This window comes from Aurantiacibacter sp. D1-12 (assembly GCF_028858515.1).
Classification (GTDB): Bacteria; Pseudomonadota; Alphaproteobacteria; order Sphingomonadales; family Sphingomonadaceae; genus Alteraurantiacibacter.
Map to the genome: position 1 here is coordinate 114,528 of NZ_JAPJZJ010000006.1, position 44,763 is coordinate 159,290.

The 44,763-nt window shown below is 60.7% G+C and carries 49 protein-coding genes (1 of these 49 cut by a window edge); 17 read left to right on the forward strand and 32 right to left on the reverse strand.

Features of this window, described 5'->3' with window-relative positions; translation table 11 throughout:
• Positions 1 to 312 carry the 5' portion of a DUF3572 family protein gene (locus OOZ52_RS12540; RefSeq protein WP_274698875.1) on the reverse strand. Its footprint begins 12 nt before the window's first position, so 312 of the gene's 324 nt are visible here — the first part of the coding sequence; the start codon lies at positions 310 to 312; its stop codon lies beyond the left edge, outside the window.
• Between the two features lie 22 nt (positions 313 to 334).
• On the opposite strand from OOZ52_RS12540, the gene OOZ52_RS12545 reads away from it, so the two are divergent.
• Positions 335 to 727: a response regulator gene (locus OOZ52_RS12545; RefSeq protein WP_274698876.1), complete on the forward strand. Its 393-nt coding sequence runs from the start codon at positions 335 to 337 to the stop codon at positions 725 to 727.
• Between the two features lie 6 nt (positions 728 to 733).
• On the opposite strand, the gene OOZ52_RS12550 is transcribed toward OOZ52_RS12545, so the two are convergent.
• Entirely contained in the window at positions 734 to 1,282 is a 549-nt protein-coding gene (locus tag OOZ52_RS12550; protein ID WP_274698877.1) for a Pycsar system effector family protein, read from the reverse strand.
• Between the two features lie 150 nt (positions 1,283 to 1,432).
• Between OOZ52_RS12550 and OOZ52_RS12555 the strand changes: the two genes are divergently transcribed.
• Both OOZ52_RS12555 and spt read left to right on the forward strand, forming a co-directional pair.
• The gene (locus OOZ52_RS12555) at positions 1,433 to 1,675 is read left to right on the forward strand and encodes an acyl carrier protein (RefSeq protein ID WP_274698878.1); all 243 of its coding nucleotides are present in this window, start codon (positions 1,433 to 1,435) and stop codon (positions 1,673 to 1,675) included.
• 7 nt (positions 1,676 to 1,682) lie between these two features.
• Positions 1,683 to 2,933, forward strand: coding sequence for a serine palmitoyltransferase (spt, locus tag OOZ52_RS12560; protein ID WP_274698879.1), 1,251 nt, complete (start codon positions 1,683 to 1,685; stop codon positions 2,931 to 2,933).
• Here the strand turns inward: spt and OOZ52_RS12565 are convergent.
• Positions 2,926 to 3,624: an aquaporin gene (locus OOZ52_RS12565; RefSeq protein WP_274698880.1), complete on the reverse strand. Its 699-nt coding sequence runs from the start codon at positions 3,622 to 3,624 to the stop codon at positions 2,926 to 2,928. The genes spt and OOZ52_RS12565 overlap by 8 nt on opposite strands.
• A complete protein-coding gene (locus OOZ52_RS12570; RefSeq protein WP_274698925.1) occupies positions 3,625 to 4,272 on the reverse strand; it encodes a YqaA family protein in 648 nt (215 codons plus the stop codon).
• 247 nt (positions 4,273 to 4,519) lie between these two features.
• Here OOZ52_RS12570 and OOZ52_RS12575 point away from each other — a divergent pair, with 247 nt between their 5' ends.
• Genes OOZ52_RS12575 through OOZ52_RS12590 form a run of 4 tightly spaced genes read left to right on the forward strand, consistent with a single transcriptional unit; the run spans position 4,520 to position 7,473 of the window.
• The gene (locus OOZ52_RS12575) at positions 4,520 to 4,795 is read left to right on the forward strand and encodes a hypothetical protein (protein WP_274698881.1); all 276 of its coding nucleotides are present in this window, start codon (positions 4,520 to 4,522) and stop codon (positions 4,793 to 4,795) included.
• Between the two features lie 22 nt (positions 4,796 to 4,817).
• Complete coding sequence (locus OOZ52_RS12580) at positions 4,818 to 6,413, forward strand: GTA baseplate fiber-binding domain-containing protein (RefSeq protein WP_274698882.1); 1,596 nt, start codon at positions 4,818 to 4,820, stop codon at positions 6,411 to 6,413.
• A 7-nt stretch (positions 6,414 to 6,420) separates the two neighbouring features.
• On the forward strand, positions 6,421 to 6,879 hold the full coding sequence (locus tag OOZ52_RS12585) for a DUF2793 domain-containing protein (RefSeq protein WP_274698883.1): 459 nt from the start codon (positions 6,421 to 6,423) through the stop codon (positions 6,877 to 6,879).
• Between the two features lie 60 nt (positions 6,880 to 6,939).
• A complete protein-coding gene (locus OOZ52_RS12590) occupies positions 6,940 to 7,473 on the forward strand; it encodes a superoxide dismutase family protein (protein WP_274698884.1) in 534 nt (177 codons plus the stop codon).
• Here OOZ52_RS12590 and queC read toward each other — a convergent pair whose 3' ends face one another.
• From queC to OOZ52_RS12620, 6 genes are all read right to left on the reverse strand, one after another.
• Positions 7,474 to 8,169, reverse strand: a complete 696-nt coding sequence (gene queC / locus OOZ52_RS12595; protein ID WP_274698885.1) for a 7-cyano-7-deazaguanine synthase QueC — start codon at positions 8,167 to 8,169, stop codon at positions 7,474 to 7,476.
• Positions 8,170 to 8,219: 50 nt separating this feature from the next.
• Positions 8,220 to 8,621, reverse strand: a complete 402-nt coding sequence (locus OOZ52_RS12600) for a DUF3617 domain-containing protein (protein WP_274698886.1) — start codon at positions 8,619 to 8,621, stop codon at positions 8,220 to 8,222.
• Positions 8,622 to 8,719: 98 nt separating this feature from the next.
• A complete protein-coding gene (hslO, locus tag OOZ52_RS12605; protein ID WP_274698887.1) occupies positions 8,720 to 9,616 on the reverse strand; it encodes an Hsp33 family molecular chaperone HslO in 897 nt (298 codons plus the stop codon).
• A 38-nt stretch (positions 9,617 to 9,654) separates the two neighbouring features.
• Positions 9,655 to 10,581: an ornithine carbamoyltransferase gene (gene argF / locus OOZ52_RS12610; protein ID WP_274698888.1), complete on the reverse strand. Its 927-nt coding sequence runs from the start codon at positions 10,579 to 10,581 to the stop codon at positions 9,655 to 9,657.
• Positions 10,582 to 10,585: 4 nt separating this feature from the next.
• Positions 10,586 to 11,776 (reverse strand): aspartate aminotransferase family protein, encoded by a 1,191-nt coding sequence (locus OOZ52_RS12615; protein ID WP_274698889.1) that lies wholly within the window; start codon positions 11,774 to 11,776, stop codon positions 10,586 to 10,588.
• A gap of 131 nt (positions 11,777 to 11,907) precedes the next feature.
• Entirely contained in the window at positions 11,908 to 12,666 is a 759-nt protein-coding gene (locus OOZ52_RS12620; protein WP_274698890.1) for a cold-shock protein, read from the reverse strand.
• A 227-nt stretch (positions 12,667 to 12,893) separates the two neighbouring features.
• Here OOZ52_RS12620 and OOZ52_RS12625 point away from each other — a divergent pair, with 227 nt between their 5' ends.
• On the forward strand, positions 12,894 to 13,292 hold the full coding sequence (locus tag OOZ52_RS12625; protein ID WP_274698891.1) for a hypothetical protein: 399 nt from the start codon (positions 12,894 to 12,896) through the stop codon (positions 13,290 to 13,292).
• Positions 13,293 to 13,298: 6 nt separating this feature from the next.
• A complete protein-coding gene (locus tag OOZ52_RS12630; protein WP_274698892.1) occupies positions 13,299 to 14,177 on the forward strand; it encodes a sterol desaturase family protein in 879 nt (292 codons plus the stop codon).
• Here OOZ52_RS12630 and OOZ52_RS12635 read toward each other — a convergent pair.
• The 16 genes from OOZ52_RS12635 to OOZ52_RS12710 form a co-directional block, all read right to left on the reverse strand.
• Positions 14,174 to 15,307: an OmpA family protein gene (locus tag OOZ52_RS12635; protein ID WP_274698893.1), complete on the reverse strand. Its 1,134-nt coding sequence runs from the start codon at positions 15,305 to 15,307 to the stop codon at positions 14,174 to 14,176. The two genes, OOZ52_RS12630 and OOZ52_RS12635, sit on opposite strands and share 4 nt — an antisense overlap.
• Positions 15,308 to 15,385: 78 nt before the next feature.
• Positions 15,386 to 15,724, reverse strand: coding sequence for a P-II family nitrogen regulator (locus OOZ52_RS12640; protein ID WP_274698894.1), 339 nt, complete (start codon positions 15,722 to 15,724; stop codon positions 15,386 to 15,388).
• Positions 15,725 to 15,910: 186 nt separating this feature from the next.
• Complete coding sequence (locus OOZ52_RS12645; RefSeq protein WP_274698895.1) at positions 15,911 to 17,233, reverse strand: ammonium transporter; 1,323 nt, start codon at positions 17,231 to 17,233, stop codon at positions 15,911 to 15,913.
• A gap of 16 nt (positions 17,234 to 17,249) precedes the next feature.
• Positions 17,250 to 17,588 (reverse strand): P-II family nitrogen regulator, encoded by a 339-nt coding sequence (locus OOZ52_RS12650; RefSeq protein WP_274698896.1) that lies wholly within the window; start codon positions 17,586 to 17,588, stop codon positions 17,250 to 17,252.
• 166 nt (positions 17,589 to 17,754) lie between these two features.
• The gene (locus OOZ52_RS12655; RefSeq protein ID WP_274698897.1) at positions 17,755 to 18,450 is read right to left on the reverse strand and encodes an endonuclease/exonuclease/phosphatase family protein; all 696 of its coding nucleotides are present in this window, start codon (positions 18,448 to 18,450) and stop codon (positions 17,755 to 17,757) included.
• Entirely contained in the window at positions 18,450 to 19,025 is a 576-nt protein-coding gene (locus tag OOZ52_RS12660; protein ID WP_274698898.1) for a pyridoxamine 5'-phosphate oxidase family protein, read from the reverse strand. The genes OOZ52_RS12655 and OOZ52_RS12660 overlap by 1 nt, the downstream gene beginning before the upstream one ends.
• A 31-nt stretch (positions 19,026 to 19,056) precedes the next feature.
• A complete protein-coding gene (locus OOZ52_RS12665) occupies positions 19,057 to 20,607 on the reverse strand; it encodes a peptide chain release factor 3 (RefSeq protein ID WP_274698899.1) in 1,551 nt (516 codons plus the stop codon).
• Between the two features lie 5 nt (positions 20,608 to 20,612).
• Positions 20,613 to 23,006, reverse strand: a complete 2,394-nt coding sequence (gene pheT / locus OOZ52_RS12670) for a phenylalanine--tRNA ligase subunit beta (RefSeq protein ID WP_274698900.1) — start codon at positions 23,004 to 23,006, stop codon at positions 20,613 to 20,615.
• Positions 23,003 to 24,103: a phenylalanine--tRNA ligase subunit alpha gene (gene pheS / locus OOZ52_RS12675; RefSeq protein WP_274698901.1), complete on the reverse strand. Its 1,101-nt coding sequence runs from the start codon at positions 24,101 to 24,103 to the stop codon at positions 23,003 to 23,005. The genes pheT and pheS overlap by 4 nt, the downstream gene beginning before the upstream one ends.
• Before the next feature lie 87 nt (positions 24,104 to 24,190).
• Positions 24,191 to 25,045 (reverse strand): helix-turn-helix domain-containing protein, encoded by an 855-nt coding sequence (locus tag OOZ52_RS12680; protein WP_274698902.1) that lies wholly within the window; start codon positions 25,043 to 25,045, stop codon positions 24,191 to 24,193.
• A 141-nt stretch (positions 25,046 to 25,186) separates the two neighbouring features.
• Positions 25,187 to 25,546 carry a 50S ribosomal protein L20 gene (rplT, locus tag OOZ52_RS12685; protein WP_274698903.1) on the reverse strand — a complete coding sequence of 120 codons (360 nt, stop codon included), beginning with the start codon at positions 25,544 to 25,546 and terminating at the stop codon, positions 25,187 to 25,189.
• 14 nt (positions 25,547 to 25,560) lie between these two features.
• Positions 25,561 to 25,764 (reverse strand): 50S ribosomal protein L35, encoded by a 204-nt coding sequence (gene rpmI, locus OOZ52_RS12690; RefSeq protein WP_048884691.1) that lies wholly within the window; start codon positions 25,762 to 25,764, stop codon positions 25,561 to 25,563.
• Between the two features lie 209 nt (positions 25,765 to 25,973).
• Complete coding sequence (locus OOZ52_RS12695) at positions 25,974 to 28,370, reverse strand: TonB-dependent receptor (protein WP_274698904.1); 2,397 nt, start codon at positions 28,368 to 28,370, stop codon at positions 25,974 to 25,976.
• Positions 28,371 to 28,537: 167 nt separating this feature from the next.
• Positions 28,538 to 29,275, reverse strand: coding sequence for an aspartyl/asparaginyl beta-hydroxylase domain-containing protein (locus tag OOZ52_RS12700; RefSeq protein ID WP_274698905.1), 738 nt, complete (start codon positions 29,273 to 29,275; stop codon positions 28,538 to 28,540).
• Positions 29,272 to 29,997, reverse strand: a complete 726-nt coding sequence (locus OOZ52_RS12705; RefSeq protein WP_274698906.1) for an N-acyl amino acid synthase FeeM domain-containing protein — start codon at positions 29,995 to 29,997, stop codon at positions 29,272 to 29,274. Before OOZ52_RS12705 ends, OOZ52_RS12700 begins: the two co-directional genes overlap by 4 nt.
• A 76-nt stretch (positions 29,998 to 30,073) precedes the next feature.
• Positions 30,074 to 30,847: an inositol monophosphatase family protein gene (locus OOZ52_RS12710; protein WP_274698907.1), complete on the reverse strand. Its 774-nt coding sequence runs from the start codon at positions 30,845 to 30,847 to the stop codon at positions 30,074 to 30,076.
• A 66-nt stretch (positions 30,848 to 30,913) separates the two neighbouring features.
• Here OOZ52_RS12710 and OOZ52_RS12715 point away from each other — a divergent pair, with 66 nt between their 5' ends.
• Positions 30,914 to 31,894 carry a DUF6597 domain-containing transcriptional factor gene (locus OOZ52_RS12715; RefSeq protein WP_274698908.1) on the forward strand — a complete coding sequence of 327 codons (981 nt, stop codon included), beginning with the start codon at positions 30,914 to 30,916 and terminating at the stop codon, positions 31,892 to 31,894.
• Positions 31,895 to 31,910: 16 nt separating this feature from the next.
• Here OOZ52_RS12715 and OOZ52_RS12720 read toward each other — a convergent pair whose 3' ends face one another.
• Both OOZ52_RS12720 and glpX read right to left on the reverse strand, forming a co-directional pair.
• On the reverse strand, positions 31,911 to 32,846 hold the full coding sequence (locus OOZ52_RS12720) for a ribose-phosphate pyrophosphokinase (RefSeq protein ID WP_274698909.1): 936 nt from the start codon (positions 32,844 to 32,846) through the stop codon (positions 31,911 to 31,913).
• Between the two features lie 87 nt (positions 32,847 to 32,933).
• Entirely contained in the window at positions 32,934 to 33,926 is a 993-nt protein-coding gene (gene glpX / locus OOZ52_RS12725; protein ID WP_274698910.1) for a class II fructose-bisphosphatase, read from the reverse strand.
• A 55-nt stretch (positions 33,927 to 33,981) separates the two neighbouring features.
• Between glpX and OOZ52_RS12730 the strand changes: the two genes are divergently transcribed.
• The gene (locus OOZ52_RS12730; protein ID WP_274698911.1) at positions 33,982 to 34,467 is read left to right on the forward strand and encodes a hypothetical protein; all 486 of its coding nucleotides are present in this window, start codon (positions 33,982 to 33,984) and stop codon (positions 34,465 to 34,467) included.
• On the opposite strand, the gene OOZ52_RS12735 is transcribed toward OOZ52_RS12730, so the two are convergent.
• Together OOZ52_RS12735 and OOZ52_RS12740 are read right to left on the reverse strand one after the other, a co-directional pair.
• The gene (locus OOZ52_RS12735; protein ID WP_274698912.1) at positions 34,464 to 35,771 is read right to left on the reverse strand and encodes a homoserine dehydrogenase; all 1,308 of its coding nucleotides are present in this window, start codon (positions 35,769 to 35,771) and stop codon (positions 34,464 to 34,466) included. The two genes, OOZ52_RS12730 and OOZ52_RS12735, sit on opposite strands and share 4 nt — an antisense overlap.
• Before the next feature lie 93 nt (positions 35,772 to 35,864).
• A complete protein-coding gene (locus OOZ52_RS12740) occupies positions 35,865 to 36,755 on the reverse strand; it encodes a hypothetical protein (RefSeq protein WP_274698913.1) in 891 nt (296 codons plus the stop codon).
• Between the two features lie 363 nt (positions 36,756 to 37,118).
• On the opposite strand from OOZ52_RS12740, the gene OOZ52_RS12745 reads away from it, so the two are divergent.
• From OOZ52_RS12745 to OOZ52_RS12770, 6 genes are all read left to right on the forward strand, one after another.
• Positions 37,119 to 37,781, forward strand: coding sequence for an energy transducer TonB (locus OOZ52_RS12745; RefSeq protein ID WP_274698914.1), 663 nt, complete (start codon positions 37,119 to 37,121; stop codon positions 37,779 to 37,781).
• 33 nt (positions 37,782 to 37,814) lie between these two features.
• Positions 37,815 to 38,594, forward strand: coding sequence for a MotA/TolQ/ExbB proton channel family protein (locus OOZ52_RS12750; protein ID WP_274698915.1), 780 nt, complete (start codon positions 37,815 to 37,817; stop codon positions 38,592 to 38,594).
• An 80-nt stretch (positions 38,595 to 38,674) separates the two neighbouring features.
• Positions 38,675 to 39,208, forward strand: coding sequence for an ExbD/TolR family protein (locus OOZ52_RS12755; RefSeq protein WP_274698916.1), 534 nt, complete (start codon positions 38,675 to 38,677; stop codon positions 39,206 to 39,208).
• A 37-nt stretch (positions 39,209 to 39,245) separates the two neighbouring features.
• Entirely contained in the window at positions 39,246 to 39,683 is a 438-nt protein-coding gene (locus OOZ52_RS12760; protein WP_274698917.1) for an ExbD/TolR family protein, read from the forward strand.
• A gap of 213 nt (positions 39,684 to 39,896) precedes the next feature.
• Positions 39,897 to 40,340 carry an ExbD/TolR family protein gene (locus OOZ52_RS12765; RefSeq protein ID WP_274698918.1) on the forward strand — a complete coding sequence of 148 codons (444 nt, stop codon included), beginning with the start codon at positions 39,897 to 39,899 and terminating at the stop codon, positions 40,338 to 40,340.
• Positions 40,341 to 40,446: 106 nt separating this feature from the next.
• The gene (locus OOZ52_RS12770; protein WP_274698919.1) at positions 40,447 to 40,932 is read left to right on the forward strand and encodes a hypothetical protein; all 486 of its coding nucleotides are present in this window, start codon (positions 40,447 to 40,449) and stop codon (positions 40,930 to 40,932) included.
• 4 nt (positions 40,933 to 40,936) lie between these two features.
• On the opposite strand, the gene OOZ52_RS12775 is transcribed toward OOZ52_RS12770, so the two are convergent.
• Positions 40,937 to 43,402 (reverse strand): ligase-associated DNA damage response DEXH box helicase, encoded by a 2,466-nt coding sequence (locus tag OOZ52_RS12775; RefSeq protein WP_274698920.1) that lies wholly within the window; start codon positions 43,400 to 43,402, stop codon positions 40,937 to 40,939.
• Between the two features lie 208 nt (positions 43,403 to 43,610).
• Positions 43,611 to 44,763 (reverse strand): hypothetical protein (locus tag OOZ52_RS12780; protein WP_274698921.1); only part of this gene is annotated, 1,153 nt, incomplete at its 5' end.

A 44,763-nucleotide genomic window follows, 5' to 3' on the forward strand; every position in this document is an offset into this window, starting at 1 on the left:
CTCCTGATGCGCGCGGACTATTGTTTCGGGCGCGACCCCCAGGGCTGCGGCAGCCGCGACCAGATCAGGCTCATAGGCAGCGAGAAATTCAAACACCCCACGGTGGGTTGCTTCATCACCGATCGCAGCGCGCAACCCGTCTGGAGTCAGGCCGGTCAGATCAAGGAAGCGCTGTGCCCTGTCGGGATCGATCAGCACCCAGCCGAGCGCCGCCAAGGCAAGCTCCGACTTGTCCTGCGATTTCGGCTCCGGATCGTTACGAATTGTCAGCCCCCTACAATCACGGTAAAGGTGTTTACCGGCTTTCGACACAATGAAAGCGTTCGGGGGCGCAATGACGAAGAGAATCCTCGTTGTCGAGGACAACGATCTGAACCGGAAACTTTTCTGCGACGTCTTGCAGGCGGGCGGCTTTGCCGTTGAACCTGTCGCTGACGGGAATCTCGCCATCGAAAGGGCACGCGAGTTCATCCCGAATCTGGTGGTGATGGATATCCAGTTGCAGGATGTATCGGGCCTCGATCTGATCGCTACTCTGAAAGGGGATGCCGATCTGGCTGGCGTACCTGTGCTGGCGGTTACCGCCTATGCCGGCAAAGGCGATGAAGAGCGGATTCGCGAGCTGGGTGCAGAAGGCTATCTGTCCAAACCTGTCAGTATCGGGCCGTTCATGGCTGCAGTGAGGGGCCTGGTGGAACAGGCCGAACAAGACGCAACCGCTCACTAGGCCGGATCATCCTGTAGCGGCGACTTCCACTGCGAATGTTGCCAGCGTGACAATCAATCCCAGAATAAACACACGGTAGGCATAGCCAAGGAAGCGGTATTTGCGGCGCTGCAGCACTTGCCCGTTCTGGTAGATATCGCGGAGCATGGCGCGGAAGACTTTCTCGTCGCCTTCCAGCTGAGCCACCACGCCCTTGGTCCATTCTTCCTCATCAATGCTGGTGAAGTGGCCGAAAAACAGCGGATTCGGTGCAGCGGCACCACTTGGCTTGGAAACCGATGGCAGCACGGCAAGAACGGCCAGCATCGAGCTGAGGAATGCAAACACCGCCAGCGCGGTGAGAGACCAGGGCATATCGCCGGTCAGCGAACGACTGACGCAGATCGAAAACACCAGAAATGTCGCGCCCATCAGGATACTCGCCTTCTGATCCGCCATTTGCGAAAGCATAAGTGTGTTGTTTTGCACCGTACGTAGCATATGGATGGCATGCGGGCTGAAGCCGCGCGCCTCCGCGCCATTCTTCGCCCCTTCAACCACAGGAATGTCGCTCATGCTTCCCCCTTCGCGCATGCACCGGTCAGACAATGCGTGAACGCTGCCACCACGTGGTGCGCTTGACAAGCAAGCGCGTGCAAGGTTTGCCGCGAGACAAGCTTCGCACTATGAGCGATCAACAGCATTATTTGGAAGATAGGACCATCTATGGACCGTGCCGAGATTGATACCCGCATCCGCTCTATAATCGAGCCGTTCAACAAGAAGGGAGTGGACATCGCCGATGCCACGACTTTTGCCGGGGATCTGGAGTTTGACAGCCTGACCGTAATGGATTTCGTCGCCGCAATCGAAGACGAGTTCGATATCATCATCTCGATGAACCAGCAGGCCGAGATCGAGACTTACGGCAACCTCGTCGACGCGGTCGCAAAGATGGTCGAGGCGTGAGCCGATCATGAGCGAAGGTATTGATCAGCCGGACCAGGCAGAGAAGTTGACCGGGGGCAGCACGGATCTGTTCTCCAAGTTCGATGACACGATAGCGATGCGTGCAAACCTGCTCGCGAGCGGAGTTGAAGACCCGTTCTCGCTCGTCATGGAGAAAGTGCTTTCGCCCACCCGCGCGATTTGCAACGGGCGCGACACCATCCTGCTCGGTACCTATAACTACATGGGCATGACCTTTGACCCGGACGTGGTCGAGGCCGGAAAGCAGGCGCTTGACGATTTCGGTTCGGGCACCACCGGCAGCCGCGTTCTCAACGGGACGTACCAGGGCCACAAGGAGTGCGAAGACGCGCTGCGTGAATTCTATGACATGGATCACGCGATGGTCTTCTCGACCGGCTACCAGGCCAACCTCGGGATCATTTCCACCATCGCCGGCAAGGGCGATTATGTGGTGCTCGATATCGATAGCCACGCCTCCATCTGGGATGGTTGCGCGATGGGCAATGCCGAAGTCGTGCCGTTCAAGCACAACGATATCGAGGCGATGGAAAAGCGCCTGAAGCGTATTCCCGAAGGCGCGGGCAAGCTCGTCGTTCTGGAAGGCGTCTACTCGATGCTGGGCGACGTTGCTCCGCTCGCCGAAATGGTCCGCATCGCCAAGGAAAACGGCGCAATGGTGCTAGTCGATGAAGCACACTCGATGGGCTTCATCGGAGAGAACGGCCGCGGTGTTTGCGAAGAAGCGGGCATCATCGATGACTGCGATTTCATCATCGGCACTTTCTCCAAGAGCGTCGGCACGGTTGGCGGCTTCTGCGTGTCCAACCACCCGAAGTTCGAAATCCTGCGGCTGATGTGTCGCCCCTATGTCTTCACCGCCTCGCTTCCCCCGAGCGTGGTGGCGACCGCGGCGACATCGATCCGCAAGCTGATGCACGGATCGAACAAGCGCGCGCACCTTTGGGAGAATTCCAAGCGGCTGCATTCGGGTCTTACCGAAATGGGCTTCACGCTCGGCACGGATGAACCGCAGAGTGCAATCGTCGCGGTGATCATGCCTGACCTGGAGAAGGGTGCCGCCATGTGGAGCGCGCTGCTGCAGGAAGGGCTCTACGTGAATCTCGCGCGCCCACCGGCAACGCCTGCAAACATGACCCTGCTACGCTGCTCGCTCTGCGCCGAGCATTCAGCCGAAGAGGTCGAGACGATCCTGCAGATGTTCCAGAACGCCGGGAAGGCTGTAGGAATTATTTAGGCGGACCCTCTTCCCGTTGTTCGGAAGTAAACAACCAGCCGCCTAGCACCACTGCCAGCACTGCCCCCAGCAATTGCGCTGCGATGAAGGCTGGGACATCGGCGGGAGCGATCCCGGCGAAGGTATCTGACAGACTTCGCACGATAGTGATCGCAGGGTTCGCAAAGCTGGTTGAACTCGTGAACCAGTATGCCGCGGTGATGTAGAGCGCCACTCCCGCAGGGATTGCTTCACTCCGGTGACGCAGCAAGCCAAGTATTGTAAGCACCAGGCCAAAGGTCGCCACGCCTTCACCCGTCCACTGCCCGATCCCGGCCCGCGCTTTGGTACTGAATTGCAGGATCTCCAGATCGAACATCAGGTGGACCGCAAATGCGCCGAGTGCGCCGGCTGCGATCTGCATCAGGACGTAGGCGGCACCCGCCCGCCAGCTAATCTCCCTCCGTAGCGAGAAGGCCAATGTCACCGCCGGGTTAAAATGCGCTCCCGAAATGGGTCCGAACTGCGCGATAATCACGTAGAGGATCGCGCCCGTCGCAATCGTATTGGCGAGCAGCGCCAGCGCGACATTCCCACCCGCCAAATTCTCCGCCATCACGCCCGAACCGAGCACACCTGCAAACAGGAAGAAACTGCCCAACGCCTCGGCAGTCAGGCGTCTGGCAAGGTTAGGAGTTGCAGGCTCAGCCATCTAGATATCGTCGAGCGAAGTTACCTGTGCGCAGCGGTCGGCGGGGTCGGTCTCGCCCTCGCCGCCACCAGCGAACTGCGTGAAGGCGATAAAGCCGCCCACCAGCAGCACGACGAAAATCGTCGTCAGCGTGCCGAGATACTTGTCGATCATCGCCTTGATCGGCGCACCGAACAGGCGGAACAGCACGCCCACCGTCATGAAGATGAACCCACGCCCTGCGAGCGAAGCGAGGAAGAAGGTAACGAGGTTCATCTCGATAAAGCCAGCAGTGATCGTCAGCAGCTTGAACGGCACCGGAGTGGTGCCTGCGACCACGATCACTTCCCAATCGTATTCGCGCAGGTAACAGGCGGCGGGCGGGAAACTCTCGGAAAGCCCCAGTGCGCCGATCAGCCATGCGCCCACCGCTTCATAGGCAAGCGCGCCAATAGCGTATCCAAACAGTCCGCCCAGCACGCTCGCGACGGTAGCGATCAGCGCGTAACGGATCGCCTTCTTCGGGTTCGCCAGACACATCAGGCCGAGCAGCGGGTGCGGCGGGATCGGGAAAAAACTCGATTCGACAAAGGCGAACAGCGCCAGCCACCACTCCGCCTTGGGATGCGCGGCCTTCTCCATCACCCAGTCATACAGCGCGCGCAGCAGACGCATCATTTCGCAATCATCCCGTACCAAGGCAGAGCGCGCCCAATATGCCACCGCGCCCCTCTAGGCAAGTCCAACAAAATAACCTATTTGGCACTTTTATATTGACATTGTGACACTGTTTGGTTAGAGAAACGGAACATCGCGATAAAGCGAGTCGGCAGCACGATGCCTTTCAGGGCGGTCCCGCAGGGGAGCCGCCCTTTTTCGTGCTGGCCAGCTTCGCGTTAAGACGGGATCACAATACATGGCCAAACAGATCAAACTGCGGCCCGAGCAAAGGGTCGGGGAGAAGGAAGGGCTCACCCGACATTGGGTGGGGCTGTTTCTCGACACTCTGGCAGAAACATCAAACGTCACGGCCTCTGCCAAAATGGCAGGCTGCAACCCCAGCCGCGCCTACAAGTTGCGCCGTGAGGACGCGAGCTTCCGCGAACGCTGGAACGAAGCGCTGCTCGAAGGATACGAACATCTCGAACTGGAAGTCCTCGGCTTCCTGCGCAATCCGCAGCCTGACCTTTGAAGTTATCGCCGATAATGGCAACGTGAGCCTGACCGAACTGCTCCGCCCACTACCCGGCGACATCGCTGTGGATCGACCATTGCCATCGCTGGAAGGCTATTCGGACGAAGGCGGCGCTCTGGTCGAAACGCTCGGGTCAATCGATCGGATCTATCCGATCGCCAGCAACGCCGATGGTATTGCGCTCGCGTTCACCTCCAGCGATCCCGATGATAATCCCGAGATTGCCCTGCCTGAACCCGTTGTCGATCCAAGCGGTGATGGCTTCGGCGGCGGCGAAGGGCGTACGGAACGCACGAGCGCAGACGAAACCCGCATTCCTGCAGGCATACGTTATTACGATATCGATCGAGACTACCAGGTAGGCATGCAGCGCGCCGGGGGAAGAGCCACGCCCGGGCGTAACCGGTTGATCGAATTCCCTGGCGCAATGCGCGCCAGTTCGGCCCGGTTGCTGGCAGACGGTGCCGCCGAACGCGCGCGCTGGGCGCAGGACCGGCTCGCCTATCGCATTGCCGAGATCGACCCGGAGCTAAAGCCCGGGCAAGTGGTTTCGGTACCCGGAAAGTCCGGCAAGTGGCGCATCGAAGCATGGGAATGGCGCGAAAATGGCGTCGAGCTCGAATTGCTGCGCTTGCCCCATCGCAAGGGTGTGGAAGCTACGACCGAAGGCGGCAGATCATTACCGCAATTGGATCTGCTGGCGAGCCCGACCTTGCTCGAGGCATTCGAGTTGCCGTGGGATGGAACGGGTGCTTCGAATCAGCCGCAAGTCTTTGCCGCCGCATCATCGGTCACTTCCGGATGGCGGGGCGCGGCACTCTATGCACTAATCGGCAGCCGGCTCATCCCTATCGGAAATACTGGTTCGCGACGAAGCGTGATCGGCACGCTGGAGACCGCCATTTCTGCCGCGCGGACCGTCCTGATTGATCGGCACACACAAGTCATCGTCCAGCTGGTATCGGACGATCTATCGCTCGACAGCGGCTCGATAGAGGAGCTTGCCGACGGACGAAATCGCGCATTGTTGGGTGGGGAAATCATCCAGTTTGCAAAGGCGCAAGATCTGGGCAGCGGACGCTGGCAGCTTTCTACCCTCCTGCGTGGTCGCGGTGCTACAGAGCATGCAGCGCATGCCGGGCACGCAGCTGGCTCGAATTTTGTCTTGCTCGACGATCATCCGGTCCTGCTTGATAGCGATACGTTGGGAGCGGCCACCCAGATCGCGGCCATCGGGCTGGCCGAAACCGAACCGGTTGCCGATGCGATTGAAGGGCGCGGCACAACACTGCAACCGCTCTCTCCGGTCCGGGCAAACGTTACGACGCTACCCGGCGGCAGTATGACGCTTCGCTGGACGCGCCGGGCTCGCGGGGTGTGGACCTGGGAAAGCACGGTCGAGACACCGCTGGTCGAGCAGGCCGAGCTCTACGAGGTAGGCATTGGCGACCCCGATACGCCGTCGCTCACGTGGGAAGTGAGCTCCCCCGGGCTCGAAATCAGCGCCGCTACAGCAGCCCAGTTACTCATCGATCACGCGGGTTCGTCGGTCTGGGTCCGCCAGATTGGCACCCATGCGCGCTCCATCCCCCTCTTTCTCACCACAATCGCTTGAGGTCCCAATGACTGATCCCGTCTCCTTTACCGCCGCAACGCCGCGCTACGTGTTGCCGAACCTTTTCACCGCGCAGGCGCAAAAAGAATTCACCATCAACGAAGCACACGCACGGCTCGACATTCTGCTTCACCCCGCCGTGGAGGGCGAAGCCAATGTTCCACCAGTCACGCCGCCTGATGGCGCGACATGGATCGTCGGCTCCACTCCGAGCGGGGATTGGGCTGATAACGCAGGGGACCTCGCCAGCTGGCAGGCGGGCAACTGGGTGTTCGTTTCTCCGCAGCCTGGAATGCAGGTGTTCGATCAGGCGGCCCGGGTGACAGCGCGCTTTGACGGTGTCTGGCAATATGCGGCCACTGTCAGCGCCCCCTCTGGCGGCACGACCGAGGATACTGAAGCGCGCGCGGCCATTACCGGTCTGATTGCTGCGCTTGTGAGTGCCGGAATTCTTCCGGCTGTTTGAGGAACAAGGCGATCGGGTGCAGAGTTATGGAAGACATATCTGCAACAAGGAAGCTCGCCTATGCACACCCGCAAGATGCTGATTGCCGCCCCGATTGCCCTGTTCGCACTGGCCGGCTGCCAGACTGCTTACGAAGCGGCCGCAACGCAGATCGCCTCGGTGAAGGTGCTGGACCGCTCGGGCGCGCAAGTGGGCACCGCACGTCTGTTTTCTCTGGGCGACGAGGTGACGATCAACGCCAGCTTTACCGCGCTCTCGCCCGGCACCCATGCAGTGCATCTGCACACGTCCGGCGACTGCAGTGCGAGCGATTTCACCTCGGCTGGCGGACATCTCAATCCCGGAGGCGAACAGCACGGCACGCTCAACCCGCGTGGCGCGCATTTGGGCGACCTCCCCAATGTAACTATTGCCGATGATGGTGCGGGTACGATGAGCACAATCCTTCGAGGCACACGCACATCTGTGGAAACCGCAATCTTCGATGCCGATGGCACCGCGCTGGTCGTACACGAAGGTGCGGACGATTATCGTAGCGACCCTGCAGGCGCAGCAGGCAGCCGCGTGGCCTGCGGAATCGTGACCCGAAGCTGATCAGGCGTAGACCGTTCCGTCGGTCACGCCCGCTTCCTCGAAACCCTTTTTGCGCAGGCGACAGCTGTCACACAGGCCGCACGCCTTGCCCTCTGGTGTCGGGTCGTAGCAGGACCAGCTCCAGGCCGGATCGAAACCCAGCCGCGCGCATTCGCTGGCAATATCCGCCTTGCTCATATGTTGGAGCGGTGCGTGAATGGTGAAGGGTCTGCCCTCAACGCCCTGCTTTGTTCCTAGCCGTGCTGTCTCTGCAAAGCTGGAAATGAATTCCGGTCTGCAATCGGGATAGCCCGAATAATCCAGCGCATTCACACCGATAAACAGATCGCTAGACCCCGAGCTTTCGGCAAATGCGGTCGTCAAGGCGAGGAACAGCAGATTGCGCGCGGGAACATAGGTGACAGGGATGTCGTTCCCGACACCGGACTTGGGAACATCGATATCGGCAGTCAGGGCCGAACCGCCAAACTCGCGCAGATCGAGAGGCAGCTCGACATGCCGCTCGACCTCAAGCTTCTTCGCGATAGCGCGCGCCGATTGCAGCTCCCGCACGTGACGCTGGCCGTAGTCGATAGTCAAAGCATGAAGCGCAAAGCCCTGCTCGCGCGCGATCCCGGCCGTGACCATGGAATCGAGCCCGCCGGAAAGCAGGACAACTGCTACAGGTTTAGGGGCGACAGGTTTGGGGTTGCTCATGGCCGCTCCGCTAAGCGCGATTGGCCATTACGGCAAGGGGCAGGCGCTACTCAGCAACTGCCGGTGCGGCGCGCTTCACCTTCGAGCGAGAACGGCGAACCGCCCTGGATGCCCTGGCTGCGCACTTGCACCAAACCATTGCCTTCACGCCGGATCGTCGTGCGGCCATAGCCATTACCGCGGCAGGTGTACTGGACGGTGACTTCTCCAGGATCATCCTGCACAACAAATTGCTCACACCCCGGCTGTCGATGGCGCAGCTGGATGAATTCGCGGCCCGTGCGCACACAGATGCGTGTGCTCCGATCATTGCCGCGCAGCTGCAGCGTCCAGGCACCGTGATCGAGCGAATCGAGCATGGCAAGCTCTGACTGCTGCGCACCGGCAGGCATTACGGCAAATACCGCTGCAATCCCGCCTGCAATAAAATGTGCTGTGCGCTTAAGGTTCATCTCATCCATCCTTACTCATCTCACAAATCATATCAGATGAATTGTGAACGACCAATTGCGCATGCCTTGCCATCAAAGGGTTGAAATTCGAGAAAGAATCAATCCTGGATCGCAAAAGCGCGTGAACAGAAGGCGCAATCGACCACGATCATTCCGTCATCATCGGCCATCTCGCGGCGATCCTCTTTGGGAAAGCGGGACAGAACGTCCTCAAAATGCGCCTCGGTACAGCGGCACCCCTTCCCAAGCACCGGCCCGGGGAGGACCCTTACCTGATCTTCCTCGTGGTAAAGCCGCCAGATCAGCTCCTCAAGGGGAAGCTCGGGATCAGCGAGCTCCTCATGGCGAAGGCTATCCGCGAGAATGGAGACATGCTCCCATTCAGGATGGTCAAGCCGCGCGTGGAGGCGTTCGCGGCCTTCTTCTCCGTCAGGCAGATGCTGCACCAGCAGGCCGGCCGCCAGAGTGCCGCTCGCCCCCGATGAAATCGCTGTGCGAATGCGTGTTGGCACCTGCTCGCTCTGCGCAAAGTAGCTCTCGACAGCGGCAGACAGGGATTCCCCTTCAAGCGGCACGATGCCCTGGTAGCGCTTCCCGGTTTTGGCGATGTCGAAGGTGATCGCGAGATGACCCCTGCCAAACAGCGTGGTTAGGGAAGCGCTTGCGCCGCCATCGGCGAAACGCGCAGGATCGTGCTCGATATAGCCGCGCAATTCTCCGTCGCGATAATCACACACTAACAGATTCGCGATACCGCCTTCGCTTTGTGCCTGCATGGTCAGTTGATCGCCTTCGCCCTTGAGCAGGCCGCCCATAAGCGCCGCCAACACCAGCGCCTCTGACAAGCAATGACGCAGCGCGGTGGGATAGTCATGCGCGCTCAGGATCTCGTCGAGAACGGGTCCGAGGCGCACTGTACGTCCACGGCAATGGCGCTCCGGAATTGCAAAGCCCAGAAGGCGGTCCGAGAAAGTCTGGCTTTGTGTGTCGGTCATGCGGCGGATATGGGGGCTCATACCGTCATTGAAAGAGATCAGGCGAGTTTCCCGAAACACCACAGCAGGATCGATTTTTGTGCATGGATGCGGTTCTCCGCTTCATCGAAGACGACCGACTGCACGCCTTCAAAAACCTCCTCGGTCACTTCGTCTCCGACATGCGCGGGCAAACAGTGCAAGAAAATCGCATCGCTCTTCGCGCGTTTCATCAATTCTGCATCGACGCAGTAAGGCTGCATCGCGGCAAGCTTCGTCTCGCTATCGGCCTGACCCATCGAAACCCATGTGTCGGTGACGATGACATCCGCGGCCGACGCAGCAGCAGCCGCATCCTGCATAAGCGTAACTTCGCACCCAGCATCGCGCGCCATTCCCACAAATTCCGCTTCGGGCTCGTATCCGGCTGGCGTCGCCACGCGGACGTTGAACTTCATCAGCGCCGCCGCCTCCAAGATCGAATGCAACACATTGTTGCCGTCACCGAACCACGCGACTTCCAGCCCGGGCAATGCCTTGCCTTTCTCGATCATCGTCAGCAGGTCGGCCACGATCTGGCACGGGTGCGAACGATCAGTCAGACCGTTGATCACCGGCACACTCGCGTGACGCGCCATTTCCTCGATCTTGGCGTGATCATCGGTCCGCATCATGATTGCATCGACCATCCGGCTGAGTACGCGAGCGGTGTCTGCAACGGACTCTCCACGCCCCAGCTGGGATGTGCCTGAATCAAGGACAAGCGCGCTGCCGCCGAGTTGTCGCATGGCCACATCAAAGCTCGCACGCGTCCTGGTCGAACTCTTCTCAAACACCATTGCCAGAACATGTCCTGCAAGTGGTGCGTCACTATCGACCTGGCCCTTGGGATGGCCAGATCGAGCTGACTTGCGTGCAATCGCATCGTCAAGCATCGCCGCGATCGCGTTTCCGCCAGCATCAGACAGATCGAGAAAAGCGGCCATTCAGTTAGCCTGCGTCTTCAGGCGCGTAGGATGCAGCACCGGCAGAGAGCTTTTCGAAGAACTCATCCATCTCTGCATCACCAATGACCAGCGGCGGTAGAACGCGCAGCGTCGTATCGCCAGCCGCCACCATCAGCAGCTCATGCTTGTCGCGCAGGTGGATCATGAAAGGCCGTGGCTCGGACTTCATCTTGATGCCCAGCATCAGGCCCATGCCGCGCACACCTTCGAACAGACCGGGATAGTTTCCGATAAACTGTTCGATCCGCGAACGCAGCCGTTCGCCCTTGGCGCGCACTTCCTCCAGAAATTCCTCATTCGCCACTTCGTCCATCACGGCGGAGCCAGCGGCCATCGCCAGAGGGTTGCCGCCATAGGTAGATCCGTGCGTGCCGAAGACCATGCCGCGCGCGGCCTTTTCGGTCGCAAGGCAGGCACCGAGCGGGAAACCACCGCCCAGACCCTTGGCGCTCGCCACGATGTCAGGCACGATGCCGTACTGCTCATAGGCATAGAGCGTACCCGTGCGCGCGACGCCGCACTGCACTTCATCGAGCGCCAGAAGCAAATCATGCTCGTCGGCAAGATCGCGCAGACCCTGCATGAATTCCTGGCTGGCTGGCCGAATGCCGCCCTCACCCTGGATCGGCTCGACCAGAAAGCCTGCCGTGTTGGGACCAATCGCCGCCTTTGCGCCTTCGAGATCGTCGAATTCGACATATTTGAAGCCGGGCAGCAGCGGGTTGAAACCCTTGTGCATCTTTTCCTGATTGGACGCGCTTATCGTCGCCATCGTACGTCCGTGGAACGCGTTCTTGAACGTGATGATCTCGAACTTGTCATCGTTGCCGACATGCTGGTGATAGGCGCGCACCGCCTTGATCGCGCATTCCACCGATTCGGCGCCCGAGTTGGTGAAGAACACCGTGTCCGCAAACGTCTTGTCGACCAGCTTTTGCGCCAGCTCTTCGCCTTGCGGGCTGCCATAGAGATTGGAGACGTGCATCAGCGTCTCGGCCTGGCGCTGGATCGCCCCGATCAGACCCTTGTGACTGTGCCCAAGCAGATTGACCGCAATACCGCTGGCGAAATCGAGATAACGGGTGCCGTCCTCATCGATCAGGTGGCAGTGCTCGCCGCGGACGGGCCGCACGCCGCACCGGGGGTAAACAGGCATCAACGGGGTAATGGTCATCAGGGGTATCCTTCAACGCGAAGTATGAGAGAGGCGGCCGGGCCTTGTGGGTCCGACCGCCTGATCAATGCTCTCTATGCCGGAGCAGGCGGCCGGTCAAACACTGGCCGCTATACTGTGCCCGAAAGGGTTTAACCCTGAACCGGAACCAGGTTGACGGCCGAATATTTGCCGCGTCGATCAACTTCGAGATCAAATTCGAAACGGTCGCCTTCGTCAATGCTCTGTACACCCGAACGCTCCACTGCGCTGATGTGCACGAAAGCATCTTCCTTGCCGTCATCGCGGGTGATGAAGCCAAAGCCTTTCATCGAGTTGAAGAACTTCACGGTGCCGACGGCCTTTTCACCCGTCAGCTCTCGCTGGGGTGCAGCCTTCTGCACTTCAATCACGTCGCCAACGATCTGGAGGTCTGCAGCGGACACCTTGCCGCCACGATCCACGAGGTTGAACTGGAGCTCCTGTCCTTCGGCGAGGCCCTCCAGACCAGCGCGTTCTACTTGGCTGATGTGGACGAAGACATCTTCGCCACCTTCGTCACGGGCGATAAAGCCAAAGCCCTTCTGGGCGTTGAAGAACTTTACCTTACCCTGACCGGTGCCAACGACCTGTGCCGGCATGCCGCCGCCACCGCCGCCGCGCGGACCGCCACGGCCACCGCCGCCAAATCCGCCACCACGATTGCCGCCACCGAAGCCACCGCCCCGGTTGCCACCACCACGATCATCGTTGAAACGGTCGCCACCGCCGAAGCGGTCATTGCCGCCATCGCGCCAGCCGCCACCGTCAACCGGTGCGGGGCCGCCATCCATAAACGGGTCAAAACCCTCTTCGCCGAAACCATCACGCTTGTCCCGACCCTTGCCGCGACGTCCTCTGTCGTAACCCATGAACTCAAAAAACCTTATTCCCGCCCTGTTATCATGATCAGCGGAGCGGACGAATTATCCGCTGACCAGCGATGAGGAGGCGCCCCCACATCTGTCCAGCCAGTGTGTATAGACGTAAATTGAAGGCGATGCGAACGATTTAGTATTGCAATTGAATGACGCGGCTGGCCTTGGGTTTCGGCGGCAACCCCACCAAGCACATATCGGGTGCCCCCGAAGGGACAAACATGGACGATCTGGTCTTGAAATTTGGCGGCTCTCTGATCGCGATTTCCGCGTTGGTGGTGTTCGCCCATTTTCTGGGCTTCACCCGCCACGGAAAGCTCTCTTCCAAGGGGGAAGCCGCCCACTGCCTGCGCCTTGCGGCTGGAGGGTTTGAGCCGGTACACGTGTTTCTGGATCGCGAAGGTGAAGCCGCTTTGGCGCAAGATGCCAGCGGAAGAGGCGCGGTGCTGGCTCCGCACGGCAACCAGTTTGTAGCCCGCATTCTGAGCGCTGGCGCAAAGCTATCCTTGGAAAAAGATCGCTTGCAGATAAGCGATCAATCCATAGGCCTCAGGCCAATTGTGTTGCGATTCGACAACATGCCGCCGGACTGGGTTTCAGCGCTGGCGGATGCTAGGTAAGCGGCCATGTCGTTCGACCCTGTGACCCTTGCGATTCCGCTCTTCATCATCCTGATTGTGGTAGAGCTGTTGTGGGCGCACAAGCGTCGTCCGCAGGCTTACGAATCACGTGACACGGCCACGTCTCTGGCCATTGGCCTCGGCAGTACAATGATCGGCGCGCTCACCGGCGGGGCAGTGCTCGCCATGCTGGTGTGGGCGCACAACGTCTCTCCCTTCAGCATTGGCTGGGTCTGGTGGGCCTGGCCGCTGTGCTTTGCGCTTGATGACTTTGCCTATTACCTCTTTCATCGCTCTGCGCATCGTGTGCGGTGGTTCTGGGCAAGCCACGTCAATCACCATTCCAGCCAGCATTACAATCTGTCGACCGCCCTCCGGCAGAGCTGGACAGGCTTCATAGCGCTTTCCTTTGTTTTCCGCCTACCTCTGGCCTTCGCGGGGTTTGAGCCGGCGATGATCCTCGCGTGTGGTGGAATCAATCTGATCTACCAGTTCTGGATCCACACCGAGTCCGTCGGGCGCATGCCGCGCTGGTTCGAAGCTGTGATGAATACGCCATCACACCACCGGGTCCATCACGCGGTGAACCCGCGTTATCTCGACAAGAACTACGCCGGCGTTTTCATCGTCTGGGACAAGATGTTCGGAACCTTTGTGCCAGAGGATGACGAGGACCAAATTCGCTATGGCATCGTCAACCAGCTCGGCACGTTCAACCTGATCACCAGCGTGTTTCACGAATGGATCGCGATAGCCAAGGATCTATGGCACGCGCCGTGGCGGCACAAGCTCGACTACCTGTGGCGGGAGCCCGGCTGGACGCACGATGGCAGCCGTGAAACCTCGGATATGATCCGCGCGCGGTGGGACCGCCGCGAAAGCTAGTTCCCCGAACCGGGTCCGTAAGTGATTTCCACCCGGCGGTTCTGCAATTCGCGCACCCCGTCAGCAGTCTCCACGCGCGGCGCACTTTCCCCGAAAGCCTCGGTAGAAATCCGACCCGCGGGAATGTTGCGGACGGTTAAATAGTCGACGACGGTAGCGTTGCGACGTTCGGACAGGCGCACATTGTATGTGGCCGGGCCAGATCGGTCCGCATGGCCCGCCAACATTATGCGGCTCGTACCGCAATTGCCATAGGCGCTGATAGCTGAGTTGAGCACTGATGCAGCCTCGGGCGTGATAGTGCTCTCGTCCCAATCGAAAAAGACAATGTAGGGCCCTGAATTGCACGGCGGCACCGGAGCGGGCGGCACTGGTGGTGGCGGAGGTGGAGGCAGTTGCACGGGTGGCGGGGGCGGAGCCGGAGGAGCGAGCGGGGCCTCATCGCCGCCCAGATATACGACGAGGCTGGCAGACAACGTATGTGTTGCTAGCTCGAAATCGTTCAACCGGCCCAGCGTGTCATCGACCTCGAACTCGAGGGAGCTGAAGTAGCGGTACTTCAATCCCAGATCGACGCGGTCGGCGACCGGTATGCGTAGTTGGGCGAGCCCCTGCCATGCCCATTCACTATCGCTGGTGTCGAGGTGGGCCTGCGCGCTGCCGGGGATCTCCGCATCGGCATTCATCCACGTGCGGCCCGCGCCTGCACCGATGGAGAACTGGACATCATCCGCACCGCCGAAATCGACAAGCGCATTGGCCATCAATGATGTGAGCGTGAAGTCCCCGTCATAGTCCTGCGGCCCGGTGGCGAGGCTTTCCACGCCGGTGGGGATTCCCTGCGCGGCTGAATCAATCGCGTCCGCGCCGAAGGATTGATACGAGCCCTCGATCTCGGTGCGGATGCGCCCCCAGTCATGACCCAGCTGCACAGATGCGCCCCAGCCGGTATCGCCCGAGCTCGTCGCATCCTCGATTGCCGTACCAATGTCGGTGTCAAAATCCTCGACCAGAATGCCGCCGAGGTCCGCACCGATATATGTGCCCCGATCCCTCTCATTGTCCTGCGCAATCGCGGGTGAGGACAGAGCAATCGCAGCCAAACCCAGACTCCAAGAACGCTTCTGCATCGCCAGTCTCCATTCACCGCAGTCCTGCGAGATTGTGCCTAGTCTACGCAGGCAGGAGTCGGCTGGCAACCAAGCGGTCTAAAGGGCATTCTCATTAGTTTCGCCGGTACGAATACGCGTTGCGCCTTCCAGCGCCAGAACGAATATCTTGCCATCACCGATCTGGCCGGTGTTGGCGGCAGTGCGGATAGTCTCCACGACCTGCGGCGCCAGATCATCATCCACTGCGATTTCCAGCCGCACCTTGGGCAGCATGTTCACAGCATATTCCGCGCCACGATAGATTTCGGTCTGCCCCTTTTGCCGGCCAAAGCCCTTGGCTTCGCACACCGTCATCCCGGCAACACCGATCCCGGCTAGCGCTTCCCGCACCTCTTCCAGCTTGAACGGCTTGATAATGGCAATGACGATTTTCATCAGCGTTCTCCTGCCTTGCTGTGGCCTGACATCATCATTGATGTGCGCGGCACCCAATGTGCATGCAACAAAAAAATGGGCCGGAGCATGTAGCTCCAGCCCTTTGGAAGTTGACGTTCGCAGGAGGAACGATGATTGACGGGGATGGGAGGAGAACGGTCAATCCCTCCCCCGCCAATTCGGATGTCAGTTGTAGGCACGCTCTCCGTGTTCGGAGATGTCGAGGCCGGAGTGTTCAGCCTCGTCGGTGACACGCAGGCCAATGGTGTACTTGACCAACAGGCCCACAAGAGCCGTGCCGAGACCGGCCCAGACCAGCGTGATCACCACGCTCTTGATCTGGATGAACAGCTGTGCAGTCATGGCAAATTCGGCATCGCCCGGCCCGCCCAGAAGAGGCGAATAGACTACACCGGTGCCGATAGCGCCAACGATACCGCCCACACCATGAATGCCGAAAGCATCAAGCGAGTCGTCATAACCCAGCGCAGGCTTGAGCTTGGCCACCGCGAAGTAGCAGACTACGGACGAGGCGATGCCAAGCAGGACCGCGCCGAACGGACCGGAATTTCCGGCGGCAGGCGTCACAGCAACAAGCCCGGCAATCACGCCCGAGCAGAAACCCAGTGCAGAACCCTTGTGACCCGCGAGCTTTTCGACAACCATCCAGGTCAGCGCGCCTGCGGCTGTAGCGACGAAAGTGTTGATCATTGCAAGACCGGCAGAGCCATCAGCCTCAAGCGCTGACCCGGCGTTGAAGCCGAACCAACCAACCCACAGCAAGCCGGTGCCGATCATCGTCATGGTCATGGAGTGTGGTGGGGTGAGTTCGCCCGGAAAGCCCTGACGCTTGCCAAGCAGGTAGGCGAGCACAAGGGCCGATATGCCTGCATTGATATGCACCACGGTGCCGCCCGCGAAATCGAGAGCGCCGTCCTCAAACATCAGGCCCCCCGATGCCCAGACCATGTGCGCGATGGGGAAGTAGACGAGCGTCAGCCAGATCGGCACGAACAGCATCACCGCGTTGAACTTCATCCTCTCCGCCGTCGCGCCAAGGATCAGCGCGGCAGTGATCGCGGCGAAAGTCATCTGGAAGCTGATGAATACATATTCGCTAATCACTTCATCGGTGAAGGTGGCTGCCGTGCTGTCCGCCGTGGTCTGTGTAAGGAACAGGTTGCCCCAGCTAACGAAAGCATTGCCTTCGGGCCCGAACGCGGTCGAATAACCCCAGATGACCCATACGATCATCACCAAGGCGGCGGTCGCGCCGATCTGCGTCATGGTAGAAAGCATGTTCTTGGACCGGGTCAGACCGCCGTAGAACAGCGCGAGCCCCGGCAGGATCATAATCAACACGAGAATTGTCGCCGTCATCATCCAGGCATTGTTGCCCGGATCGGGCACAGCAGCGGCTGCATCTGCGGCTGGCGCCGCCAAAGCAGGCTGCGCGGCGAAAAGCGCGGTCAGGGCGACAGCGCCAAGGTTGTAAATGGTATTCTTCATGATGGCGTTCCCCTGATCACAGCGCGGTTTCGTCGGTTTCGCCGGTGCGGATGCGCGTGGTCGATGCGAGATCGAGCACGAATATCTTCCCGTCGCCGATGCTTTGTGTGCCGGCGGTTTGCTGGATGGCTTCAACCACCTTAGGCATCAGCGCATCGCTCACCGCCACTTCGAGCTTCACCTTGGGCAGCATGTTCACCGAATATTCGGCACCGCGGTAGATTTCGGTCTGGCCCTTCTGGCGACCGAAGCCTTTCACTTCCGAGACAGTCATCCCGGCGACGCCTACCTCGGCGAGCGCTTCACGCACCTCGGCGAGCTTGAATGGTTTGATAATGGCGATGACAAATTTCATCTTTGACCCCTGCTTTCCCGGCCTCTGTCTTTGACCGGGGTCCACCCCGGCACAGACATGTTCTGCAAAGGCCGTGCCAAATGGACTTTATGGAAATTTCACGAGGAGGAGGTCAGGATTCGCGCTTATTGCTTATGTTGCAACGCACAAAATACAGGCACGCTGCTCAATTATTGGTCAGGGTGAGCTCTACGCGGATGGGCAGATGATCGGAGGCCAGCTGCGCCAGGGGGCTGGCGTGGACGTGCGCGCTATCGACGTTCCAGTGCGGGGTATGGACCAGCCGGTCGAGCGACAGGAACGGGCGATGCGCAGGGAAGCTTTCCCCCGGCTCCACCATGTTCCAATGTGCCGCCAGGCCGCGGCCGCGCGGGAAGACCGCACGCCAGGTATTGAAGTCGCCCAGCATGACCGCAGGCACGTCGGGCGCGCGACTGGCTCCGCAGATATGCGCCAGCTGGCGTTGCCGCATCAAGCCGCTGAGATCGAGGTGTACGCCGGTAACGCAGATGTCCTGCCCGCCCACATGCAGGAGCGCCCGCACGGCGCCGCGAGGTTCCAGCCGGGGAAGGTGATCGCCGGCGACCTCCTCGATCCCGATCCCCTCACGCACCAGCAAGGCATTGCCGTGCCAACCCAGGCTCTGCGGCTTCATAGGCACAGAGGCGACTTGCCACCCGCGATGAGACAGCGCGATCCGCTCAATCACACCTTCGCGCGCGCCGAAACGGATATCGACTTCCTGTAAGGCCACGATGTCCGCACCCAGCTCGTCAATCACATCAAGAATGCGCGCGGGATTGCGATCTCCGTCACGCCCGATGGCCTTGCGAATATTGTAGCTGGCGAAGGTGAGCTGCATCAGCTTTCGGAAGGCGGAGCTTCTCCGGCGATGTAGCGATCGGTCGGGCGTGTAGGCAGGCCATCAATGCTTTCGACACGCCCCTTGTGCTTGCTCGCCCATTTCTCGGGGTCCGCTTGTGCGTGATACTTCTTCAACGTGTCGCGCTCTGCCGAATGCTCCATGAAGGGCACGCCCCAGCCACAGCTGGTCTGCACGCTATCGACTGCGATATCGAAAATCTGCCGCGTTCCCGGCAGAAGCGTAAAGTGCCCTGCAAGCTCGCCCCAGCCATCATCGGCGGGCAACACCGGCTTACCCGTGCCATAGATGCGCGTGATCAGCGCGGGCTGTTCGAAATTACAGAACATCACCGTAATCCGGCCATCGGCTAGCAGGTGCGCGTTGGTCTCGTTCCCCGATCCGCCCAGATCGAGATAGGCGACGCGGTCAGGCGTAATAACGCGGAAGGCGTCATAGCCCTTGGGCGAGAGATTGATCCGCGCATCGGGCGCAGCGGTCGCAACAAAAAACACGGGCTGCTTCGCGATCATCGCGATGTGCTTATCGGTGAGGGTATCAGTGAAATCGGCCATGGGGAGAGACTAGGCTCACCCGCACGACTTGTCACCGCTCCTTGGTCGCCGAGAATTTCAGCTCAGGATTCTTCTCTTCCTGATAGCCGACATCCCACGCGCTCTTCGCCATGAAGACAAGATCGCCATCGCGGTCCTTCGCAAGGTTGCCCTGATTATACCGCTCGAATTCGCGCAGCGCCTCGTCTGAACCGATCAACCAACGCGCGGTAGCAAAGGGTGAGGCTTCGAGTGCGGCTTCGACCTTATACTCAGCACCCAGTCGCGAAATCAGCACGTCGAGCTGAAGCTGGCCGACAACGCCGACGATGCTCGACCCACCGATCTCAGGGTAGAACACCTGGATCACGCCCTCTTCCGAAAGGTCATCGAGCGCCTTGCGCAACTGCTTGGTCTTGGTCGGGTCCTTCAGCTGCACGCGGCGCAAGATTTCCGGCGCGAAGTTGGGCAAGCCGGTGAAGCGTACCGTGTCCTTCTCGCTCAGCGTATCGCCGACACGCAGGGTGCCGTGGTTGGGAATGCCGATGATATCGCCCGGCTCGGCAGTGTCGGCAATCTCGCGGTCCTGCGCGAAAAACAGGATGGGCGAGTGCACCGCGATGGGTTTGCCAAGACCGCTCGGCGTCAGCTTCATCCCGCGTTTGAATGTGCCGGAAACCTGCCGCATGAACGCGATGCGATCGCGGTGGTTCGGGTCCATGTTGGCCTGCACCTTGAAGATGAAGCCGGTGACTTCGTTGTAGTCCGGCCCGATCTTCTCCTCACCCGCAGGCTGCGGACGCGGTGACGGAGCGTAGCGGGCAATCGCATCGATCAGCTCTTCCACGCCGAGGTTCTTGAGCGCCGAGCCAAAATAGACCGGCGTCAGATCACCTTTGCGATAAGCCTCGAGATCGAACTCGGGATAGCCCGCCTGGGCGAGCTGGTACTCCTCCTCGAAGTTTTCCGGAATGTTTGCATCGCTGAGAGCATCGCGCTTGCCGAGATATTCCTTGGAGCCGCCCTCGACCCGCGCGACCTCTTCGGTGCGGAAATCCAGCAAGCCTTCAAATAGCCCGCCCATGCCGATGGGCCACATCTGTGGGCTCACGTCGAGCGCGAGCATGTCCGCCACCTCATCCAGCGTCTCGAACGGATCGCGGCCTTCGCGGTCCACCTTGTTGACGAAGGTGATGATCGGCACCGAACGCAGGCGACACACTTCGAACAGCTTGCGCGTCTGTGGCTCGATACCCTTGGCGGCGTCGATCACCATTATGGCGGAATCGACCGCGGTCAGCGTACGATAGGTGTCTTCCGAGAAATCCTCGTGCCCCGGCGTATCGAGCAGGTTGAAGGTGATGGTCTCGCCCCCACCGATTTCGGCAAATTCCTTCTCGAACGTCATCACGGACGAAGTGACCGAGATGCCACGCTGCTGCTCGATCTTCATCCAGTCAGACCGCGCCCGCCGCGCCTCGCCGCGCGCCTTCACCGCGCCTGCCGCGTGAATTGCCCCGCCTTGCAGCAGCAGCTTCTCGGTCAGCGTGGTCTTACCCGCGTCAGGGTGCGAGATGATCGCGAAGGTACGGCGATTGGACATGAGTGTTAACCGCGTAGCTCCGCGCCCTGTTTTGCAGCAGCCGCGACCACGGCATCCGAAATCGCCTTCAGCTCGTCATCCTTGTAAGACTTCTCGCCCGGCTGGAGCGTCACTTCGACTGCGACCGATTTCTTGCCTTCGGGCACACCCTGTCCGGCAAATACGTCGAATACGCTGGCATCGACGATGTTCGCCTTGTCCGCGCCTTTTACCGCCCGTAGCAGATCGCTGGCGGGTAGCTCCGCGGGCACAAGGAATGCAAAATCACGCTTCACCGCCTGCAGTGCGGGCGGCGCGTAGTGCGGCTTGGCAAAGCCTTGCTTGCCCTTCTTCGCCGGGATCGCATCGAGATAGATCTCGACCGCGACCACCGGGCCATCGACATCGAAGGCATCAAGCGTGGCGGGGTGCAATGCGCCAAAGCGGGCGAGCACGTTCTTGGGGCCGAGTCGGAGAGTGCCCGATTGGCCGGGATGGAATTGCGGACCAGCATCGCCCATCACCATCAGGTTCGCGACCGGTGCACCGGCTTCTGCCAGCAGCGCTTCGGCTTCGCCCTTGGCATCATAGGCGTCGAACGGAACAGCCTTTCCGCTCTTCCAGCCACGGCCAGTCTTTTCGCCCGCAAGCAGCACGGCGAGCGTTGGATGTTCGTCTGAAGAGCCATCGGCGCTGCGAAGGTAGCGGCGCCCGACTTCAAAAACGCGCAACGAGCTCGCACCGCGATCGGCATTGCGCTTCGCGGCGGAAAGCAGACCCGGCAGCAAAGAGGGGCGCATAGCCTTCATGTCTTCACTGATCGGATTGTCGAGCACCCAAAGCGGCTGGCCATCGGCAAAGTGCTCTGCCTCATCCGTGGGCAAGAAGGACCAGGTCACCGCTTCGTGCAGGCCACGCGCAGCCGCAGCACGGCGAACGCGGCGCTCGCGCAGCTGATCTGGCGATGAGGTAGGACGCGCCACGCCATCGGCGCGCGGCAGGGCAACGCTTTCGACCTTGTCGAGACCATAGATGCGCACGACTTCCTCAACGAGGTCAGCCGGGCCTTCGATATCGTGGCGGCGCAGCGGGCAAGTGACGTTCCAGGCGGAGTCGACCGCAAAGTCGAGACTTTCAAGGATACGCTTTTGCTCGTCTTCGGCCACTTCGACACCGCCGAGCCTGACGGTCATCGCAGGGTCGAAGGCAATCACCTTGGGTTCGCTTGGCGGAGAACCTGCGCGCACAACTTCGCTCGCTTCACCGCCGCACACGCGCTGGATCAGGCTTGTGAGAATGGACAGGCCGTCGTCCAGGAAGGCCGGATCGACACCGCGCTCGAACCGGGTGCGCGCATCCGATGCAAGGCCAAGTTTGCGGCCCGTTACGCCGATGGCTTCAGGATTGAAGTAGGCTACTTCGAGCAGCACGTCGGTCGTTTCCGGCTGCACACCCGAATGTTCGCCGCCCATGATTCCGGCAACATCATGCACGCCATTATCGTCTGCGATCACGGTCATGGTGGAATCGAGTGTGTAGGTCTTCTCGTTGAGCGCCAGCACCTTCTCGCCATCCTTGGCGCGGCGCGCAACGACGGCACCGGACAATTTGGCAAGATCGTAAGCATGCGTCGGGCGGCCGAAGGCGAGCATCACGTAATTGGTGATATCGACAATCGCGCTGATCGGGCGTTGGCCCGCGGCAATCAGGCGCTTCTGCATCCAGTCGGGCGAGGGAACGGTGTTGTCGACGCCCTTGATCACGCGGCCATAGAATGCGGGGCAACCTTCGGGATCATCGATGCGGATATCAACGGGACACGCGCCCTTGGCCTCGATTGCGCCCGGCTCGATCAGCTTGAACGTGCCGAGGCCAGCTGCGGCGAGATCGCGAGCGATGCCGTAGACACCCATGCAGTCCGGCCGGTTGGCCGTGATCGCCACATCGAACACCGGCGAGGCGTTGTGATATTCGGCGAAGGTCTGACCGACCGGCGCATCCTCGGGCAGCTCGATAATGCCATCATGCTCGTCGCCCAGCTCAAGCTCGCGCACCGAGCACATCATGCCATTGCTCTCGACACCACGGATCGCGCTCTTCTTGAGCTTCATGCCATTGGCCGGAACTTCGGCACCGGGCAGACCAAGTACGCCTTTCATCCCGGCACGCGCGTTGGGTGCACCGCACACGACTTGCAGCGGATCACCTTCACCTGTGTTGACGGTGAGCACCTGCAGTTTATCAGCATCGGGATGTTTTTTCGCGGTCAGCACTTCTGCCACGCGGAAGCCTTCCAGCTTTTCTGCCGGATCGTCGATTTCCTCGACCTCGATACCGATAGCGTTGAGCGACGCGGCGATTTCCTCCACCGTGGCATCGGTTTCGAGGAAGTATTTTAGCCATTCGAGCGAGAACTTCATGACCGCGCTCCTACACCGCCGGAAAGCGTCGGCTGTTCATGCCCGCTGAACCCGTAATGTGCCAGCCAGCGCGCGTCGCCATCGAAGAAGGCGCGAAGATCATCCATGCCGTATTTGAGCATGGCAAGGCGATCGACGCCGAGGCCCCAAGCGAAGCCCTGCCACTCATCGGGATCGAGCCCGGCGAATTCGATCACACGGCGGTTGACCATGCCGCTGCCCAGCAGTTCCATCCACGCATGGCCCGGCGCATCGCCGCTGCCACCGAGGACGCGCTTGCCGTCCACGATCTCGAAGCCGACATCGACTTCGACCGAAGGCTCGGTGAAGGGGAAGTAGCTCGGGCGCAAGCGCAGCACGATATCGTCCTTCTCGAAGAAGGCCTTGAGGAAAGTCTCCAACGTCCACTTGAGGTGGCCGAGGTGGATGCCTTTGTCGATCACCAGCCCTTCGACCTGGTGAAACATAGGCGTGTGTGTCGCATCGCTGTCCGAACGGTACACGCGGCCCGGTGCAATAATGCGCAAGGGTGCGCCCTCGGCCATCATCGTGCGGATCTGGACCGGAGAGGTGTGCGTGCGCAGCAGCATCTTGCCGCCCTTGGGCGCCGTGTCGGGGAAATAGAACGTGTCATGCATCGCGCGCGCCGGATGGCTTTCCGGCATGTTCAATGCGGTGAAGTTGTACCAGTCGTCTTCCACCTCGGGCCCGGTCGCGACCGAGAAGCCCATATCGGCGAAGATCTCTGCCAGCTCGTCCATGACTTGGCTCACCGGATGCACGCTGCCGCGCGGAGTTTCTGGTGCGGGGAGCGTGAGGTCGAGCGTCTCTGTGGCAAGACGCGCTTCGAGCTCGGCAGCTTCCAGCTCCGCTTTGCGCGCAGCAATCGCATCAGCAATCTCGCCGCGCGTCGCCTGAATGGCAGGCGCCTTCTCGTTGCGCTCTTCCGGGCTCATCTGGCCAAGCGTCTTCAACAGAGCGCTCACCCATCCCTTCTTGCCGAGCGCTTCCACGCGCCGCGCTTCAAGCACATCCAGATCACTCGCCGCAGCGATCGCGGCCAGTGCCGCTTCCTTGTTCGATTGCATGTCAGTCATGGAATACCGGTTTCTTCAATGAAGGGCGCTCCGCTAGCGAGAAATTGCGCCAATGGCAAAGCGGCAATGCGCCCTTGGGCCATTTGTCTAACGGTCCGGCGCGTCGAGTGTCTGCGCTGGCGAGCCGACGACAGCCGCCCGCGCGGCGGTAAACGACCGCAAGAACGGATGATCCAAAGCCGCGTATTCGGTCGGCGTCATACCCATGAAAGCGGCAAATTCGCGACTGAACTGCGCCTGGTCATGGTAGTGCGCGTCCATGGCTTTGGTCCACTTGCCTTCACTTTGCAGCATGAAGGCGGACAGACTGCGCATGAAGCGTTGGCGGCGCAGGAGAAGTTTTGGCGTAAAGCCGAAGAAACGACAGCACAGACGCTCAAGCGTGCGTACGCTCAATTGCACGCGTTCGGCGAAATCGGTAACTTTGGAGAGATCCTCTTCAACCAGTGCGCGGTGAATGCGCAGGATGCGCTCTTCCTCCGGATGCGGCTGCATGGCCTCGCGCATGAAATCGACCAGCGCGTCATACTGCTCTGTTTCGCGAACGGAATCGTCGCACAGCACATCGGCGAGGGGCGCAAATTTGCAAAACGTAGGGTGCTTTTCCGCGTCCATCGCCTTGTCGGCGACGGCATCGGCATCACTGTCGAATAGTCGAGCCCAGCCGAGCGGCATGATGCCGATGCCCCACATGCGCGTGTCGCCCAGAGCAAATTTCGCCGCGAGGCTGCGGGGGCCTGACGCAGCCACACGCGCATCGATCAGGCTTTGTTCACCCATCTGGGCATCGGGCACGTCACCACTGAAGAAGCGGATGCTCGCCCATTCCGGCGGCATGTAGTCGCAGATTTTCTCTCCGGCATCGATCGAGAGGTTGAGCCGGTAGAAGGTGGTGAAGCACCCTTCGAATTCACGCGGCGGCGCATAGAACTTGCTTTCCACATGCGAAGATGTGCGTAGCCCCGAACTGTGATCTGCCTGCCCCTGCATAGGCAGCCTTGTGGCGCGGAAATGCGCACAGCACAAACAATTAGGGCGCCGGATTTGCACCCGGCGCCCCAAATTGGTTCGGCTTGGTCGGCCTTACGCGGGAAGAGCGTCCTTCGCCTGCTTGATGATGAGACCGAATGCTTCGGCTTCATTCATGGCGAGATCTGCCATAACCTTACGGTCGAGTTCGATACCGGCGAGCTTGGCGCCGTGCATGAACTGCGAATAGGTCAGGCCTTCGGCGCGAACGGCAGCGTTGATGCGCTGGATCCACAGGGCGCGGAAGTTGCGCTTCTTAACCTTGCGGTCGCGATAGGCGTACTGGCCGGCCTTTTCGACGGCCTGGCGAGCGACGCGGATGGTATTCTTGCGACGGCCGCGATAGCCCTTCGCCTGTTCCAGAATACGCTTATGCTTGGCACGGGTGGTCGTACCGCGTTTGATGCGTGGCATGTCTCAGACCTCCCTTAATCGAGTCCGTAGGGGGCCCACTTCTTGACCGCAGCCTGATCGGCTTTGGCAAGAACCTTGGTCCCGCGCTGCTGGCGAATGTACTTGGCGTTGTGGCTGATCAGGCGGTGACGCTTACCAGCGACACCATGCTTGACCTTGCCGGTGGCAGTGAGCTTGAAGCGCTTTTTGACGCCGCTCTTGGTCTTCAGCTTGGGCATTTTCGTCTCCTTGGTCAGAAACACGTCCAACCAGCCCTGGCAGCCCTTTCAGCCAGACCGGAAGATAATCACGTGTCAGTGAAGGGCGCGCAATTAGAGTTCGCAGGCGCAAAATGCAAGCCCTGATTTCGCGCCCCGCCCCGCAGATGCAACCCCCCGCAAACCGTCTCCGGTTCGCGGGGGCTGCTGCGCCGCTATGGCTGGGCCGATCAGAAGTCCTTGCGGATAGTCAGACCCAGGGTACGCGGCTGATTGGTGCGATAGGCAAGCCGTGCACGCCCCCCACGCTCACGGTCGAAAGACAGCAGCGCGTTCTCGTCAAACACATTGTTGAGATAGGCAATGACCGAGAGGCCGTTGTCCAGATCGACACCTGCCGACAGGTTCACAATGTTATACGAAGGCAGCAGCAGATCGACCGTGGTCGATGCCGTTGCCGGCGCGCCGAGGAAAGGCAGGCCGTGCACAAATGTTCGCGGATTGTTTTCCTGGTCAGCGGGCTGCGTATAGCGATTGCCCACGTGGGTGAAAGTGGCCGCGACATAGGCGTCAGCACTATCCGCCACGGGGAATTCATAGCTACCCGATGCCGAGAGCTGGAATTCGGGTACCGACGGCAGACGGTTCCCTTCGCGGATACCCGTTGCACCGGCCAACGGGTCGGGCAGCGTTGTGTCAAACTCGGCCTCGATCAGGCTGCCGGAGAAGACGAAGTCCAGACCTTCAGCCGGACTGATGCCGAATTCGGCTTCGACACCCAGCGTATGCGCCTCGGGCACGTTGAAGACGATGCGCGAGGAGCAACTGCCCGCATCGAGCGTCACCTGCAGATTGCTGATGTCGGTGTAGAAACCGGCCGCGTTGAAATAGAACCCGTCGCCTTGCGCCTTCACGCCGGCTTCGTAGTTCCACAGCGTTTCATCGTTATAGTCTTGGAAGCCGCCAAACAGCGCCAGGTCCTCTGCGTTACACAGCGGGGTGTTGAGCGGATCGTTCACGCCGCCAAGGCGAAAGCCCTTCGATGCCTGCGCGTTGAGGGTAACATCGGGAGAGATGTCATAGCTCAGCAGGATACGCGGGCTGATGCCGTCCGAACTGGTCGTGTCGACCTGCCCGGTATCGCCATTGGCGAACAGACCACCCGTGGTGATCGTGCGCGTTTCATCGAAGTCATAGTAACGCGCGCCAACGGTGACATCGAAAGCATCGGTGATCGCATAGGTCGCTTCACCGAACACCGCGATCTGCTCGATGTCATAGGGTAGATCGGAGTTGAACGGAGAATTGGCCGGGAAGCCATTTGCCACGGCTGCCGAAGTTCCGGCACCCAATACCTGATCGGTGAAGGCGTCGTAACCCGGTGTCGGAAGGCGCTGGCGATAGAAACGGCTGGTGTCCGAATAGAAACCGCCGAGCACCCATTGCAGTGGGCCATCCGAATCCGAAGCCAGGCGCAACTCCTGCGTCCAGGTTTCCAGATCCGTTGTGTCCCGCAGGTTTGACGGCAGAAGAACGGCGTCAACCGGATAGCCGAGATCGACCGAGACAGAGCCCGTGAGCGCGCTGGCATCGCGGCTAACCAGAATATCGCGGTTGGTGTAGGACGTGACCGAGGTCAGCACAACGCCGCCCAGTTCAATCTCTGCCACCAGGTCAGCGATCAGTGTTTCGTCTTCAAAGGCTTCGCGCTGCAACAGATATTGCTGTCTCTCATCAAAGGTGAATGCAGGCGACTGTGTGGTGAAGGGGTTGGCATAGAGATTGAAAATCTCCTGCCGATTGAACCCGTCAGCATTGACCCGCTGATAGACAAGGCGCGGCGTCAGGCTGAAGCCATTCCCGTTGTCTATGCGGATTGCAAGGCGGCCGCCGTAACGCTCGCCGCCGTTGACGTTCTGGCCACCGCCAGAACCGGCTGCATCGATAAAGCCACCATATTCGGTGTAATAACCGACAACACGCGCGGCGACATTATCACCCATCGGCACGTTGATCGCACCCTTGAGATACCAGCCCAGATCGCCATCGCGTGGGCGGTTGAGGTTGGCTTCGATCGTGCCTTCAGTCACGCCGATCTCTGGACGATTTGTGATGTAGCGGATGGTACCGCCGACCGAGCCAGAGCCAAACAGCGTGCCTTGCGGTCCGCGCAAGGTCTCCACGCGATTGAGATCGAACAGGTCAAGATCGGGAGTGAACAGCGAGAGCGAGATCACGCTTTCATCAAGATAGACGCCGACCTGCTCTTTTACGCCCGGTTGGTCACGTACGACCTGCCCTGCCGAAACGCCGCGAACAGAGACCTGGCTTTGGCCCGGGCCAAGGTTCTGCACCGAAAGGCCCGCGACATTGCGCGAAAGGTCTTCCAGCGTCACTGCGCCGGAACGTTCTATATCGTCAGCGGTCTGCGCGTTGATGGAAAACGGAATGTCCTGGATATTGGCGTCCCGTTTGGTCGCCGTTACCACGATGGTGTTGCCGCGTTGAGCGGTCTCTTCTTCGCCCGTATCCTGCGCCATTACGGGCGCAGCGGACAAAGCCACTGCGGCAGTGCCGAAAAGCAGAGCCGTACGACAGCCCCCCGAAAACGTAATAAAGCTGCGCATATATCTCTCCTCCAGATGCATCTCTCACCGTTCTTGTGCGGCATTTGAAACAAGCGGAATTTACATCGCTTTCGTTCGGCTCGGAAGAGGGTGGCAGCAGATTGACTGCGGTTCGACACCGTGTGTCTCAATTCAGCAACACGCGCTTTTCGCGCAACCCACAGATATTACGCAGTATTTGCGCGTCGCCACTCCTCGTAGTTGCTCTTGGCTTCCTGCACGAAGCCAGAGCGGGCAATGAGCTTGAGCACGCCGCGATTGATCCATGAAAGCGGAGCTCGCAGCGGTCTTTCGAAATCGACAAACAGCACCACACGCTCCTCACCCGAGAGGTTGCGCGCCTTGTGGAGATAGGTGTCGTCGAAGACGAGGCTCTTGCCGTCTTCCCAGCCCCGCGTTTCATTGCCAACCGTGATGTCGATATCGCCGCGCGGAGGAACCTTCATGCCAAGGTGATAGCGCAGCACGCCCTTGTAGGGGCCGCGATGGAGCGGGATGCTCTTGCCCGGTGCAAGGATGGAGAAGAAGGCGGTGACAAGACCCGGCACATACTGCAGCGCCGCCCATGTCTGTGGGCATGCCGTAATATTGTCTTCGAACGGCACGCCGTAGCCGAGCAGAAAGTAGGTCTGCCAACGCTTGTCATCGGTCAGCTTGGTCTGGTCGTGACTGATTTCCTCAAAGCCGGGGATGGGTTGGCGTGATAGCAGCAGAGCATCCAGCTCGGCGCGGATTGCGGGATGGGCTGACTCTAGTTTCGCTGTCCATTCAAACAGCGTGGGATCATAGAACGCCGGGTCGCCATGGACGGAGGACTTGGCGATCAGCCGTTCGACCTTGGGCACCAGTCCTCCCGCGATGCTGAGCGTGCGCGGCGGCGCGACAGGTTCTTCCCGCTCGCTCACCGCGCAGCCCCGACATACAGATCGCGCATGGCGTCCAATTCCGCATCGCCAGCACGATAGGCAGGATAACGCCGAAATATCTTCTCGGTGATCAGTTCCATACGATTGCCGACCAGCGCGAGCGGGCGGTCACGCCCGGGATACGGCCGCGACTTGGCCAAACGCTTCCCGCCGAAGTTGCGCATGTAAAACCCTTCGTGCCCGCGCCGCGGTGTCGCCACCAGCCACGATGGCGCGAAGGTTTGCGCCAGCACCACCGGAATCCGGACCGCCGCCAGCGCCAGAGCAGGAAAGCGCTGCGCCAATTCCGGCTCGACGCAGAAACACGATGAATCGATGATCGCCCGTCCTTCTGCAAACCAGGGTGCAACAATTTCGGGAAAGACCAGACAGCATGGCGATGAAGCGCACGAACTGCGCGCCACATGCACCCGGATCGTAGCGAGTGGAATGCCTTCCAGAACAATCGCGAAAGTACGCGCGTTTAGGTCACGGTCACACTCTTCCCATATTGCACCGGTTCCGTTGGCACCGACCGCACCGGCATTGCGATAGGCGCGATATCGCAATTTCGCGACGGCACCTTTCAGGCGGGCATCAACTACGAGGGTTTGCAGACCATCGACTAGCGCTTGCAACTTCTGAGCGGGTGTCGTGGCTCTCGCAAGCAGGCGCTCAATCTTCTCGTACGCGCCCAGATCCTTTGCCGCCGCAATCGCCATTATGCCTCCCCTTGCCGCGAGTCGCGAGGGGCATTGTAGTCCGTGTAAATGGTTTTGGAGAAACCGTTTTTATCGCTCAGGCGAGGATCTCGACTACATCCTCCAGCCGCGCGGGATCGCCTATGGCCAACACAGTGCCATCAGACCCGGCATGCAGCGGCTCTCCGCGCCAGTCCCCCATCACCCCGCCAGCGCCTTCGACCACCGGGACCAGAGCCGCATAGTCATGCAACTTGAGCCCTGCCTCGGCCACAATGTCGATCTGACCCGAAGCGAGACAGCCATAGTTGTAGCAATCACCGCCCATCACCATGCGCTTGTGATCGGTTTGCCCGGCGAGCGCCATGAACTTGTCGCCCTGTTCGACCGAGAAATAGTGCGGCCCCGTTGTGGCAATCGTGGCCTTGTCCAGTTCCGGGCAGAGCCTCGCTTTGACCCGCTTGCCGTTGAACGTTGTCTCCTGCCCGGCAACGCCGAGCCAGCGCTCGCCGAGAATCGGCTGGTCGATGATGCCAAGCACCGGAAAGCCGTCCGCCAGCAGCGCAATCAATGTACCGAAGATGGGTCTGCCGGCAAGGAACGCAGTCGTGCCGTCGATCGGATCGAGCACCCACTGGCGGCCAGACACCCCGTCTTTGACGCCGTATTCCTCGCCGTGGATGCCATCTGCCGAACATTCCGCCTCGATTAGCTTGCGCATCGCGGCTTCGGCATTCCGGTCCGCCAGAGTGACAGGAGAGGCATCACCCTTCGCCTCGCTTTCGATCACGGTGCGGAACAGCGACTGGATTTCCGCACGCGCAGCATCGGCAAGGCGGTGGGCAAGAGCAATGTCTGAAGGAGAAGCCATGGCGGCCCTTCTAACCGACATGCCCAATGTTGCAATTGGGCAGTATTTTCCGCAAGAAACTCCGTAATGAACACGGGTCCGCGTATAACATCGCAAACGGGTGCAACCCGTAGCGGATCTCCGCTTGCGCTTTCGAGAGCTCCTGCGGAAGATCTGCGGCCGTGGTTCTATTGGTGGAGCGTGTCTGAAGGAGAGCTTCCGCCAGGCGTGCGCGTCAACTGTGGCCGCACAGTTGACCATCCCTGTATTACATGGATTTTCCACGATGCCTGGACCGCCGGCACGGCCGATGGCGAGCAGGTTTGGGAGCCGGGAGAGCACGGCAAGGCGCTCTACTTCGGGCCGCAAACGCGCCGCATGCCTTTGAGCATTGCCGGGAAATACATCGCAATAGCGCTACACTTCAACGCTGGTACAGCAGACCTGCTCGGCTTCCCGCCCGCGGCCGAAACGGTGAACCGGATCATCGATCTGGACCTTTACTTTGATCGCGACGTACCGCTCGGCAAGCTCGTGCCCTTGGGCAACGACTATGAAACCTGGCTGGCGGTGCTCGAGGAGCAGTTTCTACGCCCGCTAGTCGCCAAGAGTGGCAAGGCGGGGCCCTGCCAGATAGCGACCGACTTCGAAGCCGCGTGCCTCGCCGAACCTGACGTGTCGGTCGAAGAATTCGCCGCCCGTCAAGCGGTGTCGAAACGCACGATCGAGCGCAGCATCAAGCAAAGTTTCGGCATTACGCCCAAACAGGCCCTGCGCCGGGCACGCGCGCTGGACATGGGGGCCGCATTGCTGGGCGTCGCGCGCCCCGAAGACCAGCCTGAAATCGAAGACCGCTATTTCGACCAGTCACACCAGATCAAGGAGGTTCGCGCTTTCTTCGATATGCTGCCGACCGAGCTGAAAAACGGGACGCACCCGTTCCTGCGGCTCGCACTCGAAGTGCGCCAGCGCAGACGGCTCGATGCGCTCAACCGACTGGGGCCGGAAGAACTCGGCCCGTGGCGCGATCCCGATAGCGAGCCGCGCTCGCGGCAACCCGCCGAATAGGCCCGATCAAGCAGTCTTAGTCAAACAGGCTCGAAACCGAACTTTCGTCGGCAATGCGGCGAACCGCTTCACCGAGCAGCGGGGCAATGGTCAGCTCTCGAATGCGGCCGGAATCCTTGGCGGCGTCGGTCGCCTGGATGGAGTCGGTGATCACCAGCTCCTTCAGTGCAGACTTGTCGACACGCGCCACAGCACCACCTGACAATACGCCATGGGTGATGTAGGCCGCCACACTCTTCGCGCCCTGATCGAGCAGCGCCTGCGCAGCATTGCACAGCGTGCCACCCGAATCGACGATATCGTCAATCAGGATGCAGCTGCGGCCCTTCACGTCGCCGATGATGTTCATCACTTCGCTTTCGCCGGGGCGATCGCGGCGTTTGTCGACGATAGCGAGCGGGGCGTTGTCGAGGCGTTTCGCCAGTGCCCGCGCGCGCACCACGCCGCCAACATCGGGCGAGACAACCATCAGGTCCTCATCGCCATAGCGCGCCTGGATATCCGCAGCCATTGTCGGCGCGGCATACAAGTTGTCAGTCGGGATATCGAAGAAGCCCTGGATCTGTCCCGCGTGAAGATCCACCGCCAGCACGCGGTCAGCGCCGGCTTCGGTAATCAGGTTGGCCACCAGCTTCGCAGAAATCGGCGTGCGTGGGCCGGGCTTCCGGTCCTGCCGCGCATAGCCGAAATAGGGGATGACAGCGGTGATGCGCTTGGCCGAGGCACGGCGCAGCGCGTCGATACCGATGAGCAGTTCCATCAGGTTGTCATTCGCGGGATAGCTGGTGGACTGGACGATAAACACGTCCTCACCGCGCACATTCTCGTGAATCTCGATGAAAATCTCTTCGTCTGCAAAACGACGAACGCTTGCATCGGTCAGAGGGACTTCGAGATAGGCCGCAATGGCCCTGGCGAGCGGCAAGTTGGAGTTGCCGGACATGATCTTCATGGCGCACGAATCCCTGTTGGCTGGTGATGTTTCCGGCCTAGCGGAGCGTCATCGAAACGCAACATTGGTTGAGGGGGCTTTCCCCCGTCAGAGCTTATGCTCGCCCTTCACCCAACGCACCGTGCCCGAACTAGCGCGCATAACGACGCTTTCTGTCGTCATCACACGGTCGCCGTTCGGGCGCCTGATGCGCTTGACGCCGGACAGAAGCGAGCCTTCGGTGACGCCTGTCGCGGCGAAGATGCAATCGCCGCTGGCAAGGTCTTCCAGCTTGTAGATCCGGTCGAGATCCTCGATGCCCCATTTGCGCGCACGCGCGCGTTCATCATCATTGCGGAACACCAAGCGACCGTTGAACTGCCCACCCACGCAACGAAGCGCCGCCGCAGCAAGTACGCCTTCGGGCGCTCCGCCCTGGCCCATGTACATGTCGATAGTCGTGTCCTGATCGGTGGTCGCGATCACGCCCGCCACGTCGCCATCGCCAATCAGCACCACGCCGCAGCCGAGGCCCCGCAGCTCGGCGATAATGTCTGCATGACGCGGACGATCCAGCACGCACACAATGATGTCCTTGGGCTCGACCCCTTTCGCATCGGCGACCGCCATGACATTTTCGGTGACGCTCTTTTCAAGGCTAATCACGCCTTCGGGATAACCCGGGCCAACCGCGAGCTTGTCCATGTACACGTCCGGCGCGTTGAGCAGGCCACCTTCTTCAGCAGCGGCCAGTACGGCCAGCGCGTTGGGCCCGGCCTTGGCGGTGATGGTGGTGCCTTCGAGCGGATCAAGCGCGATGTCGATCTTCGGGCCCTTGCCCGGAGCACCGCCGACCTTCTCGCCAATGTAAAGCATCGGCGCTTCGTCACGCTCGCCTTCACCGATAACGACGGTGCCGTCCATATACAGAGTATCAAACGCGCGACGCATGGCTTCGACCGCTGCAGCATCGGCAGCCTTCTCGTCACCCCGACCAATCAGGTCCGATGCGGCAATGGCAGCGCTTTCGGTAACGCGCACCATTTCCAGCACCAGCACCCGGTCGAGTACACTCTGTTCACTCTTGTCCGTCGAATTCATGACCAATTCAGCCTCCAGCACCTCATTTGCGGACCGCTTAGCAGGAGGTACGTGGATGTCGAGAACCAAGGCCATATTGTTTGCCAGTCTCGCGTTCATTTCAGCACCGGTGAGCGCGCAAGATGCCTATGGCCCCGCACAGGAAAGCGAGGTGGAAGAGGACGCCCCCGATCCGCTGACCAATGCAAGACCTTGCGAGACCGAAGCACAGGAAGATGGTATCATTCTGGTCTGCCGCGAACTTGATGATCAGGAACGTTACCGCTCGCCCATCCCGCGCGAAGTTCAATCCGACCGGACCATCATCCCCGGACTCACTGATCCGCCCTGCTGGGTAACCAATCCCGAATCGGTTGGGACACTGTCCTGCATGCGCGTCGGGTGGGCTCCCGAGCCGGCGATCATGGTCGATCTTTCGATCTACCCTGAACCGCTAAGCAGTGAAGATGCCGAACTGGTCAGCAGGGCCGAGCCGGATGGCGAGATGCCACGCCCGGCCATTGGCGAGCGGGTGGCGATTGATCTGTCCGAGGACGATTAGCCAAGCAGGCGCATTACCAGCGGCTCTTCCGCGAGGTTGGACGACCCTTCCAGCAGGGCAAGCGCCTTGGTTACGCCGGCCTCGGGCCCGTCATGTGTGACCATTGCCACCAGCACCGGTTTGCCATCTTCCTCACGCTGCCCCTGCTGGATCAGGCTCTCGATCGATACACCGGCATCGCGCATTGCAGCAGTGATCTCCGCCAGTACGCCTGGGCGATCTGCCACCATCATACGGATATAGGCGCGGCTGAGGCGGCCACCCGGATCGGCGGGCGCACTCTCTTCCAACGCACTCACAGGAAGTGAAAACGGCGGCTGCGAGTTTCCGCGCGCGATATCGATAAGGTCGGCGACAACCGCGCTTGCGGTCGGTCCGTCGCCTGCTCCGGCACCTTCGAACAGCAGGCGCCCCACAAAATTGCCTTCTCCGACCACAGCGTTGGTGGGGCCGGTTACGCCGGCAAGCGGGTGGTCGGCCGGGACAAGGTAAGGTGCGACACGCTGGAACAGGTGCCGCCCGCTCTCGTCCGCAGCGCAATCGGCAAGGCCAAGCAGACGGATGACATAACCGAGCGCACGTGCCTGCGCGATGTCGGCTGCGCGGATGCGGCTAATGCCGGAAACGTCAACCGCGTCAAAATCGAGTTTAGTGCCAAAGGCAAGTGCCGCAAGGATCGAAAGCTTGTGCGCGGCATCGACGCCTTCGATATCAAAAGTCGGGTCGGCTTCGGCATAGCCGAGCGACTGCGCTTCAGCGAGCACATCACCAAAGTCACGCCCCGTACTTTCCATTTCGGAGAGCACATAATTGCAGGTGCCGTTGAGAATGCCGTAGATACGCTCGACCCGGTTGGCCGCTGCGCCTTCTCCCAGCCCTTTGATGGCCGGAATGCCGCCCGCGACTGCCGCCTCGTAGCGCAGCGGAGTACCGCTCGATTCGGCCAGAGACGCGAGCTCAAGCCCGTGATGCGCCACCATCGCCTTGTTCGCGGTGACAAAGCCTTTGCCTCCACCCAAGGCCTTGCGGGCGAGCGCCAAAGCCGGGCCATCGGACCCACCGACAAGCTCTACCACCACGTCAACATCATCGCGGGCGGCAAAGGCAGTCATGTCATCTTCCCAGGCATAACCAGAGAGATCGACACCACGGTCCTTGGCGCGGTCACGTGCGGAGACAGCGACCACCTCAATCGGACGACCCGCACGGCCGGCAATCAGGGCGCCGTTCTCATTGAGCAAGCGGATCACACCCGCTCCAACGGTGCCCAGCCCTGCCAAGGCGATGCGCAATGTGTCTGTCATGATTCCCCGTCCCTGCTTGTCAGGCCCTGATTTTGAGACTGGCGGGTTACGGGTGCAGCCCTGCACGCGCAAGCGAGATGGGCTTCCTCGCGCTCAACTATATCTACGTTCGCACGGACCGAGCGCGCGCAGGACAAAGGCATAATCTTCGCGTGCACGCTGCTGAGCGGTACGGTCGCTCTGCAGGAAGGCATCGGCGGGTAGATCGGCAGGTAGCGAACAGGCAAAACGGAACCACGCGAGCGATTCGCGCTCGGGTGGACGCGCCGAGGTATCGACAATCTCGCCCAGCGAAACGCCCCATTGCGGTTCCATTCCCGGGCGCCGCAAGACGGTGAGCGAGACAGGAGCACCGGATGCGGTTTCAACAAACATCTGCGTTTCCGATTCGCCCGCAAGGTTCCCTGCAATCGAAATCACATCGCGCAGACCGGTTATTGCTTGCGGCGCATCGGATGCTGCCAGCTGACGCAGAACGCGGCGAACGCGCGCTTCGATAACCGGGCCGGTCGGGAACATGGCGCGCGATGAAACCAGCTGCACTTCGTTGGGACGTGTTGTTGATTGATCGGCGAAGATCACGAAGCTGCGATCCTCCCAATCAGGCACGTCGCCATCGGACTCCCGGTCAGTATCGGTCACAAAGACCAACGATTCGCCTACCCCGCGATCCGAGGCAAGCAGACTCTGCGTGAGCGATTCGATGTACAACCGCACACGGCTTGCCGGAACATCCGGCGCGCGTTCAGGCGGGAAGGCGATGGCATCATCCACCTGCACAATCGCCACAAGGTCAGAGGCCAGTGCGAAGGTAACGAGATCGGCATAGGTCGGATCTTCACCCGGCCCCAATTCCGCCACTCCACTTTCTTGCGACTGGGCGGGCATGACCGTTGAGCACGCCATCAGCATTGCTGCACCCAGGGTCGCAGCGACAGCGCGCCAGTTGCAGCGATTCGGTCTCGATCCACTATCCTTAGTCATGCGAATCCCTCTGCCCTGATCGGGCCATGAAATGCAATGCCGCCCCCTCAAGACGCATTAAACACACGCCAATCCGAGAAAATGAGGCTTGGCTACCAGAGGGAAAGGCGGATGAATTGCCACTTAATAGAAAAGCGTTTGCCGATACCCTTCCATACGGTTAAGACGCGCTCCGAAAAGCCCCCGGGAATAACAAAAATAATCCGGATGTGGCCAATCGGGCACAAATGTTTCTTTGCTTGGTTGGTAACGCAGGACAGCATTTTGGGCTGGACAACAATCCGCCACGGCTGGCAGGGTGTTACGCTTGTTGGTCGAGAATGCCGGGTCAAACCGGCGCAGATAATGGAGTGAAGGGACTGGATGGCATACGCTGACCAAGAAATGAGCGGTACTCGCATATTCGCGATTATCATCGTTGCCCTTATCCACATCGGTATTGGCTATTTGCTGGTTACCGGTCTCGCCTATTCGGCTTTTAAGGAAGCCGTAGAGCGCGTGACGACTGTGGATATTGAGGAACCGCCGCCACCTGAAGAAGAACCGCCGCCACCGCCGCCGGAGCAAGAAGTTGCGCCGCCACCGCCGGTTGCGCCGCCACCGCCGATCAATGTCGCGGTGAATCCGCCGCAGGTGCAGACGCAGCAGAACATTCCTCCGCCGGCTCCGCCTGCCTTGATTGTTCCGCCGCCGGCTCCGGTTGCGCCACCAGCGCCGCCGCCAGCGCCTGATCTCTCGCGCGGAGTTTCACCGGACAACCAAAACCGCTGGGCTCGGCGCATTCAGGAAGCCTATCCTTCACGCGCAATCCGTCGCGAAATCGAAGGTCAGGTTCGGGTGAATGTTACGATCAATGCGGAAGGCCGTGTTTCGGGATGTACTGCATCGGGATCTGCCGATGACATCCTGAAGGAGGCAGCATGCGACGGGATGCGTAGATATGCACGCTACAACCCTGCGCTTGACCGCAATGGCAACCCGACAACGGGAAGTGCCTCCACCACGATCGTTTACCGGCTCAACTAATTACTCAGTTTCTCTTAGAAGAGGATTACAAGCATGCTTATCGAAATTCTGGCCGCTGCTGGCGGCGAAGCACCCCAGACCAGCTTTGGCTTCTGGGAAGCCATGGAAGAAGGCGGCCCCGTCGCCTGGTCGATCCTTGGCGTCATGATCATCATGTCGGTCGGATCGTTCTACATCCTGATCACCAAGTACTTTGAGCAAAACAAGGTGATGAAAGAATACCGTTCCAACCGTGCCGCATTCTGGCGCGCCGGTTCGCTCAAGGACGGCGCCACGAAGTTCGACAAGAACAGTGCATGGCGCCAGCTGGTGGATGACGGCATCCGTGCCGGCGACGAATCCGCCAAGATGACCGACAGTCTTGAATCGCACGACTGGCTGCACGGAACGCTTGCCCGTTCGGAAGCCTCGATCAATGCGAAGCTCGCTGGCGGCCTTCCGTTCCTCGCTACCGTGGGTGCAACGGCACCGTTCGTCGGCCTGCTCGGTACGGTGATCGGTATTTACCGCGCACTGATCAAGATCGGTGCAACCGGTTCGGCTTCGATCGACCAGGTTGCCGGTCCCGTTGGTGAAGCCCTGATCATGACCGCTATCGGTCTGCTCGTGGCTGTGCCGGCCGTGTTCGCCTACAACTACCTGCAGTCGCGTAACCGCCGCATCGCTGCGATGCTGTCAGGCTTCTCGACCGATCTGCAGGCGAACATTACTTCGAACGGCGTTGTAAAGCCGACGCTACCTGCTGCTGCCAACAAGGCCGCACCCAAGGCGGCTCCGGCCAAAGCAGCCCCGGCTGCTGCGCCGAAGAAGTAAGGCCGTTTGCATGAACTGGCGGGCACCTTCGCATGCTGGTGCCCGCCGCTTCCTCACTTAAGTGAAATAGGAAAAGACACATGGCCATAGCCTTAGGCGGTGAAGAAACGCCAATGTCAGACATCAACACCACGCCGCTGGTGGACGTCATGCTGGTCCTGCTGATCATCTTCCTGATCGCCGTTCCGGTGGCCATCCAGACGGTCGAGGAGTTGCGCATTCCGATCATCGAGACGCAGGATTCAGACGACAAGGTCGAAAACCTGCTGATCACGGTGACCACGACGGATGCCGAAGGCCGCACGCCTGGAACGATCCGCAGTGGGTTTACAGGGGCGACACGTGAAGGCGAATGCCGCGTGTTCCTGAACAACACCACGCTGGTCGACTCAACCGAACTGTATGACCGCGCATTCGAGCGTCTCGATGCGATTGTACAGCGCGCTGGCGGCCCGGAAGCGATCATGGCTGATCCTGATCTTATCCCGCAGGTCCACATCCGTGGTGACGTAAACGCCCCGTGGCGCTGCGTTGCCGGCACGATTTTCAACGTGCAGGCAGCCGGTTACCCGACCGTCGCCTTCATTTCGAACCCGGTCGACCCAGAGGGCTGATCAGCAGTTCGATAAAGCAATTTAGGAGTACGCAATCATGGCAATGTCAGGCGGCAGTGATGATGGCAGCCCGATGATGGAAATGAACATGACGCCGTTGATCGACGTTCTGCTCGTTCTCCTCATCATGTTCATTATCACCATCCCCGTGGCCACCCACGCGGTGAACATTGACCTGCCTTCGCCGGTCAACAACCCGGACACCCCTGAAGTCGAACCGATCAAGAACAAGATCGTGTTGACCCAGGACGGGCAGATCCTCTGGAACGCTCAACCGCTGAGTGTTGGCGAGCTGCGCGGCAACCTTGCCGAATCGCTCACCTTCGCAGTGGAGCCGGAGCTGCAATTCGAGCCGGAAGCTAATGCAAGCTACGAGCTTTCGGCGGAAGTGCTCGCAATCATCAAGGGTTCGGGCGTGACGAAGTTCGGCTTCGTCGGGAACGAGCGCTATCGGCAGTTCTCTGCCGGCGAGTAAGTCTCGGCCACAAACCAAACATCAAGGGGCGGCTCCGGCCGCCCTTTTTTGTATCTGCCATTTGCGGCCACTGCCTTACCGCAGGTGGTGAGGAAGCACGCCTCCTGTAAATCACTCGCCCAACTTGAGGGGGCGCCAATGCAACCTCCTGGTTTGACTTCTTCATTCATTCGTGATGTTATGTTGTGACATACCAAGGAGAGGAGATCGAATATGGCTCTCAAGTCCCGTCTGCTGGAACGTCGTTACGCCACCCACACGCAGCCGATGAGCGAACTCAACATCACCCCGCTGATTGATGTGCTCCTGGTTCTCCTCGTGATGATCATCATGTCCATCCCGATTGCGACCCATTCAATCGAGGTTGATCTTCCCGTCGGCACCACTGAAGTCACACCCAACAGTGAGCACATTGCGCTTGTGGTGACCGAGAATGGCAGTGTCTTGTGGAATGGCGAACCCGTGGACCGTCCAACACTGCAAAACCGTCTCGCTCTGGCCGCATCTGCACCCGATGCACCTGTGATCCGCTTCGAGCCGGAAGCCAATGCGAGCTATGACGCGTCGGTGCAGGTGATCAACCTGGTTGACGATGCGAACATCTCCAAGTTCGCCTTCGCCGGAGCGCATCAGTACCGCACCTTCGATGCCGAGTAGCCTGAGGCGCCGGCACCGCTGGCTCCACCTCCCCCACGATCATGGCGAGCCGCTCTCCCGCCCTCGCTATGACGTGGTCGCGGGCGCGCTTGCCACGTTTGTGGGAATGTTCGTCTGGATCGGCGCTCCGCAGCAAACACATGCCATAACCTTCGACTTTCCCACCTACGCCGAGGGCCGCGACAGCTCCCCCTGGCCAGAGCCCCTTCCTTCAGCTGTACGGGTGACCCTGAATGAAGCGGGAAGCATTTCGATAGATGGTGACCCCGTGAGCGAAGCGGAACTCGCAGCAAGGCTGGATCTGGCCGCTGCTCAGCCCTTTCTTCAAGTCATCGCCTTCGATCCCCATCCCCAAGCGTCATACCTCGCCTCTGCGCGAGCTCTGGCGATCATCTCGGAGAGCATGCTCGGTTCAGAGCTGTGCTTCTCGGGCACACATGAGTATCGAACGTTCACCTCGCATCCAGCGCCTTTCATGCTGACAAGAGTGCCTGTTGATGAGCTAGCACCCGAATCCTATCGAGTACCCAATCGAGACCTTGTCGGCCTGGCCTGCCCTTGGGAGGCGCTGGAAACGGTCTGGCTGGGTTAGGCCGCTAATCCCCCTTCCCGTCCGGTAGCTGTAGTCCCTCCACCCGCATCGCCGCGCCCGCGAGCGTTTCCGCTTCCAGCAGCAGCTCGTCATCGGCTCCACCCTGCGGCACGGCTTCGCGTCCGATCATCACCATCACCGGCACAGCGAGCGGACTGACGCGGTCGAGCGTTACGTGTTCGATCCGTTCGGCCGCGGTATCGAGCAGGTCGCGCAGCCGCCCGACGTCGGTCATCTTCGCCCTCGCATCAGCCCAAGCAGCTTCGATCAGTACATGGTCGGGTTCATACTTGCGCAGCACGTCGTAGATCAGATCGGTGCTGAAGGTGACCTGCCGGCCGCTTTTGCGCTTGCCCGGATGCTGGCGTTCGACCAGCCCGCCAATCACCGCGACCTCGCGGAAGGCGCGGCGTAGCAGGTAGCTGTCCTGCACCCAGTCGATGAACTCCTCGGTCAAGATGTCGGGCGAGAGCAGCGGACGCGGGTCCTCCACCGGCTTCAGGCTCCACACGGCAAGCGAGTAATCGTTCGCCACAAAGCCGCCGGGCATCAGCCCCAGTGCCTCCATCCGCGCGGTGATCAGCATGCCGAGAGACTGGTTCGCGTTCCACCCGGTGAAGGTGTAATAGAGCGTGTAATGCTTCTGCGCATGCGGGAAGCTCTCGACCAGCAGGTTGTCCGGCCCCGGCATTTGCGAGCGCCAGTCCTGCACTTCCAGCCATTCGCGCACGTCATCGGGAAAGCGCGACCAGCCCGCACGGTCGGTCAGCAGCCCGCGAACACGCTCCGCCAGATGTGTGCTGAGCGGAAGGCGCAGCCCACCATAACTCGGGATCGTCGCCGCTTTCTTGCTGGCCCGCACCACCAGCTCCATGTCCTTCATTTGCTCGACTTCGACGTTCACGCCGCTGAACCGGAAGGTGTCGCCGGGGCGCAATCCCGCCGCAAACCGCTCCTCAACCTTGCCCAGCGAGCGGCCGTTGCGGAACCGTACTTCGATCATCTCGGCATCGACGATGATCCCAGCGTTCATGCGATGCTGGAAGGCGCGCTCCGGGTGGCTGAGCCGCCAGGTGCCCTGCTTGTCGCGCACGATCCGCCGGAACTTGTCATAGGCCTTGAGAGCATACCCGCCTGTTGTAACGAACTCCAAGACACGCTTCCACACCACCTCATCCACCTGCGCATAGGGCAAGCAGCTGCGCACCTCGGTGAGCAGAGCATCCTCGTGAAACGGCCCCGCACAGGCGCAGGCCATCACATGCTGGGCGAGCACATCGAGACCGCCGGGGCGGAAGTCCTCGCCGTCGCGCATGCCCTCCCCTACCGCCTGTTGCGCCGCGAAAGCCTCAAGGAACTCGAACCGGTTGCCCGGCACCAGCAATGCTTTGCTCGGCTGGTCCAGCCTGTGGTTCGCTCGCCCGATCCGCTGGAGCAGGCGGCTCGATCCCTTAGGCGCGCCCATCTGCACGACCAGATCGATGTCGCCCCAGTCGACACCCAGATCGAGCGAAGCCGTGCACACCAGCGCGCGCAGTTCGCCACGCGCCATCGCGCCTTCCACCTTGCGGCGCGCCTCTTTGGAGAGCGAGCCGTGGTGGATTCCGATGGGGAGGTTCTCCTCGTTCGCATCCCACAGATGCTGGAAAATGTACTCGGCCAGGAAGCGGGTGTTGGTGAAGACGAGTGTCGTCTTGTTGGCACGGATACGCTCGTGCAGCTGGCCGATCGACCAAGTCGCCGCGTGACCTCCCCAAGGCACGCGCTCCTCGTCCGGCAGCAGGATCTCAAGCTCCGGCTCGGCCCCCTGCTCACCCTGCACCAGCTCGACCGCATCCATGTCACCCCATGGAGCGATCCATGCAGCGAACCCCTCAGGATCAGCCACCGTGGCCGAGAGTGCAGCGCGCTGCATATCGGGCGCAATCGCTTGCAGGCGGCTCAGCGCGAGTGTCAGCAGGTCGCCTCGTTTCTGGGTGGCGAAGGCGTGCACCTCGTCTACCACCACGCGCTTCAGGCCCTTGAACAGCTCGAAGCTGTCTTCATAGCTGAGCAGTAGCGAGAGGCTTTCGGGCGTCGTCAGCAGCACGTGCGGGGGGCGGGCGCGTTGGCGTTTCTTGCGGTCGGACGGGGTATCACCGCTGCGCGTTTCGATGCGCAGGCCCAGCCCCATCTCTTCAACCGGAGTGACCAAGTTGCGCTGCACATCGTGCGCAAGCGCCTTCAATGGAGAGACGTAGAGCGTGTGCAGGCCCTCAGGCGGCTTCCCCCCATCCAACCGCGAAGGCGTGAAGTCGGCCAGCGTTGGCAGGAAACCCGCCAGCGTCTTTCCCGCGCCGGTGTCCGCCACGAGCATTGCGTGCTTTCCGGCATCGCTTGCTGCGAGCATCTCCTCCTGATGCCGCCGCACGCGCCAGCCGCGGCTGTCGAACCAGGCGGTGATCTCTGGCGGGACGCGCGATTCGCTCATCGCGCCGCTCCGTTCAGGGCTAACCTGTTACACCTGTTACACTGTCCTGGAGCTAAAATTCCCGGCCCCGTTTCGCCTGTAAGTAGCAGTGCGGGAAAGGCGGGACGGAGCGATGACATGCCCCCTTGTTGCACGCTGAGGGTCTGTAGGAAACTCAAAGCGCCTTGGGACATCATGCCGGGTCAACGCACCAGCCAATGGGTCGGTTTCACAGGCTGCGAAATGCCGCGTCGGGTGCCTCGTCGCTGCGCTCCAGCAAGGCCTCAAGAATGGCGATGCGCGTATCGCATGCCTGCGGATGCATGGGCATGACGAGGGTCTGGACCACTTGCTGCTGCTCCAACCCCGTTGCGCCGACAGCAGCAGTCAGCGCCCACTCGGGCAGTTCGCGCGTTGTTGGAGGATCAAGGCGGCGAGCGAAGGCGCCTTCCAGCGTGAGCGTTGCGGCAAGGCTCTGCTCAAACCTGATCCAGTCTTCGCGCATTTCCGGAGCGCCGCCTCCGAAGATGCCATTTACAACGGTAACGCAAGTATCGCCGCCTGCCTCGCGCGCGGTGAGCAGCCACGCGAGCTGAAGGCGCGCGATCTCGATTGTACTTTCACGCGAAGCGACCTGTCGCGCATCAAGGATCGCGCGGCGCACAATGGCCCGGCGAGCCTGCGCATCGGCAAAGGTGTAACCCATGCGGTCTGCCAGTTCACGGGCCAGCGGCATCGCATTGGCATTGAGCTGCACCCAATCGATATTCTGGCCGAACAGGTCCCGCGTGATGGCATTGGCGCGCGCAGCATCGATTGGCTCTCCATTGTCAGACGGTCGCTCGATGATCTGCGCCGGTTCGATGACCGCTGGTGGCGGGGGTGAACGCACCTCATCGTCGCTGGAGCACATGCTCACCAGCACGGCCAGGCCGCCTACCCACCAGAACCAGTACTTGTGCATCTCGAAGTGCCGGAAAAGCTCCATCGGTGCATAGGTTTGGGAGCCCGGCGGCGGATCGCGATCTTCGATGGGCGAATAGGCGCGGTCATAGGTATAGGGTTCGCGCTCCCATGGGCCGGGCGGATTATCGGGCGGAAGCGTATCGAGATAGTCGGTCGGGTCGGCATATCCGGTTCCCGGCTCGTAGCCGTCGTTCGCGCCGCCAGCTTCCTCGCCTGTCTCATCGAAATCGAGCGGCCCCTCTTTCGTGGGTGGCACGGCAGGGGCCGATATCACCACGCGCTCCAGCGCAGCTCCACGCGCAATCTCGTTGCGCATGTGCTCGGGGCGCGGCGCTATCAGTTCGGGTTCGGGTTCGGGTTCGGGTTCGGGTTCGGGTTCGGGTTCGGGTTCGGGTTCGGGTTCGGGTTCGGGTTCG

Bases quoted from the DNA above. Each gene is read 5' to 3' on its own strand.
- OOZ52_RS12575 (WP_274698881.1), top strand. From the start codon at position 4,520: ATGGCCAAACAGATCAAACTGCGGCCCGAGCAAAGGGTCGGGGAGAAG.
- spt (WP_274698879.1), top strand. From the start codon at position 1,683: ATGAGCGAAGGTATTGATCAGCCGGACCAGGCAGAGAAGTTGACCGGG.
- OOZ52_RS12650 (WP_274698896.1), bottom strand. From the start codon at position 17,588: ATGAAATTTGTCATCGCCATTATCAAACCATTCAAGCTCGCCGAGGTG.
- OOZ52_RS12545 (WP_274698876.1), top strand. From the start codon at position 335: ATGACGAAGAGAATCCTCGTTGTCGAGGACAACGATCTGAACCGGAAA.
- OOZ52_RS12740 (WP_274698913.1), bottom strand. From the start codon at position 36,755: ATGACTAAGGATAGTGGATCGAGACCGAATCGCTGCAACTGGCGCGCT.
- OOZ52_RS12695 (WP_274698904.1), bottom strand. From the start codon at position 28,370: ATGCGCAGCTTTATTACGTTTTCGGGGGGCTGTCGTACGGCTCTGCTT.
- OOZ52_RS12645 (WP_274698895.1), bottom strand. From the start codon at position 17,233: ATGAAGAATACCATTTACAACCTTGGCGCTGTCGCCCTGACCGCGCTT.
- OOZ52_RS12550 (WP_274698877.1), bottom strand. From the start codon at position 1,282: ATGAGCGACATTCCTGTGGTTGAAGGGGCGAAGAATGGCGCGGAGGCG.
- OOZ52_RS12660 (WP_274698898.1), bottom strand. From the start codon at position 19,025: ATGGCCGATTTCACTGATACCCTCACCGATAAGCACATCGCGATGATC.
- OOZ52_RS12590 (WP_274698884.1), top strand. From the start codon at position 6,940: ATGCACACCCGCAAGATGCTGATTGCCGCCCCGATTGCCCTGTTCGCA.
- OOZ52_RS12620 (WP_274698890.1), bottom strand. From the start codon at position 12,666: ATGGGTTACGACAGAGGACGTCGCGGCAAGGGTCGGGACAAGCGTGAT.
- argF (WP_274698888.1), bottom strand. From the start codon at position 10,581: ATGGCCGCTTTTCTCGATCTGTCTGATGCTGGCGGAAACGCGATCGCG.
- rpmI (WP_048884691.1), bottom strand. From the start codon at position 25,764: ATGCCCAAGCTGAAGACCAAGAGCGGCGTCAAAAAGCGCTTCAAGCTC.
- OOZ52_RS12705 (WP_274698906.1), bottom strand. From the start codon at position 29,997: ATGGCGATTGCGGCGGCAAAGGATCTGGGCGCGTACGAGAAGATTGAG.
- OOZ52_RS12720 (WP_274698909.1), bottom strand. From the start codon at position 32,846: ATGAAGATCATGTCCGGCAACTCCAACTTGCCGCTCGCCAGGGCCATT.
- OOZ52_RS12710 (WP_274698907.1), bottom strand. From the start codon at position 30,847: ATGGCTTCTCCTTCAGACATTGCTCTTGCCCACCGCCTTGCCGATGCT.
- OOZ52_RS12600 (WP_274698886.1), bottom strand. From the start codon at position 8,621: ATGAACCTTAAGCGCACAGCACATTTTATTGCAGGCGGGATTGCAGCG.
- OOZ52_RS12765 (WP_274698918.1), top strand. From the start codon at position 39,897: ATGGCTCTCAAGTCCCGTCTGCTGGAACGTCGTTACGCCACCCACACG.
- pheT (WP_274698900.1), bottom strand. From the start codon at position 23,006: ATGAAGTTCTCGCTCGAATGGCTAAAATACTTCCTCGAAACCGATGCC.
- queC (WP_274698885.1), bottom strand. From the start codon at position 8,169: ATGAGCAACCCCAAACCTGTCGCCCCTAAACCTGTAGCAGTTGTCCTG.
- OOZ52_RS12750 (WP_274698915.1), top strand. From the start codon at position 37,815: ATGCTTATCGAAATTCTGGCCGCTGCTGGCGGCGAAGCACCCCAGACC.
- OOZ52_RS12735 (WP_274698912.1), bottom strand. From the start codon at position 35,771: ATGACAGACACATTGCGCATCGCCTTGGCAGGGCTGGGCACCGTTGGA.
- OOZ52_RS12775 (WP_274698920.1), bottom strand. From the start codon at position 43,402: ATGAGCGAATCGCGCGTCCCGCCAGAGATCACCGCCTGGTTCGACAGC.
- OOZ52_RS12755 (WP_274698916.1), top strand. From the start codon at position 38,675: ATGGCCATAGCCTTAGGCGGTGAAGAAACGCCAATGTCAGACATCAAC.
- glpX (WP_274698910.1), bottom strand. From the start codon at position 33,926: ATGAATTCGACGGACAAGAGTGAACAGAGTGTACTCGACCGGGTGCTG.
- hslO (WP_274698887.1), bottom strand. From the start codon at position 9,616: ATGACCGACACACAAAGCCAGACTTTCTCGGACCGCCTTCTGGGCTTT.
- OOZ52_RS12760 (WP_274698917.1), top strand. From the start codon at position 39,246: ATGGCAATGTCAGGCGGCAGTGATGATGGCAGCCCGATGATGGAAATG.
- OOZ52_RS12715 (WP_274698908.1), top strand. From the start codon at position 30,914: ATGAACACGGGTCCGCGTATAACATCGCAAACGGGTGCAACCCGTAGC.
- OOZ52_RS12745 (WP_274698914.1), top strand. From the start codon at position 37,119: ATGGCATACGCTGACCAAGAAATGAGCGGTACTCGCATATTCGCGATT.
- rplT (WP_274698903.1), bottom strand. From the start codon at position 25,546: ATGCCACGCATCAAACGCGGTACGACCACCCGTGCCAAGCATAAGCGT.
- OOZ52_RS12625 (WP_274698891.1), top strand. From the start codon at position 12,894: ATGGACGATCTGGTCTTGAAATTTGGCGGCTCTCTGATCGCGATTTCC.
- OOZ52_RS12565 (WP_274698880.1), bottom strand. From the start codon at position 3,624: ATGGCTGAGCCTGCAACTCCTAACCTTGCCAGACGCCTGACTGCCGAG.
- OOZ52_RS12555 (WP_274698878.1), top strand. From the start codon at position 1,433: ATGGACCGTGCCGAGATTGATACCCGCATCCGCTCTATAATCGAGCCG.
- OOZ52_RS12730 (WP_274698911.1), top strand. From the start codon at position 33,982: ATGTCGAGAACCAAGGCCATATTGTTTGCCAGTCTCGCGTTCATTTCA.
- OOZ52_RS12635 (WP_274698893.1), bottom strand. From the start codon at position 15,307: ATGCAGAAGCGTTCTTGGAGTCTGGGTTTGGCTGCGATTGCTCTGTCC.
- OOZ52_RS12585 (WP_274698883.1), top strand. From the start codon at position 6,421: ATGACTGATCCCGTCTCCTTTACCGCCGCAACGCCGCGCTACGTGTTG.
- pheS (WP_274698901.1), bottom strand. From the start codon at position 24,103: ATGACTGACATGCAATCGAACAAGGAAGCGGCACTGGCCGCGATCGCT.
- OOZ52_RS12665 (WP_274698899.1), bottom strand. From the start codon at position 20,607: ATGTCCAATCGCCGTACCTTCGCGATCATCTCGCACCCTGACGCGGGT.
- OOZ52_RS12655 (WP_274698897.1), bottom strand. From the start codon at position 18,450: ATGCAGCTCACCTTCGCCAGCTACAATATTCGCAAGGCCATCGGGCGT.
- OOZ52_RS12640 (WP_274698894.1), bottom strand. From the start codon at position 15,724: ATGAAAATCGTCATTGCCATTATCAAGCCGTTCAAGCTGGAAGAGGTG.
- OOZ52_RS12770 (WP_274698919.1), top strand. From the start codon at position 40,447: ATGTTCGTCTGGATCGGCGCTCCGCAGCAAACACATGCCATAACCTTC.
- OOZ52_RS12630 (WP_274698892.1), top strand. From the start codon at position 13,299: ATGTCGTTCGACCCTGTGACCCTTGCGATTCCGCTCTTCATCATCCTG.
- OOZ52_RS12615 (WP_274698889.1), bottom strand. From the start codon at position 11,776: ATGACCATTACCCCGTTGATGCCTGTTTACCCCCGGTGCGGCGTGCGG.